This window comes from Zunongwangia sp. L-65, assembly GCF_056859415.1.
The window spans coordinates 57,672-115,342 of record NZ_JBSXOK010000040.1 but is presented as its reverse complement, the minus strand read 5'-3'; the positions used below and the strand labels follow the sequence as shown (position 1 = coordinate 115,342).

The following is a 57,671-nucleotide window of genomic DNA, read 5'->3' as shown; positions in this document are numbered from 1 at the left end:
CAGGTTTTAATTATAAACGGGCACCCAGATCAGGAAAGTTTTAATAACGCATTGGTAGCAGCTTACCAAAAAGGAGCGGAAGCATCAGATGCATTAGTAAGTCCGCTTAACATTCGGGAGTTGGATTTTAATCCTAATCTCCAATTCGGTTATCGTAAGCGGTTAAGTTTAGAGCCAGATCTTTTGTCTTCCATAGAAAAAATTAAAGCGGCAGATCATCTGGTATGGGTTTTCCCGATGTGGTGGTATGGTTATCCTGCACTGATGAAAGGTTTTATTGATCGGACTTTTTTACCCGGAATTATGTTTGAATACGAACCGGGAAAGACGGTCCTTAAAAAGCCATTAAAAGGAAAAACAGCCAGGATCATTATGACGGCAGATACACCAAAGTGGTATGATCTTTTTTTATGAAAAGTCCGGCATTGAATCAGTTTAAAAAAGGAACCCTTCAGTTTTGTGGTGTTAGCCCGGTTAAGTTAAATTATATCGCCCCTATAAAGAGTTCGAGTGAGAAAATCAGAAAAAAATACTTGTTCAAAATAGAGCAATTGGGGAAGGAGAATAAATAAGAAGTATTAGGTAATTTTAAATCGGTTTTTAAAAAAATGACCCTGTAAAATATTCAAATGTCCTGAAACAAGAACAAGATTTATTAAAGGTCGGTGCAGATAGCCTGAAAAAAGCAGCCTTAAATGAAGAAGCGAAAAATTTTATATTAAATAATGAAGTCGTCTTTAAGGTTTTAAAGAAAGCAGCGAATCGATATATTGGTGCGGAAACGATAAAGGAAACGCTCTTATCGGTTCAGGAATGGAATGAAAAGGGATACGAGGTAACGACCGATTTTATTGAGGAAAGTATTCGTAATGAAAAAGATGCGAATAAAGCGACCGCTAAATTTATGAATTTTTCCAGGGCGGTTAAAAAAGATCATCTACATTCTTCTATCTCTTTAGATCTATCACATATTGGTTTGCTTATCTCGAAAGAACTGGCAATGGAGAACTTAAAAGCCATTTGTGAAGAGGCAGGCAAAATGGACCAGGAAGTTATTATAAGTATGGAAGGCACTGACCGAACCGATAGTATTCTGGAGGTGTATAAAGAAACTTTAAAAACGCATAAAATCTTGGCATAACGCTTCAGGCTTATCTGGAAAGGACAAGCGATGATTTTAAAGAAGTATCCCAGTTGTTTGGTAGTATACGAATGGTAAAAAGGAGCCTATGAAACTGCAAAGGGACTATCGAGAGAACGCGGAGATAAGCTTGATGAAATTTATTTAGGATATGTGAAGAAACTTTTAAGGAACAACCATACATGTGCTATAGCCTCGCATGATGAAAAAATACATAAGCAGACGACTGCATTAATCGAAAAATATAAGCCAAACAATTATGTGCTCGAAAGACTGTTGGGAATTAGAAACGAAGAATTTCAAAAGTATAAAGATGACGGTTATAATTGCCGAATTTATATTATGTATGGAAAAGAGTGGTATTTGTATCTATGTAACCGTTGGGCGGAATATCTACTAAATATTTTTCAGGGAATAGCGGATATGGTTTCAGAGTGCGCTATATATGATGATTATGGTTTTTAGACTGGATGAGGTTTTGGTGTTTTTTTAAAAAGACCTTATTTTTATCGCTTCAGTTGTTTTTATTTGATTGAATCCGGCTATTAGCCATTTTAATATTTTTATGAAGATATTAATTGATATTCGTATTGTGTGTGGATGTTTTAAGATGATTGGTTATAGATAGGGGATTTGTAAGCTCCATATGATATTAGATGTCATCAAACTCGATAGTTGTATAGAAAGCCGTTATGTTAAATTAGATTTCAATTTTGTGTTAAAAGCACAAAAGATGAGGCATGCTTTAACTTTTTTATGTAATTTAAAGTAATCTTAAAGCTTATACTATGAAAAGAAATCTTACCTTTTTAGTAATGATTAGTTTGTTTTTTTCCTGTGAATCTGATCGAATAGATCAAATAGATCAAAGTGAAGGAGAAATTGAATCACTAAATTCTACCGGTTGTCCATTTTTAGATGATGCAGATTGTGATGGTGTTCCTGATACAGTTGATAATTGTCCAAACACTCCAAATTCTGATCAACAAGATACAGACAATGATGGTATTGGCGATGTTTGCGATTCAGTTTATAATGGGGCCAATCCTCCTAGCAGTGGCTCGTCTAATAATATAGTATCATACGATGATTATTATCAGAGCTGCCTTCAAGCAAATTCATTTACCTATAATTGCGGTTTAGCACTAGGAATTAAAGAGACTCAGGAAGAAACCGAAGAATTCTTTTCAAATTCTTCAAATATGGTACTAAAGTATTATAAATACACGGAAATTGATTCTACCCTTACTGGGGATGATGATGAGCCAATTTATAGTGCTCATCTAGAACCTTCAAGTGCAGAATATTGTGTTCAAGGAAACGAAATTAAGGATTGCTATATAACCTATGACAGAGTTAATGTTGATAAAAATACTAGACAGGAATACATTAGCTGGTATAACGGTAAAATAGACCATATTGAAGATTTAAGAGCTCAAATGAACCCTAATAGTCCTGTAAATGATGCTTATCTTGATGGTTATAGAGATGGAGTAACTGCGGCATATTGGTTCTCTGATGATAGTATGCCTGTCTTTAAAAACTAAATTTTATATAAAGCATTTTAGAAATATTATAATCGTAAACATTATGCTGAATATCATTTAAATATTTTTCATTGGATAGCAGATATTGTGTCATAAAAAATGATATCAAATACGATATTTATGCGTAGACGCAAAATGTTTTTATAAGTTACCAAAAACATCCAATTTACTCTATAATCGAGATAAAATATTCTGTTGCTGATCCCTGTAGCCATCGGGATCGGGAGGCCAAGAATTAAAAAATAATTTTCTAATAACTATCTCATGGACTTGCCCATGAGGTAGTTTGCTATAGTAAATTTCTCTTATTTCCAGAATGGAAATATTAGTGCTCTTGCGTCACTAATTCATTAACTTCATTATGATTTTTATGCTACTCTAAATCCATTAATCAAAGTTAGAGGTGAGGGATTATTCACCCAAAAAGGAGCATACTACAAAATGAGAATGCTATATAATATCTCGGATATAATTAAAAATGGAGAAGATCTAAACGTAATAGACAAAAAAAACTAATCACTCTTAAATTTTCTGAGGAGTATAATTTCAATGTCGCAAGGTATTATTAATATGACTAATAAAAATTAGGATAGGATAATAAATTAATAAGAGATTTAAATTTTAGGAACTAATATAAGGGTTTGGCGATGCTGCATAAAGACAATCATTATTCTCTAAGTTTCTATTGTATAATAATAGAGGTATGGGGCGTAATTTTCTGGGTTTTCACGAATGCTAGCCAAAAAGTCATTGGCCTGGTCGCAATTTTGGAACAGGGGAGGCAGTAATGTGGCCGCTGAAGATTTGGTTTCTGCATTAGAGGCTAAAGTGCTTCCAAATAATAAAGAAGCACACGCAAAGGGGGATAAAAATAATTTTTTCATAATAATAATAATAATAATTTAAGTGGTTAATAGTATCAATTTAATATTGTTGTTGATACTATTTTTTAGTGCTAAAGGTTATTTTTTTAGTTTTATTTTAACATTTTAGGTTGAAAGTATTTATTGTTTACATGCTGGATACAGGTTATTTATAGTCGCAATGATTTTATAATAATCTTAAATTGATATATTCGTTTCGTCTTCTATGTTCCCTTATCTTAATACTTATTTAATGCAGACCATTCGCTATTTTTTAGGCTTGCAGTTTTTTTATTCATTTTTGGTTTTATCTTGAAAGTAGATCGGCATATCAGTACCTATCAAAGCGATGAAAATTTCTGGATTTAAGATATTTTACATGTAGATGTTTCAAACGAGAAAGAGCTTTGCTCTTATTAGTGCTAATTTAATAGATTAGAGATGTTTAAATGAGTTTCACTTGTTCCCATATTTAAATGATCCCGGACCCTATTTTAATGTTTCCCACTTTTAGTCAGATTTTTAAATCCTTTCTAATATATTTTTGGCTGAATTTTTGTATTTGGAAAAAATAAAACAAACTTATGTTTAAAAATACTTGCCTGGCCATTATAGTTTCTTCGTTTTTACTTTCTTGTTATGCCTATAAAGCTCCGGCTATAAAAATTGGAATGTCTTTAGAGGAATTTAAAGATATCGCCAAATATGAACAGCTTGTGGCAATGGACAAAGAGTATACGGTTTATAAAGTAGTTTATGGATATGAATGGGAAAGAACCGGTTACTATTATTTTAAAAATGGTAGATTGGAAAGAATGGATAGTCAAGAGTATCGTCCTCAGGTAATCAAAATAAATAAAGGAAAGTAGTATTTTATTCAAAAAAAAAGCAGCCTTTTTAAAAGCTGCTTTTCGACATTTTAATCTGTATTTTATTTTAAATCAAAGCGATCTAAATTCATTACTTTAGTCCAGGCTTTGGCGAAATCTTTTAAGAATTTCTCATGACTGTCATGGCAGGCATAAACTTCAGCTTGTGCACGTAATTCAGAGTTTGAGCCAAAAATTAAGTCAGCACGGCTGGCCGTCCATTTTGTTTCTCCTGTTTTTCGGTCTTTTCCAACAAATTCGGTTTGCGCATCGTTTGTAGAGCTCCAGGTAGTACTCATATCCAACAAATTCATAAAGTAATCATTACTTAAAACGCCAGGTTTATGGGTAAAAACACCTTTTTTAGAACCGTCGTAATTAATGTTTAAAACTTTAAGTCCGCCAAAGAGAACAGTCAATTCAGGAACATTTAATGTTAGCAATTGTGCTCGGTCAATAAGCATGGTTTCTGCGGAAGTACTTATACTTTCTCTGCCTTTTACGTAATTTCTAAATCCATCAGCTTCCGGCTCTAACGCATTAAAGGCATCAGCATCGGTTTGTGCTTCAGTAGCATCAGTACGCCCTGGGCTAAATTCAAGCTTTATATCACTTCCAGCATCATTTGCCGCTTTTTCGATCGCTGCGTTTCCGGCAAGAACGATTAGGTCTGCTAAAGATATTTTTCTTTCCGCAGAAGCATTAAAATCAGCCTGAATTTCTTCCAATTTCGATATTATCTTTTGAAGTTGTGGAGGATTGTTTACTTCCCAGTGGCGCTGTGGTTCTAAGCGAATTCTGGCACCATTGGCGCCACCACGCTTATCAGAACCTCTAAAGGTAGAAGCAGAAGCCCAGGCGGTAGAAACCAGCTCTGAAACTGATAGTCCCGAATTTAAAATTTTATCCTTTAGGTTAGCAATATCATCGTTATTTACCAATTCATGATCTACAGCCGGAACCGGATCCTGCCAAATCAATTCTTCTTTAGGAACCTCGGGGCCTAGATACCTGGAAAGTGGTCCCATATCCCGATGCGTTAATTTAAACCAGGCTCTGGAAAAAGCATCGGCAAATTCATCTGGGTTTTCAAAAAATCGTCTGGAGATTTTCGCGTATTCGGGATCCATTTTTAAGGCAAGATCGGTAGTAAGCATAAAAGGGGCATGCTTTTTATTGGGATCGTGTGCATCTGGAACGGTACCTGCTCCTGCATTATCTTTGGGTTTCCACTGGTGTGCTCCTGCGGGGCTTTTAGTAAGTTCCCAATCAAAGTTAAACAGGTTTTCAAAGAAGTTATTACTCCATTTCGTAGGAGTGGTAGTCCATGCACCTTCAAGTCCGCTTGTAATCGTGTCTCCGGCATTCCCCGTTCCAAACGTATTTTTCCATCCTAAATTCATTTCTTCGAGGGTTGCACCGGCAGGTTCAGCTGAGACATATTTTTCTGGATCGGCAGCCCCATGTGTTTTTCCAAAGCTATGTCCGCCAGCAATCAATGCAACTGTTTCTTCGTCGTTCATGGCCATACGTCCAAAGGTTTCGCGAATATCCTTTGCGGCACCCATAGGATCTGGATTGCCATTAGGACCTTCAGGATTTACATAAATCAAGCCCATATGAGAAGCACCAAGAGGATTCTCCAATGTATTTCCCTTTTCATAGCGCTCTTTGTTTCCCAGCCATTCACCTTCAGCACCCCAATAAATATCTTCTTCGGGTTCCCAGATATCTTCACGGCCACCGGCAAAACCAAAAGTTTCAAATCCCATAGATTCTAAAGCACAATTTCCGGCAAGGATCATCAAATCTGCCCAACTAATTTTCTGACCATATTTTTGTTTGATAGGCCATAAAAGTAATCGTGCTTTATCCAAATTCGCATTATCTGGCCAACTATTTAAAGGAGCAAAACGTTGCGAACCCGAGCTTGCACCACCGCGGCCATCGCCAATTCTGTAAGTCCCTGCGCTATGCCAAGCCATTCTGATAAAAAATGGCCCGTAATGGCCATAATCTGCCGGCCACCAATCTTGGGAGTCGGTCATTAAATGATATAAATCCTGCTTGACCGCTTGCAGGTCTAGTTTTTTAAATGCTGAAGCGTAATTAAAATCCTCGTCCATCGGATTGGTTTTAGAGGAATGCTGACTTAATATTTTTAAATTGAGCTGGTTGGGCCACCAGTCTTTATTTGTTGTTCCGGTTCCTGCGGTAAAGTTTTTCGCTCCACCTAAAAAGGGACACTTACTGGAATCATTTACTTCCCATACCTTGTGGTTATCTGAACTGTTTTGATGATCATTGTTTGCCATGGTTTATGATTTTAATTAATAGCTGGTTAAAAATATATAATGAAACGCTATGTTTTATTTAATTTCAATAGTAAAAAACTATTGTTTTAAATATGCTATTTATAGTTATCGAATATAGAAGTGTCAAATAGTTAAAAATACCACTTAAAAATAGCGAATTATAAGTTATTGGTGAAAATATCTTAATAATATGTAATAAATTTAATATGTTTTTTTTCCGAGGAATAATTGAGTTCATAAAACAAAGAGAGAAATTCGAGCTATTGTTTTAGATGCTGAGACTAAGAAACCATTAGAATTTGTAGATGTCTATAATGATCAAAATTATACATCTACTAATAGCGATGGGCATTTTGCATTCACAACCCATAGAGATATGATTAAGTTCAATAGATTGGGGTATGAACCTAAAAGCTTTTCAATTTCAGCCTTAAAGAATGATACTATTTATTTAAAGCAATCTGCCGAAAATTTGGATGAGGTTCATTTATTAGATCAAGATATTTATAAAAAGATGATCGATCACCTGGACGATAATTACTCTATACGTCCTTATAAAGAACGCTTTTTCTTGCGAGCGATGGTAGCAAAGGATGGGAATATCACTAAATTGGTAGATGTAAACGGAAAATTAGAACGGCAAAGACTATTGGGAGATCTAAAAAACAATGCACGACCTAAAAAAATTATACCTTAGAAATTGAGAATCTGAGAAAAGCAGAAATTAGAGAAGATGATATTGAATTTATATTTCCCTCTTTTGAAACCTATTTTGATCTTTCGACTTTAGTTATAAGTTTGGCCGATAGTACTAAAGCCGAATTAAAAAATTATGGTGATGGACTGGCAAAACTTCAGGTAAAGTCAAGTAAAAGCGATTCTGAAGCTTATCTTATTATCAATACGCAAACCTATGCCTTTGAAGAATGCTATATAAAAATGGATATGTCTGATGCTCAGTTTGAACCAAATCATAATACCCAGAGTCGTACAATATCAAATATTATTCATTCTTTCTACGATAGACTTCCCAATGGGAGTTATGTTTTATATAAAAGCACTCAACAAGCTGTTTTAGAATGTAAATATGAAAATAAGGTTTATAATTATGTACAGCGTATTAAATATTTAAGCAGTGATCATTTTTCAGATTTCGGTGTAAAAAGAAATGTTAGGGCAGATAAAGACATCTTCAAAGTAAAAACAAGATATGAGGATGAATTTTGGAATGATCAAAATCAATTATTGCTTACAGACGCCATGCAGGCATTTATTGAAAAAGTGAAAGCCGGTGATAGTGATTTCAAAATAAAATCAAATTTTTAAAAAGAGGGGGCATTAATTATAGATTCTTTAATTTATAATAATCATCGTTTCGGCTATTTATTCAATTTAGAAGCTTTCCTTATCTTGTGATCAAATTCAAAACTTCATGATTAAAAAAGTACTTGTAATGGGAGTGTTGGCAGCTTTAAGTGTAGGCTGTAAAACTTCGAACCCCATCGTTAAAGCTCCTGAAACTGAAAAGAAAGGTGATTTTAAACCCTACAACAAAGTAATTACCCCTGCAGCAATATCAGATAAAGGATTGTTTACTACCCATAGGGTAGATGATAAACTTTATTTTGAAATTCCTGATTCTCTTTTTAATAAGGATTTGTTATGGGTGAGCAGGATCGCTAAAGTCCCTTCGGGATATGGTGGTGGTTATATAAATGCCGGTTCTAAAGTAAATGAACAGGTGGTACGTTGGAATAAACGGGGTAAAAATGTAGATATTAAGGTGATGAGTTTTGAAAACCAGAGCAACGAAGAGTCACCAATCTATAAATCTGTACAAGCCAATAATTTTGAACCTATTCTGTACAGTGCTAAAATCGAAACCATGAAGGCAGACAGTAGTGCTTATGTGGTTGATGTTACCGGGTTATTTGAAGATGAGGTGGCGGCTATTAATGGGATGAATGCTTCTTACAGAAAAAGATATAAAGTAAAACGTTTTGATAAAAGTAGATCTTATATCGATGAAGTTCATTCTTTTCCTCAAAATGTTGAAGTAAGGCATGTAATGACCTATGAAGCTGAAACGCCACCGGAAAGAGGACAGGCCGGGACTATTTCTATATTAATGAATCAATCTATGGTGTTGCTGCCTGAGGATAAAATGATGCCCCGAATTGCAGATTATCGCGTAGGATGGTTTACGATCGGGAAATATGATTATGATTCAGAGGCTTTAAAATCTGATGATTACCAGATTATCAGAAAATGGAGGCTGATTCCTAAAGATATAGAAGCCTATAAAAATGGCGAGCTGGTGGAACCGGTAAAGCCCATTGTTTATTATTTGGATCCCGCAACCCCCAAGCGCTGGAGGCCGTATTTTAAACAAGGAATCGAAGATTGGAATAAAGCTTTTGAAACCGCAGGTTTTAAAAATGCAATTATAGCCAAGGATCCTCCTACTAAAGAAGAAGATCCAGATTTTAGTCCAGAGGATGTAAGATACTCCGTAGTTCGTTATGTTGCCAGTACTACCCGTAATGCGGTAGGGCCATCTGTTGTAGATCCCAGAACAGGTGAAATTATTGAAAGTGATATTATTTGGTACCATAATCATTTACGCTCTTACAGAAATAGGTTTATGATCGAGGCAGGAGCCCAAAATCCAAATGCCCGTACATTAGATACTCCAGAAGAAGAAATAGGAGAGATGATGCGAATGGTTATTGCCCATGAAGTAGGTCATGCTTTAGGACTACCTCATAATATGAAAGCCAGTGCTGCTTATCCTACAGATTCTCTACGCTCAGCGGAGTTTACTCAAAAATACGGTCTTACACCATCGATAATGGATTACGCCAGGGTAAATTATGTAGCCCAGCCAGAAGATAAAGGGGTGCGCTATATAAGAATGATGGGGCCTTACGATTTGTATGCTATTAATTGGGGCTATCGTTACTTGCCTGACGCTGATACTCCTGATGATGAAAAAGAAAAACTGGATCAATGGATTCTTGAAAAAGCAGGGGATCCAGTGTATGAATTTGGTGGAGGTTACGGTGGTTTTGATCCGCAGGCCCAACGAGAAAGTTTAGGTAAAGATCAGGTAAAAGCCAGTGAATATGGCTTGGCTAATATGAAGAAAGTAGTACCTAATTTAATAGAATGGACTACAAAGGATGGTTATGCTTACGATGAGTTGGAAGAGGTTTATGGTGAGCTTATTAGCCTTTGGAGAGGATATCTTTACCATGTTGTTACTAATGTGGGGGGAGTTTATGAAACGCGGAAAACTTCAGATCAGGAAGGTACCATTTATACACCGGTCCCAGATGACATTCAAAAAAATGCCGTACAGTTTTTAAATGAAAATGCTTTTACCACTCCAGATTGGTTATTAAATAAGGATATTTTAGATCGTATTGAATCGAGTGGAGCGATAGCGCGGGTACAAAATCTGCAATCCAGGGTTTTAAATTATTTGCTGAATGAAGACCGCTTAATGCGAATGATCGAGAACGAACAATTGCACGATAGCGATTATGCGGTTGTGGAATTATTAGAAGATTTACGTAAGGGTATTTTTTCCGAATTGTATAACGGACAAAAGGTTGATGCTTACCGAAGAAACCTACAGCGCGCGTATGTAGATGTAGCGATTGGGTATTTAAATAATATAGAAGCAGATAATAAAGTTGCTGGTACAGATATTATCGCTTTAATGAGGGGAGAGTTAGAAAGCTTAAAATCGCAGTTGCAACGTATGCAATATTCAACTTCAGATCGTTTAAGCAGATATCATTATAAAGATTTAATAGCGAGAATTGATCGAGTTTTTTCTGATGACTAGCAGTTGATATGTGAATTTTATCGATAAAAAACCTCCTTCTTGGAGGTTTTTTTGTGCCTTTAATCGATGTTTGAGATCATGTTTACTGTTTTTTGTCGTTTTTGATAGACTTTAAAGCATTATTTAAGAAGGTAAATTCTTACTTTTAAACTAGTTTAATTGCATGATATTTTAATTTTTGTAATATACTACCTACAAAAATGTGTTAAATTGGGTTTTTTTAGGATCTAAGGTGTATTTCGTCGTTTATTGATGTTTTTTGAACGTTCTTTTTTGTTAATTTTACTTCATCGAAATAACTGAAATTTAAAATCTTAATAGAATCGTATGAAATCAAAATTACTTTTAGGGATCTTAGGAGCTTTTTTAGCAATTGGATGCAGTCATGAAAGACCAGGAGCAGATACATTTAATTTAGATGTTGCCTTTGAGATTACTTTGCAAAATGAATCAGGAGAAAATCTATTAGATCCTAGAACGGAAGGAGCAATCAATCCGGAAGATGTAAAGTTATATTATGTAGAGGGAGGAAAAGCTCAGGAGGTTTATGACGAAACGAGCGATTTACCAAAAAGCTTTATGGTTTTTCGAAGCGGGGATTCTTACAGAATGAGAATTATTCAAAATCCGTCAAAAACCGAAGATCGTCCGTTAACGTTAATTCAGTGGAATGAAACAGATGTGGATACTATTCAAAGTGAATATTTAAAAGGCGATCGTTATATTATTCAGGATAAAATATATTATAATGGTAAATTAAGCTGGTCTACCGGCGACAGTTTTGAGCCTTATTTTGCAGTAGTAAAAAATTAAGTATTTCAAGAATTCTTTAAGATTAAAATAAAAAAAATCGCCTTATGTAAGTAAGGCGATTTTTTTATGTAAAATATTGATGGGCTATCTTTTTTCTATGTATTAATAGATGTCTTTAAAACTTGTTTTGATTTTCTGGTAGTTTTCGTTAAGCCCTTGGATCTCCTCGTCGATTTCTTCAGATACAATTTTGATATACTTGATGATTTTCCTGTTGTTTAGCATATCACTATCATCAGAAACTTCTAATAAGTTAATTAATCCTAGCATATTGGCTATAGGGCGACGCATAATATGAGAGATATCGAAAATGATCTTTTCGATTAACTCCAGGTAATTTTTTTTATCGGTTACATCTCTAAAACTTCCATACCAGACAATTTTACGACCCGGGAAGCTATCAGGGAATGCTCTGGATTGATGCCACGAGATAGTTCCGTCTGGATTTAAGATTCTATAGGTAATATCCCAGTCTTTTTTATGCCTCACAGCATCGATAAAAGTATTTTCTACCATCATACGATCTTCCTGGTGTATAAAATTTAATGCTTTAAAAGGATGAGTTTTAAAATCTTCTGTATCCAGGTGCGGCAGTAAATCCTTTATAGTTTCATTAATATAGGTAAAATGAATACGTTTATCATCATTCACTTCAAGCTGAAAAAGGGCATCCAGAGAATGATTACTCAGTTTATTGAACTTCGAAATGCTATTTTTAAGGAGGTTGTTTTGCTGAATATGTTCCTTTTTATGTTCTAAATAATCGATAGTTTGTTTAGCTAAAATCTTAAGTGCCTTTATTTGTAAGTTAGTTAAATCTCTATCTTTTGTGTCGATAACGCACAAAGTGCCCAAAGTAATTCCCCCAGCGGTAGTTAAAGGTGCACCCGCGTAAAAGCGAAGATTTGGATAGCCCAAAACGAGTGGATTATTTTTAAACCGAATATCTTCTAATGGATTTTTTACAATAAAGATTTCATCCGGTTGTTTTATGGCATATTTACAAAAAGAATCTTCTATGGGAGTCTCTGCTATATTAAGGCCAATTTTAGATTTAAAGCACTGTTTCTCCAGGCCAACAAAACTGATTAAAGAAATAGGAGTATCACATATAGCCGCTGCCATTTGTGTTAATTCATCTAAAATTTTTTCTGAGGTTTTATCTTTAAACTTAAAACTGCTTAAAACCTCCTGGCGAAGTAGCTCTTCTTCCATTTTACTGTAAACCATTAACTGCGGTAAAATAGAAAAAATAATGTATGAAAATTAAAGAAAATAGAATTTTCTAATAAAAAGTAAAAAATAAGGGATAAAAATGAATATTTATTAACCTGCTTTGTTTAGTACAGCTTTTTTATTTGGAAAATTGAAAAAATCTTCTTCCGCTTCCTCAGCTTTTATAAGTACAAATTCTGATGGAGAAGTAGGAGTTCGTTTAAAACTGATCTTAATCTTATAATTAAGCGTTCGATCCTGGGTATAAAAAGCACCTGTTTTTTTGTCAAAGCCACCTTCTGTGGTACAGCAAATACTAATAATCTGGTATTGCTGAACTTTTTGAAGAATTTGAAGATCCAGATTCTTTAATTCGTAGCTGTCTTTTAATTGCTGTAATCGGTTTTGTAATCTTAGGGATTTGAGGTTTTCCATATTTTGATTGATTTTTCACAAAATTAATCGACTATAATTTTAAATTATTATAATCATTTTTAAATATAAGGTTAAAAATCAATAAATTATAAGGTGTTTTGTTAAAGCTTATTTAATAGTAAAGTTAAAGTATGTATCAGGATAAGGTTCGTTTCTTAGAGTGTAGTGCCACCATTCTTCACTATATGGCCTAAAACCATAAGTACTCATTATAGATTTTAAATATAACCTATTAGCTTTTTGCTTTTCAGTTATATTCATAAAGTTATGATGTGAACGCTCCCCAAAAAAATCGTAGGAGCCTCCCATATCAACCTCTTCTAAACTTTCGGCATCTATGATAGTCAGATCTACAGTACTGCCTCTGGAATGTCCAGATCGAGTGGCAATGTAACCCAGGTTAAAGAGATTGCTTTTCTTTTTTTCGGGATAAAATTCAGCTTTAGTAAGTGTATCTTCCGCGATACCGGCCCATTCTATAAAGCTATTTACGGCTCTTTGTGGACGGTAGGCATCAAAAATTTTTAAGCAATAGCCATCATTTTCCAGTTTTTGCTGGATTTTTTGCAGGGCTAACGCAGCTTCTTTGGTTAGAATTATTTTTTCGGCTTCATAACCAGGTACAGGTTTACCGGTGAAGTTATTACTACCAAGATAACGCAATTCAATCTGGATGTCTGGAATAATATCATTCAAATAAACAAAACCGTCGGGTAACTGAGGGTAAGAAAATTGGAAAAAAAATAAGGAACAAATAATGAATATTTTCTTTAGCATAAAAATGTTTTATCAGTAGGAATTAGTCCAAATAATTTGCATCTTGCATGGAATATTTCCTAATAATGAGTTATGGCAGCATCTTCAATCGAAATTAAGCATTTTAAAGAAGTAAGAGAAGAAAATAATTTTACTCAGGCCGAATTTGCGGAAATTTTAGGAATAAAAAATTCTACGGCAGATATTGAGCGGGGTAGAACTAAACTTTCCGGAAAAGTAGTTTCTGAATTATTACGACAATTCGGTATTAATCCACTTTGGTTATTTGGGGATAGTGGGCAAAAATACCTGAAGATTTCTAAAGGGGACGTAAGCCCAAAAGTAGTTACGGTAGATAGAAATACCGATAATGAAAATATCGTAATGGTGAACCAAAAAGCGGCTGCCGGGTATCCCCATAATGTTCAGGATGTAGAATGGTATACTCAATTACCGGCTTTCGAAATCCCGTTGCCCGAATTTAGAAACGCCAGTTATCGTGGTTTTCAGGTAGAAGGGGACAGTATGCTCCCTAATTATCGTCCTGGCGAATGGGTGATGGCTAAAGGTATTGCGGGTATGGAAGAAGTAAATAATAATCGCGTTTATGTAGTGGTGATGTACGATTCTGTTTTGATTAAGAAAATACAGCGACTTCCAGATCCTTCTAAGCTCTTGCTTATTTCTTTAAATGAAGAATATTTACCTATAGAAGTGAAACTTGGGGACATTCAAGAGTTGTGGCAGGTAAACAGTAAGCTAACTTTTAATATAGATAATCCTTCAGAAAATGGCTTGTTTCAGCAATTACAGCAGTCCATGGAGGATTTAAAAAAGGAGTTGCGACAATTTAAAAACAATAATTCTCCAAAAATTTCCTAGGGAGGCATACGCTTTTTATTGTAGTTTTAGCAGAATTGATATTTTTACCAAAAGCTATTATTATGCGTTGGTTAGTTCTGTTAATTTTATTTCTTCCGTCTTTATCCAAAAGTCAGGAACTTCCCCCAATTACCAATTTTGATACTAAAGTTTATAATGGAGGAAACCAGAACTGGATGATAAGCCAGGCAGAGAATGATTGGATGTATTTCGCTAATAATTCAGGCTTATTGTCTTTTAATGGTGAACAATGGAATCTGCATAAAATGAAAGCGGGTAGTCCCGTGCGTTCTGTGAAAGTGGTGGATAGCTTAATCTTTACAGGTGCTTATATGGATTTTGGGTATTGGCAAAAGAATTCTTTTGGAGCACTAAATTATACCTCACTTTTAGAAAAATTACCTACAGGGATACGGGATGGTGAGCAGATCTGGCATATTGAGAAGTTTGGGGATTATATCGTTTTTCAAAGTCTTAGCAGATTGTTTAGCTACCACATCCAAAATGGGACGATCAATGTGATCGATCTTGGTAAGACGATAGCAAATCTTTATAAATCTGGTAATACCGTTTACTTTCAGGTGGCCGAAGATGGGTTATATTCCATAAAAAGTGGAGGTATACAAAAGGAAGTCGGTTTTAATCAAACCGGGGCCAAAGCAATTATTCAGGTTTTTCATTGGAATGATCAAAAAGTAGCGGTAACCCGTGATGATGGCTTATTTGCTTTTACACAGTCTAATTGGGAAAAAATTTCTATCCCAAATTATCCAATGTCCTCCAGTTTTTTTAGTGCAAGGTATACCGATGATAATATGCTGGTGCTGGGCAGTATTGGAGATGGCTTATTTATTCTGAATTTACTAAGCGGTGATTTGCAGCAAATCGTTCAGCCCGATATCCTTAATAATACGGTTTTGTCTTTATTTGAAGATGATGCAGGGCATATTTGGTGCGGATTGGATAATGGGATAAGCCTAATAGAAAAAGACAGTCAATTTTCTGTATTCTCAGACATTACAGGCAAGCTTGGTACCGTTTATTGTAGTGTGATGTACCAGGATCAGTTATATCTTGGCACTAACCAGGGGCTGTACATGCGGGATCAAACATCTAATAGTTTCGAGCTAATTGAAGGAACCAGCGGACAGGTATGGAGTTTACAAGAGTATGATGATCAACTTTTTATTGGTCACGATCGCGGTACTTTTATTCTAAAAAATAAGAACTTGAACTATATTTTTGATGGCTTGGGTACCTGGCAGGTGATTCCTTTTGATGGTGGGTTTCTACAGGGGCATTATAATGGTTTAAGCTATTTTAAAGAAGGCCAAAGTTTTAATAATATCTCTTATTTGGATGGTTTTAATCTTTCTTCCAGAAATATTCTGAATGAAAACGATAAAGAAATATGGGTAGGTCATGATCATAAAGGTATCTTTAGATTGAGACCAGATCTCTCCAGTTCTAAAATCGAAATTGTAAAAAATTACCCGGTAGATTATAAAGATGCCTCTGGCATTAAACTTTTCCGGTTTAACAATGATATTTATTACGCTACCGCACATACCATTTTTAAATATGATGCGGTTTTGGATGCATTTACTGCTGAGAATAAGCTACAGCAGGCATTTAATAATTTGAGTAGAAGTACCGGTATTTCTGAAATTACCCCTGATGGGAAATGGTGGACTTTTGCAGAAAGTGAGATCTATTATACCGTAAAGGATGCTTTTCAGGATGGTATGAATGTATCCGCCGTCCCACTTTCTTATGAATTCAGGAATATTTCCAGCGGTTTTGAAAATCTATCCCAAATTGGTGAAAATCAATATCTGGTGGGAAGCAATCATGGGTATGCTATATTTAATACACCTTTTACACTAAATAAGATATCTGAATTAGAAATTAATAGGATTGAAATCGCAGATAAAGGTCTGGATTTTGAATTAATCGATAAGAAGCAACGACATCCAGAATTTAAGAATTCGGAAAATTATTTCAATTTTTATTTTAATACACCCGTATACCAGAAGTTTGCTAATGTAACTTATAGCTACCGGATCAAGGGATTCACAGATGTATGGACGCCATTTAGATCCTCGAGTATGGCTTCTTTCGAGAATTTACCTTACGGGGATTATGAATTTCAGGTGAGAGCAAGATATAATACTAAAGATATTAAGGAGAAAACCTATGCGTTTGCTATAGAAAAACCCTGGTTTTTATCAAACTTTGCCATCTTTATCTATGTTGTATTACTGGTCGTTATCATTGTTATTACTCATCATTTTTACACCCGATATTATAATAAAAGGCATGCACAAATGATTAAGGTGCAACAAAAGAAAGCTGAAATGCAACAGCTTGAAGCGCAGCAGGAGATCATGAAACTTAAAAATGAACAATTGGAAGCAGATGTGTCTTCTAAAAATAGGGAATTGGCAGCTTCTACTATGAGTATTATCCGTAAGAGTGAGGTTTTAAATCAGATTAAAGACGAGCTTACTTCCATAAAAAAATTAGATGATATTCAATCAGTGTTGAAAACCGTGGATTCAAATATCAATGAAGAGGATAACTGGAAATTTTTTAAAGAAGCTTTTGATAATGCCGATAAAGATTTTTTACAAACGGTAAAATCCAGACATCCTAATCTAACTTCAAATGATTTAAAATTGTGTGCTTACTTGCGACTGAATTTATCCTCAAAAGAAATTGCTCCCCTTTTAAATATTTCAGTAAGAAGTGTAGAGATTAAACGATATCGTTTGAGAAAAAAGATGGATTTAGCTCACGAAGAAGGGTTGGTAGAATACATCCTAAGTTTCTAATTCCTTTACAAGTTTAAAATTTACCTCAACATTACCTCAACATTTTTGTAAAAATCTCATTTATGGTAAGTTAATCTATCATTTTTAAATCCTTTTGAAACATCATTTTCACCACGTTTTATTAGCATATTCTCAATTTTAACACTAAAAATTTATAATGTATACTTTTTGTAAGGGTTATAAATTCGTGTTAAGCTTTTATTAAATACTAATTTGCGTACTAAACAAAACAATCAACAAATGAATAAAGTACTGTTACTTATTTTATTTTGTATGCTTTCATTTGGCATACATGCTCAAACGTTTTCGGTTTCGGGTACAGTTTCAGAAGATGAAACACAAATGCCACTACCCGGAGTAAATGTTGTAGTGAAAGGAACTACAAATGGAGTGACTACCGATTTTGACGGTAATTATTCCATAAATGATGTTTCTCAAGGAGATGTGCTTGTATTTTCTTTTATAGGTTATACAAGTAAGGAAGTGAAAATTACCAACCAGGATGCTATAGATGTCATCTTAAGTGTCGATTCCCAGGCATTAGATGAAGTTTTGGTAATTGGTTATGGAGAGCAAAAGAAAAGGGATATTACCGGAGCGGTTTCTAACGTAGGCGCTGAAACAATTTCTAAATTAGAGCCGGTAAATGCTGCCCAGGCATTACAGGGAACAACCTCTGGGGTGAACGTTACCCCAACCGGAGGTTCTCCCGGAGCTGAATCCAATATCAGGATTCGAGGAATTTCTACAAACGGGCAGAACAAACCACTTATTATTCTGGATGGTTTTCAATATGAAGGAGGATTAAATAGCATTAACCCTCAGGATATTCAAAACATTACCGTTCTTAAAGATGCTCAGGCAGCTATTTATGGTACTATTGGTGCAAACGGTGTGATTCTGGTAACGACTAAAGCCGGTAAGAAAAACCAAAAAGCTAAAGTTTCTTACGAGGGTTATACCGGTATCCAGGAAACAACCAGAAAATTACCGGTATTAAATGCTACAGAATACGCGTTGATCTTAAATGAGAGTTACGCCAATGCTGGGCAGGCATTACCTTTTTCCAATATTAGTGATCTTGGTGCAGGTACAGACTGGCAGGACGAGGTATTTCAAGAAGCTTTGGTAACCAGCCATAACCTTTCGGTCGTAGGAGGTGAAGAAAAAATCACCTATTCTATCGGTGCTTCAAATCTAAAGCAGGAAGGTATTATTTCTCCTGAAAAATCACAGTTTGAACGTAGTACGGCAAAAATCACCTTAAACGCTGATCTTACGGATAAACTGAATCTGCAAACGAAATTATTTTATAATAGTACAGAGAGTAGTACGGTAAATAGTTTTAGTTTAGGTTCTGTGTTATTTAATGCTGCTAACATTGCACCAACTATAGATCCTTCTGTTAGCAATCTTGATGGGCAAATTAATTTGGGGAATGAGGTGGTAAACCCGTTAACTCAATTAGATAATACATATAATAAATATATTACTAACCGTTTAAGCGGTACGGTACAGGCAAGTTTAGATTATGCCAGGAATTTAAATTTACAGGCACGTATAGGTTTTAATACCAGCAATACTAAAAACCGGGATTTTACCCCGCTGTTTAACTATGGTACCGGGAAGATTTATACCAATGCAAATAGCTCGGTTACGCTGGGTAAGATTAATGATAATGATTATACATTCGATCTTTTTAATACCTACGAAAATACTTTCGGAGATGATCACGATGTAACTTTCCTTATCGGTATGACAGCTTATGAAACCAATGGCGAAGGTCTTTATGGATCCAGAACCGGGGTACAGGCCAATAGCTGGAAATTTGCAGATTTAAGTAGTGCTAACGGTACTGGAGAAGAACAAACAAACTCTTCGTATGCTTATAAGCTTAGAAGATTATCTTATTTTGGAAGAATTCAATATGCTTTTCAGGATAAGTATTTATTATCTGCGATGTTACGTCGTGATAGTTCAACCAAATTTGGACCTAACAATCGTGTTGCGTATTTCCCATCAGCAACTGCAGGTTGGGTAATTTCAGAAGAAAATTTCTTTAACGAAGATGGTTTCCTTAATTTCTTAAAACTACGCGGTAGTTACGGTATTTTAGGTAACGATCAGATTCCGGATTTTGGTTATTTAGCGTTATTAGGAGGAGAAGCAACCTATGTTCTTGGTCAGGACCAGCTATTAGTAAACGGTCGAGCGTTAGGACAGTTAGCTAATCCAGATTTACAGTGGGAAGAAGCGAAAAAGTTTGATGTTGGTTTAGATGCTAACTTCTTAAATAGCAAATTCGAATTCACTGTAGATTATTTTATTAATAATCGTGATAATCTGTTAATCTCTAATATTCCGGTTTCAGGAATTTATGGAGTGGGAGCACCTGCTTCAGGTAGTCCTACAATTAACGCGGGATCTGTTAGAAACTCAGGTTGGGAATTTGCCTTAAGCTATAGCAACAACTTTAGCGATGATTTCTCTTTCAATACCTCATTCAACATAAGTACTTTAGAAAATGAGGTGACTCAGGTTAACGGAACCGAGTTTATTGAAGGAGGGAACTTTGGTGTAGGGCAGCCTCTGATCTCCAGAATGGAAGAAGGAAAACCAATAGGTTATTTCTACGGTTATCAAACCGATGGAATTTTCCAGACTCAGGCTGAGGTAGATGCACATCCGTCGCAATTAGCATTGGGGGCAGAAGCTATGCCGGGAGATATTAGATATAAAGATCTAAATGGAGACGGAGTCATAGATAATAAAGACCGTACCGATCTTGGTAATCCAATCCCAAAAGTAACCTTAGGTTTCAATTTAGGGTTTAATTTTAAGAATTTCGATTTCGCAACCTATATGTTCTCTAATCTTGGGAACGACATTGTACGTAATTACGAAAGAGATCAGCCTAACGTAAACAAAATGAGTTACGTGCTGGATCGTTGGACGGGTGCGGGAACAAGCAATACGGTGCCAAGAGTGACTACGGCAGCTACTGCTAATAAGGTATTCTCAGATTTCTATATAGAGGATGGTTCTTTTGCGAGAATCCAAACTGTGAGCCTTGGATATACTATTCCGTCTGAATTTACACAGAAGGTATCTATCGATAAGTTTAGGATCTATGGAAAAGTGGATAATGTGTACACATTTACCGAATATTCAGGATACGATCCAACTGCTTCAACAGGTGCGCCAATAGGTGGAGGAATCGATTTAGGATTCTATCCTTTGCCAAGAACATATATGTTAGGTGTAAATCTTGAATTTTAAAAAAATGATGATGAAGATAAATATCAAAAGAAATATAATTTTGGCAGCAATTGCCGCTTCGCTGGGAATTACCTCCTGCGGGGATGATTTTGTAGAAGTAGATCCTCCGTATGGAATTAACTCTGATTCCTACTTCACTGCAGAAGATGATTATTACAATGCATTAATAGGAACGTATGATATTTTACAAAGTACCTATGCGAATGTAATCCTGGGTGAGATCGCCTCGGATAATGCTCATGCCGGCGGGGAAAGTGCAACAGATGTGATTGGCTGGCAACAGGTAGATCGTATGCAACATACTCCGGTAAACGATAACCTTGACGATATTTGGGACTGGAATTTTGCGGGAGTATACCGTGCCAGTTTTATGTTGGAAAATGCCGATAATATCGATTTTGAAGGTAAATCTCAATTATTAGCGGAAGCCCATTTTTTAAGAGCCTATTTTAATTTTGAGTTACTAAAATGGTTTGGCCCCATTCCTATTAAACCTGAAGGTAGATTTACGTTAGGGGAAGCAAAAACAATTCCTAGATCATCAAAAGCTGAAGTTTATGCACTGATCGAACAGGATTTAACCTATGCCGAAGAAAATTTAGCGGTAAATGCTCCCGAAGTTGGTCGTGTTACCAAAGGTGCAGCGCAGGCTTTATTGGGGAAAGTTTATTTATATCAGGATAAATTTTCTGAAGCTGCGACCGAACTTCAAAAAGTGATCAATTCTGGTAAATATCATCTTTATGGTACTCAGGGTGATGAAGATTACGCTAACCTGTTCGAGTATTCCGCAGAGAATAGTGCAGAATCAGTTTTCGAAATTCAATATACCGGTACTGAGGGGGCTGGATTTGGATGTTTACAGTGTAGCGAAGGTAATGTAATGGTTGGTTTTAGCGGAATTAGAGGTTATGCCGGTCCTGTTTTTGAATCGGGTTACGGCTTTAACCTACCTACAGAAGAAGCATACAATTCTTTCGAATCTGGAGATGCCAGACAGGAGGTAAGCTTACTTGATATCGAAGCCTGGGCTGCAGAAACCGGAGCCACTTACAATATAGGTAATCAGGATGAGGTTACCGGACATACCGGTTATTATAACCGTAAATATTTGCCAAGACAAAACGATAACCTTGGTGATGCCAATTTAACGCAACCAAATAATTACAGAGCGATTAGATATGCAGATGTATTGTTAATGGCAGCAGAGGCTTTAAACCGTGGCGGTATTGATGATGCCCAGGCGAGAGCTTATTTAAATATGGTTAGGGATCGTGCCGGTTTAGCACCGGTAGATGATAGCGGTACAAGTCTTACTGAACAAATTTATATGGATAGAAGGTCTGAAATGATAGGAGAAGGCCACCGATTCTTTGATTTGGTAAGAACAGGTAGAGCCGAACAGTTTATCGATGGATTTACTACTGGTAAAAATGAAGTGTTCCCTATTCCATTAGAAGAAATACAATTTGCTCAGGGTAACTGGGATCAAAACGCTGGTTATTAAAATATAAATTATGAAGAATTATATTACATCAATAATAGCATGCTTCTCTATTCTTTTTGTTATCTCATGTTCAGATGATGATAGTTTAGAAAGTGTAGATATCGCAATACCATCAGATATTTCTGCCAAGTTTACAATAAAGCAGGATAATTCTGGTGAGGTAAGCATATTCCCGTCGGCAAATGGCGCAAATATGTTTAGTGTGGATTTTGGAGACGGCAGTGAAGTTTCCGATGAATTTACTTCGGGTAACCATGTAGAACATACCTATGCTGAAGGGCAATATGATGTTACTATTTATGCGATGAATTTAAATGGCGAAGTTGCCGAAGCTTCGCAATCTTTAAATGTATCCTTCCTCGCTCCAGAAAATTTAGAAGTAGTCATCACTAAAGATCAGTCGAATCCTTTTAAGGTAAGCGTTACGGCAGCTGCAGAGAATGCTGCTGGTTACGAGGTTTATTTTGGGGAAGATACAGATGATCAGCCAACAATGATTATGGAAGGCGAGACTGCTGAATATGAATATGGGAATATAGGTACGTACACCATTCGTGTTGTAGCTTTAAGTGGAGGAGCTGAAACTACAGAATATACTGAAGAAGTTACGATTGTAGATCCTTTACTGTTGCCAATCGATTTTGAATCACAAACCGTAGCTTACAACTTCTATAATTTTGGCGGAGGAGCCCCTACAGTTTCTGTAGTTGCTAATCCCGCACCAAATGAGGTGAACGAAAGTGCTACTGTAGCTTCATATACCAAGCCATCAGGTTCTGAAACCTGGGCGGGAACTTCCACTACTTTAAACGAAAATATCGATTTTAGTAGTACTACGTACATTGCTATGGATGTTTATTCTCCAAAAGCAGGTATTCCGGTATTATTTAAGGTTGAAAATTCAGCGAATTCAGATATCAATGCTGAAGTGACTACAATGACGACTAAAGAAAATGAATGGGAAACATTGATTTTTGATCTTTCAGCAATCGATCCTTCACAAACTTATAGTGTTATCGCATTGTTCTTTGATTATAATACCTCTGGTAACGACAATACGTATTACTTCGACAATATTAGATTAGCAAATCCTACGATAGTAGAGTTGCCGGTAACTTTTGAAGGTAATGCAAATGCATATCAATTTTTCGAATTTGGAGGGGCGCCAACCGCTCTTGTTACAAATCCAGATATGAGCGACGCTAATCCTAGCGAAACTGTAGCTAAAATGACTAAAACACAAGGATCTGAAATTTGGGCGGGTGCTTATTTCGATTTGGATAATGCGGTAGATTTTACCAAAGACGATCAGTTAAGTTTAAAAGTTTGGTCACCAGAAGCAGGTATTCCGGTAACTTTAAAATTTGAAGACCCAAGTGACGGTGATATAGCTTTCGAAGTCAATGCGACCGTAACTGAAGCCAATACCTGGCAAACATTAACTTTTGACTTTAGTGAGGCAGATGCAAATCAAAATTGGAAACGCGCTATTGTTTTTATGGATTTAAATACTGCAGGAAAAGGATTAGATTATTATTTTGATGATCTTTCTTATGTAAGCGATCAGCCAATGACGGCTCCAAAACTTCCATTAACTTTCGATTCAGTTTTGGTAGATTATAGCTGGTCTGGATTTGGGAGCGCAAATGCAACTGTTATCGAAAATCCGGATGCTTCTGGAATTAATACCAGCACAAAAGTAACCGAGCTTGTGAAGAATGACGGAGCAGAAACCTGGGCCGGTGTTTCCCAACGTTTGGGTGGAGCAATAGACTTTAGCAAGGGGACAACGATCTCTATAAAAACCTGGTCACCTAAAACAGGAGCAACGATTCTATTGAAATTAGAAAATTCTAAGTCAGAACCAGATGCTAATGGCAATCCATCAGTGATAGCAGAGGTACAGCAAACAACCACTGTAGCAAACGCGTGGGAAGAACTTGATTTTGATCTTACAAGTTTTGGAGCCTTTGATCCTAATGCCGGTTATGATACCGTGGTTGTTTTTTATGGCTTCGGAAACACAGAAGGTGGTACGTTCTACTTTGATGATATTCAAATTAAAAATGACTAAAAAAATGAAGAATTTTAAATATATACTAGGCCTTATGATCATTCTTGGTAGCTTTTTACAAAGCTGCCAGGATGATGATCACGACTTTGGAGAAGTCGTGGCGCCTTCAAATCTTTCTTTAGAAGCAACTATTGTAAATGCAGATGCCGATAATCCTTATGGAGATGGTAGCGGGCAGGTGCAGTTTATGGCTTCAGCAGATAATGCAATAAATTATAAATTCGCCTTTGGAGATAATACTTCAACAAACGTATCTAACGGTAATGTAATGCACTCGTTTACGTCAACCGGAGTAAATGAGTATATAGTGACTGTAATTGCTACCGGTACGGGTGGTACTTCATCATCAATGACAACAAGCGTAACAGTTTTTAGCGAATTTGATGATCCAGAAACTAAATCGTTGCTTACAGGAGACGATTCTAAAACATGGTATGTTGCAGCAGCTTTGCCATCGCACTTAGCGCTTGGACCAATCGATGTTAAAACATCAGATTGGTATAATGCTGCTCCTTTTGAGAAGAAAGACGAATGTATTTATGATGATAGTATGACCTTTAGTCTTGATGAAAACGGAAATATTTTATACGAACTGGATAATAATGGAGCTACGTTTTTTAATACCAATTCATTAAATGCCGCTGGAGGAACTAATGGAACTGGGGATCAATGTTTCGATTATGATACTTCGGGAGTTAAAAATGTAAGTCTTTCTGCAGCACCAACTATTTATCCGGAAGATGAAACCACTGGAACCCAAATGATGATTTCAGATGGAGGTTTCTTAAGTTATTATTTAGGAACCAGTACGTATGAGATTCTGGAAATTACTGAAGATTATATGCAGGTTAGAACACAATCTGGAGGAAATGCTGCAGAAGCATGGTATTTAAAACTTACTACTGATCCTGAAGGTGGAGCAGGTGGCGGAAATAATTCTGCCGAAGGAAAAGAGCTGGAAACTGAATTCGAAAACCTGGTGTGGGAAGAAGAATTTGATGGGAATGCGCTAGACGCCGATAGCTGGAATATTGAAACCGGTAATGGTGACAATGGCTGGGGAAATAACGAAAAACAGTATTATACAGCAGATAATGCAGTGGTAAGTGATGGTAGCTTAAAGATCAATGCGATTGCTGAAAGTACGAATGGCTTTGATTATTCTTCTGCAAGAATTACTACAATGGATAAGCAGGAATTTAAGTACGGTAGAGTAGAGGTAAGAGCTAAACTTCCAGGTGCAGCAGGTACATGGCCTGCGATTTGGATGCTAGGATCAAATTTTGCCGAGGTAAACTGGCCTGCTTCCGGAGAGATTGATATTATGGAGCATGTAGGTAATGATCTTGGTCATGTGTTAGGAACACTTCATATGCCCGGGAACTCAGGCGGAGACGGAATTTCTAAAGGGACTGAAGTTGAAAATGTAGATTCAGAATTCCATACCTATACTTTGGAATGGACGGCAGATCATATTCTTTTTGCTGTAGATGATATCGTATTTCATGAATATAAAAACAGTGCAGATACACCGTTTAATCAGCCGTTTTTCTTAATTCTAAATGTTGCCATGGGTGGTAACCTAGGAGGAGATATAGACCCTAATTTCAGTGAAGATACCATGGAAGTAGATTATGTGAAAGTTTATCAATAAATCATAACACATAATATCGGATTAACTTTTAATAAAATAGGGGTTGCCTGGAGGTTAAGCTGTTCTTCCTCGTAGCCCCTTTTTAATTTTTGGATATGAAAAAAAGAGTAGCAATAATTGGAGTAGTTCTGTCACTGGGTTTCTTGGCATTCTCGACCTATGAAAAGCCAGGGTTTAAGAAAAGTGATCAGGATCCTCGAGATATCGAGCAGAAAATAGATTCGGTTTTAGCTTTAATGACCCTTGATGAGAAAATAGGGCAGATGGTGCAGTACAATGGTAGCTGGGATGTTACCGGTCCCGCGACTGGAACTGATAACGAAAAGAAACTCGAAAATCTTAAAAACGGACTGGTAGGATCGATGCTTAATGTGACCTCTGTAGAACATACTCGCCAGGCACAAAAGATCGTCATGGAAAATAGCCGACTCAAAATTCCGTTGATTTTTGGGTATGATGTAATTCATGGTTATCAAACCATGTTTCCTGTTCCGCTTGGTGAAAGTGCCAGCTGGGATTTAGAACTCATGGAAAAAACGGCAAGAGTTGCCGGTAGGGAAACTGCAGCGGCAGGTGTTCATTGGACATTTGCCCCAATGATGGATATTTCTCGCGATGCACGATGGGGCCGAATTATGGAAGGTGCCGGTGAAGATCCTTATCTAAACTCAAAAATAGCAGTAGCCCGAATTAAAGGCTTTCAGGGAAATGATCTTTCAGATCCTAAAACTATCGCGGCCTGTGCCAAGCACTTTGCCGGTTATGGTTTTGCTGAAGGAGGTAGAGATTATAACACGGTAAATATTGGTATTTATGAATTAAATAATACCATTTTACCACCGTTTAAAGCTGCCGCAGCTGCAGGGGTGGCTACATTTATGAACTCGTTTAACGAGATAGACGGTGTGCCGGCAACTGCAAGTACCTATTTACAACGAGATTTGCTAAAAGGCAAGTGGCATTGGGATGGATTTGTAGTATCAGATTGGGGATCGATAACCGAACTTATTCCGCATGGCGTTGCTAAAGATAAAAAAGCCGCTGCTGAATTAGCAGTAAAAGCCGGTAGCGACATGGATATGGAAGGTGGTGCTTACGAGTCGTCCTTAAAAGAACTGGTGGAAGAAGGTAAAGTTGCTGAAAAATTGATCGACGATGCCGTAAAAAGGATTCTTCGTGTAAAATTCAGATTAGGACTTTTTGATGATCCCTATAAGTATTGCGATGAAGCTTTCGAGAAATCTGAATTATACTCTGAAGCAAATCAGGAAGTGGCTTTGGAAGCCGGTAAAAAATCGATCGTACTTTTAAAGAATGAGAATGATATTTTACCCATTAAAAATTCTATTAAAAACATTGCGGTTATAGGGCCATTGGCAAACGATAAAGATTCGCCTTTAGGAAACTGGAGAGCGCATGCGGTAGAAAATTCTGCAGTTTCAGTCTTAGAAGGAATTAGAAATTATACGCCAAAAGGCGTGAAGATAACTTATGCTGAAGGGGCAAAACTTTCAACCGGAGATCGGTCTTTTTTAAATCCTATGACTTTTAATAAAGATGATAAAAGTGGTTTCGCCGAAGCTGAAAAATTAGCTAAACAGGCAGATTTAGTGGTATTAGTGGTTGGTGAAGATGCTTTTCAAACGGGCGAGGGGCGTAGCCAGACCAATATTGGTTTTGCCGGAGTGCAGGATGATTTGATTGAAACGGTTCAAAAAGCTAACAAAAACGTGGTGATGGTATTGATGAACGGCCGCCCTATGGATTTAAGTTGGAGTTCTAAAAATATTCCAGCCATTGTAGAATCCTGGTTTTTAGGTTCACAGCATGGGAATGCGGTTGCCGAAATTCTTTTTGGAAGGTATAATCCTTCCGGGAAGTTACCAGTATCTTTTCCTCAGAATTCAGGAATGGAACCTTTGTACTACAATCAAAAGAGTACCGGTAGACCAGAGGGTGGGGCGCAGGTGACTTATTCGCATTATACCGATTCTCCTAGAGAAGCATTGTATCCATTTGGATTCGGACTAAGCTTTACCGAATTTGAATATGGGGATATCGAGCTAAGTGCTGATTCCTTTTCAGAAGGCGAAAAAATAGAAGCATCAATTTCAGTAAAAAATACGGGTAATATGGTAGGAGAAGAAACCGTTCAGTTGTATTTACATGATCTGGTGGGAAGCATTACACGACCAAATCTGGAACTAAAAGCCTTTGAGAAAATTTCATTAAAACCAGGCGAACGTAAAGTGGTGAATTTTATAATCGATAAAGAAATGATCACATATTTTACTATTAATAAGAAATGGGAAGCTGAACCTGGGGATTTTGAAGTGATGATTGGTGGTAACTCTGTGGATCTTAAAAAGGCTAATTTTGAATTTAAATAATATGAAGAAAAGATTAGCGGTTTTAGCCCTTGTGTTATTGACCTTGCAGAGCTGTAAAGGACAAGAAAAAGAATTGATCTGGGAAGAAAATTTTGATGGAAATAGCTTAAATATGGATTATTGGAGCTATGAAAATGGTGACGGCTGCCCTGATATTTGTGGTTGGGGAAATAACGAGCGACAGCTTTATCGCCCTGAAAATCTTGAAATAAAAGATGGCTTGGCGGTTATTACCGCTGAAAAAGACGGCGATTCCTATTTTAGCTCTCGCATAAATACTAAAGATAAATTCGAGTTTCAGTATGGTATTATAGAAACCCGCGCTAAAGTTCCCGGGGGACACGGGATTTGGCCGGCAATCTGGATGTTAGGAGATAATATTGGAGAGGTAGGTTGGCCCGCTTCCGGAGAAATCGACATAATGGAATATGTTGGACGAATGAAAGATACCTTGCATACGACCTTGCATACCCCCGCAACTCATGGGGATCATGCCAGTACTACAGTGACGAAAATCGATAATGTAGAAGACGATTTTCATATATATAAGGTAGAATGGTCTAAACAAGAAATAGTTTATTATATCGATGGAGAAAAGGTATATACTTTTTCGCCAGAAATAAAAGATGATGAGCATTATCCTTTTCGCCATAAATTCTATTTTTTGCTAAATATGGCTATTGGAGGTAACTTTGGAGGACCTGATGTAGACGATAGTATTTTTCCTGCAAAATTCTATATTGATTATATCAAAGTCTATCAATAGAAATTAAGAAAAGAAACCAAAAAATAAGCCCTTTCAAAACGAAAGGGCTTATTTTTTGGCTAGTAATATGTTAATTGTACACTATTAATTTAATCTACAGCATCTTCTACAGCATCACCAACATCGTCAGCTGCATCCTCAACACTATCTGCGGCTTTTTCTACACCAGATTTTTCTTCTCGGCAGGAAGTTAAAACTAAAGTGGCCACAAAAGCTGCTAAAATAATTAGACCTTTTTTCATAAGTTATATTTTTTGTTTATTTATTTTTAATTATCGTCTGATCCATCGATTTCATCAGTCGCTTCGTCAATGGCATTTCCTGTTTCGTCTACTGCAGTATTCACAGCATCACCAGTTTCGTTTGCTGCATTTTCTACAGCGTCCCCAACGTCTTCCCCAGCTTCTTTTACATCATTTATTACACCGTTGTCATCATCATTGTAATCATCCATTTCGTCTTCCTGATCTTCAATCATACCATCATTAAGTTCGGTATCATCAGTTTTATCTTCAGTAGTTTCTCTACACGAATTCATCGTAAAAGAAATCGTTAAGAAAGAAGCTAATATTAAAAAATAACGTTTCATAGTTTTTGGTTTAGTGGTTTACAACAAAATTAAAATGAAATTGAACAGTCTATCCAAAAGTTGTTGTAAAATTTTAATAAAACTGTTTTAAAAATTTAATGTGTGGTGTTTTTATGTTAAATGCTTTAATTGTCGTCGCCGATCTTGTCGATCTCTTCATCGATCTGTTCGTTCACTTTTTTGTCTACTTTTTTAGCAGTACGTTCTAGGATACCCTCGTTTTCGGTTTTTTCTACTTCAACTTCTTTTACAACGGTTTTTTTAGGTTCTTCCCGACAAGAAAGTAATGAAGTTGCGCTTATTGCCAAAAATCCACCTAATAAAATTAATCGTTTCATATCTTTATGTATTGTTGAATAGGTCGAAATTACAACGAATAAGCTTTTAACGGTATTTTTTAAATGAATTTTAATAGAATTTCTTAATATCCAGCTAAAAAATTAATGATTTCTTTTTAAGTAGGATAATACACTTTGTGTAGCACCGGTATTGCTATTAATAAAGTGACCACTGATCATTCCGGTTTTGGAGCGGAATTGCTCGTCTTTGACCATTTTGGTCATGATTTTAAATAATTCTTCAGCAGAAGCTACTGAAAATAAGCCAGCTAGTTTTTCCAATTGTTTGGCTTCAGGAAACTTATCGAAGTTTTTACCAATAATTATCGGTAGCCCGAAAGTAGCCGGTTCCAGGATGTTATGAAGTCCGCTTTTTCCGGCAGCGCCACCAACATAAGCGATATCCGCATAGCTATATACCTTGGTTAGTAATCCGATAGTATCAATGATAAGTACCTGATATTGGTTAATTTTAGAATCTTTTTTTTCTGAAAATAATACGGTTTTCTTTACAATTTGAGCTTTTAAACGTTGAATTTTTTCATTCTTAATTTCATGGGGGGCGATGATAAATTTCACATCTTCTGAAGCGGTATTGATGTACTCTAATAACAGCGCGTCGTCTTCAGGCCACGTGCTTCCAGCAACAATACAGGTTTTTTGATCTTTAAATTGCGCAATAAAATCAAGCTGATTGTCATATTCTAATTGCCTGGCAACACGGTCAAAACGGGTGTCACCACTTACCGTAGTATTTGTAATATTAATTGTTTTTAAAAGCTCTTTCGAGGTTTCATTCTGAAGAAAAATATGTTCAAAAACCCGAAGCGCTTCTCTAAATAGACCACCATAGGGTTTAAAATAGATCTGATCTTTTCTAAATGCCCCTGAAATTAGAAACGTACGAATGTTCTGGATTTGTAATTCTTTTAAAAAGTTAGGCCAGATATCGTATTTGATAAAAAATGCTAGCTTTGGTTTAATGATTGATACAAAGCGTTTTGCATTTTTTGGCGTATCCAGCGGTAAATACACTATGGCATCAGCCAATGGGTGTTTTTTCTTATTCTCGTAACCCGAGGGCGAATAAAAACTTACTAAAATTTTATAAGTTGCATAATTTTCTTTTATGGCTTCCATTATAGGTACTGCCTGTTCGAATTCTCCTAAAGAAGCGGCATGGAACCAAACCCAATCTTCAGAAAAATCAATTTTCTCCAATTGCTTAAAAACCTTTTTTCTGCCTTCCACAAATAGTTTAAGTTTTGGATTAAACATGGCTGGTAAAGGAAGTGCAGCTTTGGCTACATAAGTGAGTAAATTATAAGTACCTCGCAAAACAAAGAATTTGGATTACAAAAGTAGGGGTTTCATTAAAAATGTATGGCAATAGCTGCTATATTTCGTAATTTTGACTCCACAAGAAAAAACAAATGAGAAAGATACAGATGGTTGACCTTAAAGGTCAATATGAAGGAATAAAAGATCAGATTAGTTCTTCTTTTGAGGAGGTGATTACCTCAACAGCTTTTATAAACGGACCTGAAGTTCAGAATTTTCAAAAAGAACTGGAAGAATATCTTGGCGTAAAACATGTGATCCCTTGCGGGAACGGTACAGATGCTTTGCAAATAGCTATGATGGGCTTGGGTCTAAAACCCGGTGACGAAGTCATTACAGCAGATTTCACCTTTGCCGCCACTGTAGAGGTTATTGCCCTTTTAGGTTTAACTCCTGTTCTTGTAGATGTAGAACCTGATACTTTTAATATCGATCCTGAAAAAGTTAAAGCCGCAATTACACCAAAAACCAAAGCGATTGTACCTGTACATTTGTTTGGGCAAACGGCAAATATGGATGAGATAATGGATATTGCGACGGCAAATAATCTTTTCGTTATAGAAGATAATGCGCAGGCAATAGGTGGAAATTATCATGATAAGACGGGAGTAAGCCATAAAACCGGAACTATTGGGCATATTGGAGCCACTTCTTTCTTTCCCTCTAAAAATTTAGGATGTTATGGTGATGGCGGCGCGATTTTTACCAATGATGATGAATTGGCACATACTATTCGCGGAGTAGTGAACCATGGAATGTACGAGCGATACCATCATGATGTTGTAGGTGTAAATTCAAGATTGGACAGTTTGCAGGCAGCGGTATTAAGAGCCAAATTACCAAAATTAGATTCCTATAATAATGCTAGAAGAAAAGCGGCAGATCTTTATGATGTTGCTTTTAAAGCTCAGGAGCATATAATTACGCCGCTTCGTGTAGGAAATGATGATACTCATGTATTTCATCAATACACATTAAAAATTACAAATGGCAAAAGAGATGCTTTAGTAAAGCATTTTCAGGAAAATAATATCCCATGTGGAGTGTATTATCCAATTCCGCTTCATAAACAAAAGGCCTATGCAGATGAGCGGTACAACGAAGCTGATTTTGAAGTTACCAATCAATTGGTAAAAGAAGTGATTTCTTTACCAATGCATACCGAATTAGATAAAGAGCAGATTGAATTTATCACAAAAACGTTGATAGCATTTGTGAATGCTTAATGGATATTAGAATTAAAGTGATGACAGCGGCATGAGATTTTTTAATTTTATGCCGCTTATTTATAAACAGCTGTTCAAATAATCAAAGTTAGTTGAGTTTTATCCACCTATTCAAGATTCAGTCGACTTTATTTGATGTAAACTTTTTGCTTTTTTTTGAATTTAAGGCTTCAAATTTCGGGAGATTTTTTGCCTAAAAACAAGAGCTGTTCAGTTTTGAGCAGCTCTTTTCGGCTAAATTACAAATTACCGAATTACCGATCAGTAATTTAATTTTATAATTTTTATTCCCATCCTGTTTCAATTACAGGATTTAGCTAATGCTAAAATACTAATTATTTTTAAAATTAATTATAATTAGTTAAATTAAGTTAAATACAGTTTATTGTTTAATTTTTTATTATAATTAATGAATTTAAATTATTTTTATGTTTGTTTTTTAAAATTTGTCATCTGATGAAATAAATTTGCCTGATTTAAACCCAACCAACCTCTGTAAAGGGAGAGACCCCCAGACTTCGAATTACTCCAAAGTGTAGTTTCGATTATTGTGTTATTTTTCGCAATAAACGGGTGACCAAAACAGTGTCGCGTATAAAACATTTATACGCTTATAGCGTATTCTGTTTACGTAGGCGAATAAAATGAAACGTAAAAATTATTGTATAGTTTCTTAATGTTTGCATTGCGCTAAACCACTACAGTTAGAATTGCTTAATTTCAGGGTTATTTTTTGAGTTATATAAATAGAAAAAGTAAAATCCGTTTCCTTGATTGTACCCAATTAATATTTGTTTTAGGTTTCGCGTCAGAGTTTAATTACAGACTTCCGGGACAATTACTAATTCTTTAAAAACGTTAGAGTAAAATTGACTATATTGTGAAAAATAGTTTTAAATCATACGTTATGAGTAAGCTTCCCAGACGAAAATTTTTGCAGCAAACTACTTTAGCTACTGCTGGTCTTAGCCTGTCAGGTTCTCTTTTGGCAAACCCGGTTTCTATTTTTGGAGCCAATGACCGGCTTAACTTTGGTTTAATAGGCTGTAACGGGATGGGATGGTCTAATATGCAGGCGCATTTAAAATTGCCTAACGTTACCTGCATTGCACTGGCAGATGTAGACCAGCGGGTGCTGGACCGCCGTACAGGTGAACTTAAAAAAATGACAGGAAAGGCTCCGAAACTGTATACCGATTATAGAAAAATGCTTGAGAATAAAGATATTGATGTGGTGATCATCGGTACGCCAGACCATTGGCACTGCCTCAATATGGTAGATGCCCTGCAGGCCGGTAAACACGTTTATGTAGAGAAACCTTTGGCTAACAGTATTGAAGAATGTAACGTGATGCTTAAAGCTGCCAATGCTTCAGACAAGTTGGTGCAGGTAGGACAGTGGCAGCGTAGCGGGCAGCAATATGACGAGGCGATTAAGTACGTACAATCGGGTAAACTTGGACAAATAAGACTCGTGAAATGCTGGGCCTATCAGGGATGGATGAATCCTGTTCCCGAAAAACCCAATACGACTCCGCCTCCCGGAGTAGATTATGCGATGTGGCTAGGTCCTGCTCCCAAACGTCCGTTTAATGAAAACCGCTTCCATTTCAATTTTCGTTGGTTTTGGGATTATGCAGGGGGCTTGATGACCGATTGGGGGGTGCACGAACTCGACATAGCACTGTTTGCGATGGGAGCTAAAGCACCCAAATCTATTTTAGCTTCTGGCGGAAAGCTTGCCTACCCTGATGATGCTTCCGAAACACCGGATACCCTTCAAACCGTGTATGAATTTGATAATTATAACCTTCTCTGGGAACACGCTACCGGGATTGACGGTGGTCCCTATGGCCGTACCGAAGGCATTGCCTTTATCGGCAATAACGGAACACTGATAGTTAACCGTGGTGGATGGGAAGTCCTCCCCGAAGGCGAGCGTGTAGAAGGTGAGTGGAAAAACAAAATAGACCGGGTAGAACTCACTAAACCCGAAGGTAATGCGCTTGATAAACACGCTAAAAACTTTGTAACTGCTATACGCAACAACGATAAAAGCGCACTGGCATGCGGGGTAGAAACAGGGAGTGTAGCCGCGATTACCGCACATATGGGTAATATCGCTTATAAAACCGGTAAAAAAATCTATTGGGAGGCCACCAGCGGTTCTTTTAAAGATTCAGAGGCTGATGCTCTGGTAAGCGCCCGTTACCATAACGGATGGGAATTGCCAAAAGTGTAACTTCAGGAGTGTTTAATTTATGGTCTTGTACTTTTACATCATCTCGAATAGGTAAACTGCCCTTCTTAGTCTGAGAATCTTAGATTATTATATAATTCCTGTGAAATAGACATGACCGGGACGATCAACCGCTATTCCATTTGATTTTCTTCCATAAAAGTCGTTTTGAAATGGCGGTTCATAATCTTAAATCTTAACATTACTTCCAAAAACTTTCTTTATTTTCTTTACCAATGCATACAGAATTATATAAAGAGTAGGTTGGAATTTATCATGAAAACTCTTGTGAGCATAAAGTTTAAGTCATTAGCCCTTATCAGATTGTTCAATTTTATAACTTTTATTTATAAAATGCTGTTCAAATAATCGAAAATTAGTTTAATCTCATTTTCATCTTTAAAATTCAGTCCGTTTTCTTTGATGTAGGCTTTTAATTTTTTCTGAATTTCAGGCTTCAAATTCTGGAGAAATTTTTTATAATTTGACGGTAAAGGATATAAGGGTCCTTGTGGCATAGAAGTAAAATAATAACTAGTGAAATGCGAAAATCGATGAGGAACTTCTTTTACCATCGAACTTGTTGCAGTGTGACCCTCAGAAAATTTTGCATGTATAGCTTTATAAATAGTATAAGTGGCAGAGTCATTTAGAGTATAAATAAATCCCCTTTTAATGTCGCCTTTTTTTGAGCGATACTTTTTAAAGCAAATTGCCTTACCATCTTCAAGAACTAGCTTTATACCTGGATCTCTGATTAATGCTTTAGGTTGTTCGTTAGGAAGCATACTTTTCTTTAATTCAATTTCGTCATTTAAAATATTGTGACGAATATAAAAATGCTCCTGTAATTCTTCTTTATAAAATAAAGTTGCGATTTGGTAATTTTCTTTTAAATAAGGCGATCCTATGGTTTTAAGATTTGATTTATAGGTTATTTTATCATCCAAAAGGTCATGCATAATCGTATTAAGAATAGGTTGACTTCCTGTGCCGCCGTCTGTTATCGACTTGAAGTTGTCTGGTTTAGGCGTAGTTACCTGTGCGGTAACTGATAAAGTAATAGCAAGTAGGAAACATACTAAACAACTTATATTTGTTTTTTTCATAATGAAATATTTTAAGAAGAAAAGGCTGCCTTAATTATTACAGACAGCCTTAAAGCTAAAACAAATAGGTATTAAATTAATCTGGACATATACTAAGCGGTATTTCCCCTACGCCTGGACTTGGTCCCTGCTCAGAAGCTATTTCTCCATTGGGAGCGTAAATTTGGAACGTAACTTCACCATCCCAATCTCCTGAGTTAAATACAAAAGATAATTCTTCTGTATCTTCAGGAACACTTATAGAAAAAGAACCGGATGAGCCAGAATCTAAGGTATAGGATTCAGCAACACCATCGATGGTAACCACTATAGAGGCGCCATTCCAGCCATCCCCGTAACTATCCTGTAGATCTATACTATAGGTGCCGGGAATAGGAGTAATCGGCGTACAGTTTACTCCAACATAATAAATAAGCGGTGACCTAAAGAATGAACTATTGGATACCGTCCCCCCATAATCGGTGTTGGTATATGATCTTCCATCGGTTAAATTTAAAACCATACGATAGATAAAGCGATCGCCTCCGCTGTAATCGCTATCAGAAATTCCAACTGCACTGGCAGCTTCAGCTAAAGATCTTTCAAATTGAATTACAGGCAAACCATTATCTCCGGTAGTAAAATCTGATGCCGGAATGTTTACCAATAAAACTTCGCTAACACTTTTATCCATAGCATCTTCCTGATTGTCCTCAAAAGAGATATATATGTCTACAGATGCTAATAAATTTCCCATTTCTTCATCTTGTTCTTCCAACATTATCGAAAAGAGAGAGGAGGGGTCAAAAGCATTGTAAGAAGTACTTATGGTTTGTGTTGTTCTTAATATTGCCCCGTAAACAGTATCCTGAAATACCTTGTCTACAGTATTGTCTTTTTCCGTACAACCAAGTAACAGAAAGAAGGCAAAAAACGGAATGATATATTTTGTATAATGTTTCATCATAGTTTTTTATTTAGTTCGACTCAGGAAAAGAAGGAGAGGCCGGATTGGTATCCCAGAAGACTGTAGTGGTAACTTCCTGTTTTTGCGAAATAGACGAGTTGTTATTTACTAAATTGGCAGGATACCTAAAGGATCTTATAAAACCTCCCGGGTTTGGTTCTCTATTAGGTTGTAAAGTGGTTGGATAGCCAGTTCTTCGATAGAAATTATAGTTCAAAATACCATTTCCAAAACAAGAAATCCAAAATTCTTCGGCAAGTAGATTCCATTTTTCTTCTGTATCTGCTTCTATGAAGGCTGTTTCAATTCCAGATAAAAAACTATTCACTTGTTCTTCAGATGGAGCAAGGCTTAAATCTGCGTCTTCATCTAGAGCACCAAAAGAACGTACTTTAGTTATAGACTTTGCTGTACCACTTACAACAAATTCTTGAGCGGCAGCAACATCTCCTTCTACCATTGCCATTTCAGCTCTCATAAAATCTACCCAGGATGCAAGCATTAATGGAGTTATACCGGCGCCGGCAGCTCCGGCACCTTGAGACACCGGTGCAAATCTACTGTCGTCAAACATTCCGCCTGCAGGATAAATTCCGTAGGTTGTTCTTAAGAAACCGTCTCCTGGAGTGCCATCATCATCGCCATGATCTCTGCCCCAGTAACCATTTGGTAAACTACAGAAGGTGAATCCGCCATCGATATAATGTTGTGGAGCATTTTCCATAGAGCAGGTTAGTGTTTGCTCATTGGGCTCTATTTCTTCCCCAGGTACAGCATTTACCTGCCGGTAAAAATAATACCGGATCCTTGGATCACCATCTTCTAACATAGTTCCCATCAACCAATTAGATAGGTAGCTTCCAGCTCCTGTAGGTCTGTAATTACCTGCATATTTTCCATTTCTTGTATCTGGTTGGTTTTCGTTAGTTCCATAATTAAACTGAAAATCTTCATCAGTACTGGTGATGAAATCTCCTGAGGCAACAATTTGATTAAAGCTGCTTAAAGCCGAGTTGTCTACTAACCGGGTTTGGAGATAGATTTTCATTTTTAAGGTATTCGCGAGTTTTATCCAGTTTTCATAGTTCCCATTGTAAAATGGATCGTATTCAGGCTCAAGTGCGGCTTCCTTATTAAAGTTGGTAATAGCAGTATCGATTAACTGCGCTGCAGCACTATAAACAGCAGCACCATTGTCTAAGTTAGGATTGAAGTTTCCTTCGTCGGCCATCAAGGCTTCAGAGTAAGGAATATCGCCAAAAAAATCTACAAGAGTAATTAAAACATTAGCAGAGAGTAGTTGAGCAATTGCTATGTGGTGAAATTGTTCGTTTTCCTGCGCAATTGGGGTCATAGCTTCTACATCTGCTAAAATCTGCCTGTAGGCCAGATCCCATTCATCATCAAAAGATGTAGGGGCATAGGCATTTAAATAATTCCGACTTCCTAAATATTCTATTCTTGTTACCTGTGCACCATAGTTTCCAAAATTTTGCATAAGACTTACATATGATCTTTCAATAGCATTTAGGTAGAAATCTACATTTGCCTGTTCGGGCGTCAGGGAGTTAGGGTCCTCGGTTAAATCCATGTCGGTCGTTTCGCAGGAGTAAAAGCAAAGTCCTGACAGAACGATCAATCCGAATATTTTACGTATACTTTTCATATTGTTTTTAGTTTTTAGAATGAAGCGGTGATACTAATTCCGTATCTCTTCGAACTAGGTCCGCTTAAAAAATCAAATCCCTGTCCATTTCCTACTCCTAACGCGGCAACATTGGGATCGAAGTTTATACCATCTGGGGTATTGTAAGCATCATACCAAAGATTATAGCCAGACACTTTTAGTGATAGAGATCCAAAAGGAGTTTTTTCTAAAAATGATTTGGGTAAGGAGTAGCCCAGTGATACTTCCTGGAGTCTTATCACAGAGCCATCGTAAATTTGCAGCTCGTCTGGTCCAAATAAAATGTTACTAAAATAATACTGGGAATTGTTGATCTGGATTGTGTTAGGCTCTCCAGTGTCCTGATTTATCCCTGGTAAAATAAAGGGATTAATACGGTTATCAGTATCTGTAGTGAGGCCTCGACCTAGTAAAGTTGCGATGGTTTGACTGTAAATATCGCCGCCTGATACATGAGTAAACAGTACATTAAGGCTAAAATTTTTGAACGAAATATTACTACTTACATTTAAGGTATAATCTGGGTTTGGATCACCAATTTCAAATTGTCCCGCTTCTACCACGTAATCTCCCTGACTGTTTGTAATAAAATTCCCGTTATCGTCTCTTAATATTCGAGATCCAACTATAGTTCCTAATGGTTTACCTGCAATGGCAGCATTCCCCAGATTAGAGAAACCGGCATAAACAATAATATCTGTGTCCTGTCCAAGATCTTTCACTGTTGGTTCTATAGTGCTAAAATTTGCATTAATCCTCCAGTTGAAAGCACCCTCATCTGAATTTTTAAAAATGTCCAATCCTGCTTCAATCTCTAATCCCTCCACATTAATTTCACCAATATTTGTTCTAACACTCGTATAACCGGTAGAGGCATCTAGACTGCGATTAACCAGGAGGTTTTTGGTAATTCGATTAAAGTAAGAAGCATTTAAGGTAAAGCGGTTTTTAAACCAATTGGACTCCACACCGAACTCGATTTCTGTCATTGTTTCTGGCTCTAGATCGGGATTTCCCAGAACACTGTTGGTAGTATTACTTACAACCAGGTTACCAGAATCGTCCAGCCATCTTTGGGTATCTAGGGATAATCGATTTGCAATAGGATATCCAGATGGGAAGTTCGCCGAAGTTCCAAAACCTGCTCTTAGTTTTAAAAAGCCTAGAGCATCGCTGCTAAGTCCTGAGAATGCCGAGGTGGGTAAAAAAGAAGCACTAACCCCTGGATAGAAAATAGACCTATTCTCCTTAGCAAGGTTCGAAACCCAATCGTTCCTGCCGTTTATGGTTAGATATAAAAATCGATTATAATCTAGTTCTACCTGTCCATAAAGCCCAGCTATATTTCTTTCTTCAGAATATTGAATTTCATCTTGTAACATAAAGTTAAAATGACGCAATACATCAAAGACTTGCTGGTTAGAGCTGCTAACTCCCTGGCGATCGTAAATTGTTCTTCTGGTTGTTGCTCCAATGTTAAAGTTTAATCCAATTTTTTCGGAAAGGTCATACATCCCGTTTAAGGTAAGATTGTGATCCCAAATGGTGTTAGCATTGTTCCAGGTGTCGTAAAAACCACTTCTTATTCTGGTGTTCGAGGTAGATCCGCCTCTATTTTGATAACTGGAGTTACCTTCATTATAAAGGTCGATACCCAGTCGATAAGTAAGATTTAAGTTATCTGTAAAGTTATAAGTAATTCCTGCACTTCCATAGACTCTATTGGTAAGCTGCTGTGAGCTAGCATTATAAACTGTCCATAAAGGATGCTGTATGTCGTTAGCCTGGCGGTAATAAACACTCCCCCCAGTTAACGGGTTTTGATAAGGTAATCCCATGAGATCTACGTTTCTAGGAGTAAAGAAGACGTTAGAAAAAACCGAGGATCCACCACCTCCAAAAACGGTATTACCATCACCTGCGGAAACAGGTGGAGATTTAAAATCTGTTTGCGAAAAGTTCAAAGTTCCATCGATAATAAAATTATTAGCTAGCTCTGCTTTTCCTCCTATCCCCAGGTTGTTACGTACTACTTTATTTTCGGGCGTGAAGCCTTCATCTTCTAAATGACCACCACTTAAATTGTAGGTGACTTTACCGTCGTTAGAAGAACCGGAGAAGTTAATACTGGTATTCGAAACAACGCCCGTTCTAAAGAATTCTTCTACACTGTTATACGGCTGCCATGGGTATGGTGTATCTGCGAATTCTGGGAATGCCTGAGGAATACCTGTTCCCGAACTTGCGGTAGAATAGGGGTGGGGTAAATAGCCGTTTTCGTCTATAGCCGAATCAGAACCCCAACCGGCAACACCATCTTTTTCAAAGCTTGGTCCCCAGTTACTATAAAACCAACCAAAGGCCTGGTCAAAGCCACCGCCGTAGCTCATGGTGTAATCTGGAATAGAAGCCACTTCGTTAAAAAATATCGATGAGGTTACCGTAACCTCATGTTTTTTACGACTGGCAGCACCACTGCCGTTTTTGGTGGTAATTAGAATTACTCCATTTCTACCCTGGGTCCCGTAAAGTGTAGAAGCAGCAAGTCCTTTCAAGACGTTTACGCTTTCGATATTGTTTGGATCCAGATCAAAAAACCTGCTACCTCCACTGTTGCCCTGAACAAAATCGCCCTGCGCATTGGTGTCACTACTAAAAGGAACCCCGTCTACAATGAACAGGGGTTGGTTACTACCGCTAAACGAACTTAATCCTCTAATGATGATGTTGGTTCCTGAGCCTGAAATACCACTTTGTTGTGTAATCTGTACTCCCGAAGCCTTCCCGCTTAAAAGCCGGCCAACATCGCCTTCAGCTCTGGATTCTAAATCTTCACTACTTACTTCGGATACGGCATATCCCAATGATTTTTTCTCTCTGGAAATCCCAAATGCTGTTACAACGACCTCATCTAGCTGGGCCTGGTCGGCTTCCATTATTACATCAATAGTATTAACATCTGCAACAGTGTATTCTGCTGTTTTTAGTCCTACAAAAGAAAAAACGATGACATCGCCTTTTTGTGCCTGAATTGAATAGTTTCCATCAAAGTCGGATTGGATTCCACTTGAGGTTCCTTTAATCCTGACGTTTACTCCAGGTAAAGGCATACCCTGGTCGTCTGTAATTGTCCCTGAAATTGTTCTATCCTGAGCAAACATGCTACAAAAGGAGAATAAAAACAATAAGGTCCAAAAGCCTTGTAGTTTTCTTGTCATAATATAGTTTTTGAATTAGTATGTTAACAAATATGAAAAAACACTAATTAAAAACCAAATTAATAATTATAAATAGTTAATTTTTGATAAATCATGTATTTAATTAAATTTAAAATGTTAATAAATATTTATTTGTTAAAATAATTGATTTCAAATTAACTTATTTAAAGTTTAGGAATAACTAAAATTGTGTATTACATGCAAAAAAATAGATAGGTTTGGTAAATTTTAGCCGTGAGAATGATAATTAAAGGGTACAACATTGCAAATTGATACACTAAATGTATTGTTTTAAGTCTTGGTCATTAGCATTGAGAAGAGGCGTGAAAAATTCATGAATTAAAAAACGCCTAATCCCAGGATTAGGCGTTTTTACTCGATTATCGAGATCGAATTTTTTAATAAATGCCTCATGTGCCATTATGAGGTAGTTTACTGAAATATTTTCTTTTAAAAATTAAATCGCAGCAGAGGCAGTTTCCATTTTACGATCTACTTTTTTTACTAATCCTTGTAGCACTTTTCCCGGGCCAACTTCCGTAAAACTTGTGGCGCCGTCTTTAATCATATTTTGTACAGATTGTGTCCACTTCACCGGAGCTGTTAATTGAAATACCAGATTTTTCTGGATTTCTGTAGGATCGGTTACTGCGTTAGTACTCACATTTTGATAGATAGGACAAGAAGGGTTTTTAAAAGTTGTAGCTTCAATAGCAGCAGCCAATTCTTTTCTTGCCGGTTCCATGAGTGGTGAATGAAAAGCACCCCCAACAGGAAGTAGTAAGGCGCGTTTAGCTCCTTTTTCCTTTAAGCTTTCACAGGCTTTTTCAACTGCAGAAATTTCACCAGAAATTACTAACTGCCCTGGGCAGTTATAATTTGCCGCAACTACTATTCCTTCTGTATCTGCGCATACAGCCTCTACTAACTCATCTTCTAAACCTAAAACCGCAGCCATGGTAGATGGAGTAATTTCACATGCTTTTTGCATCGCTAAAGCACGTTGCGAAACCAACTTTAGTGCATCTTCAAATTCTAAAGTATTATTAGCAACTAAGGCAGAGAATTCTCCTAGAGAATGTCCCGCTACCATATCTGGCTTAAAGTCTGCTCCCAATACTTTACTTAAAATAACACTATGCAAAAATATTGCAGGCTGGGTAACTTTAGTTTGTTTTAGATCTTCGGCAGATCCTTTAAACATGGTTTCGGTTATAGAGAAACCTAAAATTTCGTTAGCTCTTTCAAACAGTTCTTTTGCTTCAGCAGATTTCTCGTATAAATCTGCTCCCATTCCTGAAAATTGTGCTCCCTGTCCGGGAAAAACATATGCTTTCATTTTCTAATTTTTATCCCTTCGATCAGGGTTTAATAGCTGTTCCGGTCTTCATCAACCTATGATAGAAACGCGAAATTATAAATTAATGCGCCGTTTTTTTAAAATATAAAACGGTGAAATTTTAGCAAAAATAGTAAGAATAAAAAAGACCTCACAACAAAATACAGTTATGAGGTCCTTCATCAAATACACTTTGGTATTTATAATTCTAATTTTCCTTTTTCTCCGATATCTTTTTGATCCCCGGTAATGGCAGATACCCCCATTTTAAATAATGAAACATATTTATTTGATTTCGTATCCCAATAATAGGCTTCTTCTGGATTTACCTTGATTGCACTTAAATTTGGATCATCTGTACCTCTAAACCAGGTGTCATCTACTTTACTATATAGATCTTCCAAAATGTCTTTTTCGGTTACTATAGCTGCTTTTCCGAAAATGCTGATAAATTCGAAATCCTTAACATCACTATATAATAACTGGACATCGTTATCTTTTACAATATTGGTGTTATGGTCACTATTTAAGCCGCTTAAAAACCAAATGTTCCCTTCAGTATCAATTTTCTTCGTGGTCATTGGTATGGCATCTACTGGTTTACTACCAATATTGGTTACCATCATGCAGGTTTTAATATCGTCTACTAGAGATTTTAATTTCTTTCTGGCTTCGCTATATTCTAAATTTTCTGTACTCATAGTTTTTTAATTTATTATGAAGGTACAATTCAGTGTAGAGCTTTGCAGCTAATAAATTGCTAAAAACAAATGCAGTGCTGTTAAGAATTGTGAAATTAGGTAAAGCGGGCTACAATATTTTGACAGGAGCCTAAATATCCTTTTCCAAATAGATTAAGATGGACGAGTAAATAATAAAGTTGCCAGATAGGGACACGTTCTTCGAAATCATTTTCTACCGGAAACTCTTCAAAATATGTATTGAATAATTCTTCGGAAAATCCGCCGAAAAGCTTCATCATGGATAAGTCCATTTCCCGTGGCGCATAAGCTACGGCCGGATCAATAAGACAAGGGTGGCCGTTAGCATTCACCAGGTAATTACCATTCCATAAATCACCATGTATTAAAGCTGGTTTTTCCTGTGGGATGAGATGATATAATACTGAACAGAATTTTTTAGTATCTCCTAAACTATATCCGTTTTCAGTAGCTAATCTAAATTGAGGTTGAAGTCGCTCTTCAATATAAAAATCTACAATATTTTTATGTGCATTATTACGTTGCGGCAAGCTGCCAATATAGTTATCATCAGAAAAGCCAAAATTGGGCTGTGTATTTTTATGTAAATGAGCCATTTGTTTACCAAAAACCGTCCAAAAATCTGATGATTTAGATCCGGTCTCGCGATATTCCATTAAAAGACAGGAGTAGTCCCCTTTAGTATAGATATCTATTATTTTAGGAGCGTCGATCGCGTTAGTTGCTTTTAGGGCTTTCATTCCTGCCATTTCAGCTTCAAACATTCCTGGGAACCTTATAGCACTATTAACTTTTACTACTTTCTTTCCTTCCGAAGTGTTTAGTAAAAACACATCATTAATGTCGCCGCCGGATAATGGAGCGATATTATTGATTTTTAAGTTGCTTTTTTCTTCAATAATTTTAAAAAGTGGTTTGTAGCCTTTATTTACGCTCATAAGTAAGATAGCTAAAAGAGTATTTATGCTTTTCGTCTTTTTCGTGAAAAACCTCTTCAGTTAACTTCCATTCTTCTTCTGCGATATCAGGAAAAAAAGTATCGGCATCTTCAAAACTTTCATGAACACGGGTAAGTTCAATTTTATCGGTTCTTTCCAGTCCCATTTTATAGATCTCACCACCACCAATTATAAAAGGATTTTCATCTAAATCCTGCGCGATCTTTAGGGCTAAGGATAAACTTTTTACCACATACACCCCTTTCCCGGGATCGTAGTTTTCGTTTCGTGTAATTACAAAATGAGTTCGGTTTGGTAATAATCCATCAAAACTTTCAAAAGTTTTTCGCCCCATAATAATAGGATGGTGGCTGGTTAACTTTTTAAAACGTTTGAAGTCGTCTGGCAGGCGCCATAACAGGTCATTATCTTTTCCTAGCGCATTATTTTCGGCTGCAGCCGCGATCATGGTTACCATAAATTAGTGATTGTAGTTTTGGTCTGGTTTATTGTCTGGGGAAATAGGCTTGAACTTGTCGTTAGGGTCTTTATTTTCGGGAAAACTTTTTTTGCTTTCTTTAGTTGGTAACGGATGGTCTTTTTCTACCTGCTGCTGTAATTTGGCAATTTTCTCTTTTTGTTTGGCGACCAGTTTCTCAATTTGTTTGGCCTGCCATTCTTTACCCATAAAGGTGTTAACCAAAAGCACATTAAAGAAATGAATTAAAAAGATAAACCCCCAAATAAGGACGATCCAAACAAACCAGTCGTAGCCTAAAGGTTGATATTCTTCTTTAAAGCCAATAACCACGTTTAGAATAATAGCTAAAATCGAAGCGCCAAGAAATACGATAAAATGCTGAAATAGTCTTTTTTTCTGAAGTGTTCTTTTTCTGGCGTTTTCGTACAACTCCCGTTGTTCAGCATCCATTTTAGAAGTATTTTTCTTTTTAGAGAACATAAATAAAGGTACTTTAGTGCTTTTAACAAATTTACATTTTTAGAACTGAATTCTTTAAGGCTTATGAGTAATTTAAGAAAAGGCTTTCCCGTTTTAGAGCGATACACCTACCTAAACACTGCAGCTTCCGGTCTACTACACGAAAAAGTTTTAGAGTTCAGGCAGGAACATGATTTAGACTTTTTGATCTCCGGAAGTGTGCTGAAAGAAAATCAGGGTCGACTTTTAGCGAAAGTACGTGAAGAGGTTGGAGAATCTTTTAATTGCGAACCAAACAGGGTAGGATTGGTGCCTAACTTTTCGTATGGCTTTAATACGCTTTTAGAAGGTATTGAAAAGCCTAAAAAAGTATTGTTATTAAATAATGACTATCCATCGATCAATTGGCCGGTAGAATCCAGAGATTTTGAGATTTGTTATGCAGAAATCAATGAATTTTTAGAGGAAAACATTGTTGAGGTTTTAAAGAAAGAACAGCCTCAGTTCTTTGCTTTTAGTATCGTTCAATATATTAACGGAATTAAACTAAGTACCGCTTTTCTCACCCAGCTTAAAAAGGACTTTCCAGAAGTGATTTTTGTGGCCGATGGGACACAGTTTTTGGGAACAGAGGCTTTTGATTTTGATGCGAGTGGGATAGACGTCGTTATTTCAAGTACCTATAAATGGTTAAATGCCGGCTACGGAAATGGCTTTATGCTGTTCAACAAAGATATTGAAGGTAAAATATCTCCAAAGCATTTAGGTTTTGGATCGTTGCAGGGAAAATATAAAGCACAGGAAGGTAACTTTCTTGGAAAATTTGAGCCAGGGCATCAGGATACGCTAAACTATGGAAGTTTAGGTGAAGCTCTTAAATTGATAAAAGATATTGGAATTTCAACCATTGAAAGTCTGGTAAATGTTTTAAAAAGCCACGCCAAGCAGGTCTTTACCGAAATGAATTTGCTGGAAGAAGCTGTTGTAAAAAGAGGCGAGCATTCATCCATTTTTAATATTAAAGGCGACGATAAATTATATCAATATTTGCGGGAAAAAGACATTATTGTTTCACAACGTGGAGAAGGACTGCGTGTAAGTTTTCACTATTTTAATACAGAAGAAGAACTAGGGGTTTTGGTAAAGGCGCTGAAAGCTTATAAAAAATAGTTTATTTTTTGATAAAAAGAACATTACAAGTCTTTATTTTCAACTTGACTCAAAATCTCATAGTCTTTGTGATTATTATCGTTAAATAGGTAAGATTTTTTCACTTGCGTAAAAAAACTAATTTTCAAACTTTTATCTCGACACCATTTTTAAAGGCGACGTGATTTTGGATAGGTTTGGCAGCATGACTGGTTTTTGGATAATACCAGGCGGCATCTTCGTTTTTCTCACCATCAATTTCTATAGTGAAATAGGAAGCTAATCCCTTCCAGGGACAACGTGTTTGTTTTTTACTATTTTTAAAATATTCCTTTTTAATACTTTCCATGGGAAAATAATGATTGCTCTCTACCGTTTTGGTTTCAGTACTTTCCGCAATAACCGTATTTTTCCAGATCGCTTTCATAATTACTGATTTTCGATAAAAACCTGAGGTTTTTTATTTGGTTGCTGAATCAAAATTCCGAAGCGATTATCTTCAAGTTTTGCTAAAACTACTTTAGATTGTCCGTTAGTATATACAAACCCCGTCCAGGCACTGTTAAAAGCATTGTCTGAATGTTCAATACTCATTTTAGCGGAAAATGAATAGATATTTTTATCAAGTGCAATGCTATTCTCTTCAGTATTTAGAATAAAATCAGGATGTGTTGTTGTAGTCGTCCCAAACTCGATGTTTTTTAAAGTCTTTTTTATATCGTAAGCAAAACTTCCTTTTAGCTTAACAATTTTGAGATATTCATTTTGATTAAACGCGAGGTCACTTTTTATTTTGGTCTTTTCTGAAAGATATTTTATTACATTACCGTCTTCGATATCAACAAATGTGAGTTTTGTTTCAAAATTAGTATCTATAGCAGATTTTTCAATCGATTCTATCTCAGAAAAGCTGATTTTTCCCTGCGGGATAAACTCTTGTAAAGCTATATTTTCTGATGTTTCAGAATGATTCTGTACCGGGATAAACGCGAAACTTAAAAGAATTGCCGAAAAAAGGAATAGTAACTTTTTCATGGTATAGGGTGTTGATTGTAGCTTTAAAAAGTTTTCCTTCTAAAGATATAATTTTTATAACAGTTTTCCGAATCGCTAAATTCATCCGTAACAGCAAGCCCTGATTCTTTCGCCAGCCACTGTACAATATGATCATCATATTTCTGAGAAATTTCAGTATGAATAGTTTCCCAGGCATCAAAATGAATAGTTAAGCCCAGTTTGTCGATTTTAATCTGTTGTTGCTTGCTGCTTACCAGATAGCTACTAGCTGTCCCCGTTTCAGGATTGTAAGTTTCCCAGTGTTTAAAATCCTCAATATTAAAGTCGGCATCCAATTCATTATTCATCCGTACCAGAAGATTTTTATTGAAAGCTTCTGTGATTCCATGGGGATCATTATAAGCATCGAGGATCTGTTGGGGATTTTTTTTCTGATCAAACCCCATAAATAACATATCTTCTTCGCTCATGGCTTCGCAGATATTTTTTAAAAAATCGATGGCTTTTTCGTGTAAAAGGTTTCCAATATTAGATCCCAACACCATAATCACTTTTTTACGCGAATTATAGTCGGCCAATTTTTCCAAAGTTTTAAAGTAAGTACCTTGCTGGGTTCTGATCTTAACCCCAGGGATTTCAGTTTTTAGGGCTTCTTCCAGTTCGTCTAACACATGTTGGCTAATATCTACCGGTAAGTAATTAAAATCATAATGTTTAGCTACCAGATGTTTCAGTAGAACCTTGGTTTTCTTGCCGTCTCCTGCGCCGAGTTCAATTAAATCGAATCCGTTTTTACCATTAAAAGAATCGGCAATTGAAGCAGTATGCTGTTCTATAATGCCCAGTTCACAATTGGTTAAATAGTACTCTGGCATATTCATGATTTGCTGGAACAGCTTATCACCCTTTTTATCATAAATATATTTGGAAAGCAGATACTTTGGGAAGCTAGTTAGACCTTTGGCAACATCTTCTTCAAAAGCAGTATCGTATTTTGTGGTAGTAGGTGTGGATTTCATAATCTAGGTTGATGGTTATTTAGCAAGGCGAATTCCTGTGAATTGCCAACGTAATGGCGCATGGAAAAAATTGCGATAGGTGGGTCTTGTATGCTTTTTTGAAGTGGCAACAGAGCCTCCTCGAAGGACTTTTTGATTCACCATAAATTTACCATTGTATTCCCCTAAAGCTCCTGGGGCTTTTATATAGCCGGGGTAGGGAGTATAAGCACTTTCTGTCCATTCCCAACGTAATCCCCAGTTAAATTTGCTATTTGCAACTTCCCATTCCTGTTCGGTAGGTAAGCGTAAACCTTTCCATTGAGCAAAAGCAAAAGCTTCGTAATAACTAATGTGACTTAGCGGTGCATCGGGAATTAATTTTTGTAGTCCCTGTAGGGTAAACTGTTGCCATGCGTCATCGATTTTATGCCAATAAGATGGGGCTGAAATCTGATTGGAATTTATCCAATCCCAAGCTTCAGCATGCCATAGTAAAACATCATTGTATCCTCCGTCTTCGATAAATTCGATATATTCTTTATTAGTAACCAGTTTATTTGAAATTTGATAATCGGCTAAGTAAACTTTGTGTCTGCCAAGCTCATTGTCGTAGCAAAAATCGGTACTGTTATGCCCAATCTCATAATTTCCTTTATCTATAGTAATCCATTGCTGGGGAAAATCCTGAATTGGGTTTTCTTCAAACTGGTCATTATATTTAGGGAAAAGCGGATTATTGCCTAAAATATATTTAATATCGGTATAGAGAAGTTCCTGATGTTGCTTTTCATGATGGCAACCAATCTCGATCACCTCAAGAATTTTATTATTTAAATCTTCAGATTCAATAAAATCCTGTAATGCTTTAGAAACATAATTTCGGTATTTATACACCCAGGCAACGGTTGGGCGCGAAAGATTTCCTCGATCGGTACGAATTACTTTTTCACCTACACTTTCATAGTAACTATTAAAAACATAAGCAGAGTGATTATCAAAAAGCTGATATCCGCTTTTATAAGGTTTTAGAACAAATTCTTCGAAGAACCAGGTAGTGTGTCCCAAGTGCCACTTAGGCGGAGAAACATCTACGATAGGTTGAACCACGTAATCTTCAGTTTCCAAAAAAGAACAGATAAGTTCAGATTTTGCTCTGGTTTCATTGAAGAAATCTAATAATTCAGATTGTAAAAGCATAAAAAGAGGTCTGCGATTTGTGCGTATCTCTCAAATTTACAATTTTTTAGAAGTGATAAGTTTTCACCAGCGTTAATCCCAAGTTAAAAAAGGAATAGTGCTAGTAGCGAGTTGAAAAACGTTATTTTGAGCTATTAGATATTAGAATTTAGACCGCTTCCCTTTTAGAATTGAGAACTAAGAAATTAGAGCTTAGATTTTTTATTTCGTATTTGTTGAAAAAAATGAATCAGGGTTAAATAATTAATCTGTAGGTTAATTGTACTGCAAACTTTAAAGCTTAACCGGTATCGTATATTTTATTGAGATAGATTTTCCCGCTCTTTTACCGGGGGTCATTTTAGGTAATTCCTTAAGCATTTTTTCTAATGCTACTTTTATTTCGGGTTCTTTGGTTTCGATTTTATCGATTTGTGCCACTCCTTTTTCATCGATATGCATTTTGATAGTGGCTTTGCCACGAATAAAATCACCGTTTTCTTTACGAGGGTATTTATAAGTAGTTTTTACCAGTTCCAGGAATTTCTTACGAAAGCAGTCGTCCTGATCATTAGTAGGAGATTCACATCCAGGCCACACCGGAGCTATTTCTGAAACAGTAACCGTATTACCTTCAGTTTTTACATGCTCTTGTCCGCAACTTATAAAACTCACCAACAAGCAAATGGTAAATAGTAGATTTTTCATAAAAACTGAAGATAATATAGTTTGGTAATTTTTATTAGAATTTAAATGGAACAGTAAATTCGCGCGCATCAGGTTCTCCCTGAAGTGTACCAGGTTCCATTTTTGGCATTTTTTCGATCATTTCTTTAGCCGCTTCATTTACTAAAGGTTCGTCACCTTCAATATTTAAAACATTTACTTTACCCTCTTCATCAACTTCAAATTTGATGGTCACTTCACCGCGAACATATTCACCGGCGTCATTTTTTGGGTATTTGTAATTTTCTCTAACGTGTTTACTAAGTTTCTTGTTAAAACAGGTTTTTACATTTTTGCTATCCTCACATCCGGGCCAAACTGGTGAGGTTTGCTGTGCTGCCACGGTGGTGATACTTCCAATTACAAAACTTGCTATAAGCAATACGCTTTTCATAATACTAACAATTTTAAATTAAAAATTTGATTATACCGCAACCTTGCCTTTAATAGCCGGATGCGGATCATATCCCTCTAATTTAAAATCTTCAAACGAAAAATCAAAAATATTAGTGATTTCAGGATTCATCTTCATAATAGGTAAGGCTCTTGGTGTTCTGCTTAACTGAAGTTTTACCTGCTCCATATGATTGCTGTAAATATGTACATCACCAAAAGTGTGAATAAAATCTCCCGGTTCGTATCCACAAACCTGAGCCATCATCATCGTAAATAACGCATAAGAAGCAATATTAAACGGAACGCCTAAAAATACATCGGCGCTGCGCTGATAAAGTTGACAACTTAATTTTCCATCAGCTACATAAAATTGAAAAAAAGCGTGGCAGGGTGGAAGTGCTGCTTTACCATTGGCTACATTTTCTGAAAAAGAAACCGCAGTATCCGGCATTACGGAAGGATTCCAGGCTGAAACCAACATTCTTCGACTATTAGGATTGGTCTTTAAGGTTTCTATAATTTCTGAAATTTGATCGATTTCTTCACTATTCCAGTTTCTCCACTGGTGGCCATACACCGGTCCTAAATCGCCATGTTCATCAGCCCATTCATTCCAAATTCTAACGCCATTTTCCTGCAGATATTTAATGTTAGTGTCTCCTTTTAAAAACCAAAGTAGCTCGTAAATGATCGATTTTAAATGTACTTTTTTAGTGGTGACCATCGGGAATCCTTCACTTAAATTAAATCGCATCTGGTAGCCAAAAACACTTTTAGTACCCGTGCCGGTACGATCTCCTTTTTCTGCTCCATGATCTAAAATATACTGTAATAAGTCGTGATATTGCTTCATAATTCTGCTACCCTTTTTTCAAAAAATGAACTAACTAATAAGGCGCTAAAATAATGAATTTGGATTACAGTAATACTACTTTGCCCACGCATTTGTTATAGCAAAACTTTTAAACTAATTATTTAGTTGTATATTACGGAAATAAATTTATCAATCATGCTTCATTACAGATATTACTTCTTAGTCTTTATTTTCTTTCTCCTTTTAAGTTGTAGTCCTTATCATCATTTGGCTAAATATAATTACGTAAATAAGAGCAGGCTTATAAATACTAAAGCAAAAATTACTGTTCAATATTTTGGGGATACGCATTTCGGTTCTTTAGAACAAATTGATAAAACTTCACTTCGATCTTTATTGAAGAAATATCCTTTCCTGAGGATGAAAGATATTCTTGCTTTTTCGGAAACAACGATAGCACCGAGATATGCGGCATATTTATTTCTTAATGAGTATGTAAAAGATATTGATACTTTAGAATTTCCCATAAAAGACACTTTGGCGAAGTCGGTATTATTTCAAACTGCTAATAATCAAAAAAGGGCCTATCTCTTATTAATAAGGCAGGACAGCATAACTATGAAAAGTGTGATTAATGATGGAGAAGAAATTTTAAAAAGTATTCGATTTAAGATAGATAGTAGTAATGCTTTAACCTATTCCAGTGTTTTCGAAAACGTAAGGGACGATATTAATTATCTAAGAGCGAGTAAAAAACTAATAAATGCACCAGTTGAAGATAGCCTTGGGCAAGATTGGATGCAATACCAGTTTTTGACTACTATCAATTCATTTGTACAAAATAATATTATGTATGATAGCCTGATAAATGTATTTGAACAAAAAAGAATACGTAAGCAAAAAATAAATATAGCAAGTATTGATACCTCAAAGATTTATCATGATACCGCTGCCTTTGGTAAAATTTCACAAGAGTCGAAATCTACTAATGTGGTTATGGTGAATGAAAATCACTGGTATCCAAAACATCGAATATTTACAATTCAATTACTGAAGAAATTAAAAAAGAACGGGTTTAATTATCTGGCACTTGAAGCATTGAGTAGTTCTTTTCAGGCTTCAAAGATTACTGAAGAACGACCTTATCCTACATTAAGTGCTGGATATTATATACAGGAGCCCTATTTTGCACATCTTATAAGGATCGCAAAAGAATTGGGATATAAAATTATCGCTTATGAAAGTAGCGATATGGCGGTAGATAGAGAATTAGGGCAAGCCAAAAAACTTGCAGCGATAATAGAAAATGATCCAAAGGCTAAAATCCTGGTACACGCTGGGATTGATCATATTTTGGAAAAGCCAACCAAAAAAGGGAAGCGAATGGCTGTTTACCTCAAAGAAATCACTGGTATAAATCCTTTGACGATAAATCAGGTTGAAATTATTGATAAAACGACCAATGGTCTCACTTTAATACCATTTCATGAACTACCTCCAGGACAAGAAAAGACAAATGACTATTATGTAATAAATAATATACCCACCAATTTAAAAAATACTTATCCAGAAAAAGAGTTTAAAAACTATAAACTGAATTTAAGAAACTTCAATTTAGAGACTACTTTACTTGCTAAAATTTATAATAAAGAAGAATTCGATATTTATAAAAAGAATGCAGTGCCGGTTCTTAATTTAAAGACGAAAAATTCTGATGATCTAGAGATCGCACTACCAGTAAATGATTATGTCCTTATTGTTTTAGGTGAGCAAGGAGAAAAATCAAAAGGAGAAATAAGTCTTAAAGAAGAAATATAAAAAGTATTAGAGTTAGATCGAATTAATTATTCCTGAATGTTTTCATCATAACAAACAAATTCGATAATATTGTTTTCCGGGTCTTTGATAAAAACAGACTTCCATTTAATCCATGGGAAAACTTCAGTCGTAGATTCGAGATTAAGCTCTTCACATTTCAATAAAAAAATATCATAATCTTCTTTTGCAATTTCAAGAGCAAAGTGATGTAATGAAGAGTTTTTAGAATTTATGTCATTTAATTTTTCCTCGAAAGCTGTTGGATTTTCTTTGTGGAATAATGCTAGTGTCTGATGATGTCCGGCATTACCTTCTGCAATTTTGAAAAAGGTGAATTTTTCTGAGTTTCGAATAACTTCTAAACCAATAGTTTGATGATAAAATTCAGTCATGATTTTCATGTTATTTACTCTAATAACAATTTCACCAAGACTTTTTATCTTTCCCTTAATCATACTAAAAAGTTCTACCCAATAATCATTCCTGCGATGGTAGCTGATAGCAAAGAGGCCAGTGTTCCACCGATTACGGCTTTAATCCCGAATTCAGATAAGTTTTTACGTTGTCCCGGGGCTAGAGAACCAATTCCACCAAGCTGAATACCGATAGAAGCAAAATTTGCAAAACCGCATAACATATAGGTTGCCATAATAATCGACTTCTGGTACGTGAAGCTTAATCCTGAAGCGGCATTTTTAAGTTCTGCTAATTGTATATATCCCACAAATTCACTTGCAGCAAGTTTAATGCCTAGTAGTTGTCCCATTAACATCATATCCTCCTTGGCAACACCTATAAGCCACATCAGGGGAGCGAAAACCGTTCCCAGAACTGCTTCGATGGAAAATGTTTGATAAGGCGTATTTGCCGCCAGCACATCATTAAGATGAGTGATTTGCCCTACTTTGGCAAAGCCATAATTAATCATTGCGATTAAAGCCACAAAAACCAACAACATTGCACCTACATTGGCAGCAAGTTTTAAACCTTCAGTGGTTCCAATAGCAATAGCATCCAGTACGTTAGATCCTATTTTTTCAGAAGAAACTTCTACATCGGTATTAATTTTTTCCTGTTGTGGGTATAATATTTTAGAAATCACAATTGCTCCCGGAGCAGCCATTACCGAAGCAGCCAGTAGATGCTTGGCAAACTCTAATCTAGCCATGGGGTCGTCTCCCCCTAAAAATCCTATATATGCAGCTAAAACGCCACCAGCCACAGTAGCCATACCGCCAATCATTACCAGTAAAATTTCAGAACGTGTCATACGCTCTAAATAAGCTTTAATCATTAAAGGAGCTTCTGTTTGGCCTAAGAAAATGTTTCCGGCAACGTTTAAGCTTTCTGCCCCAGAGATCCCTAATAACTTCGTAAGTACCAGCGCAAACCCTCTAACAACCACCTGTATAATTCCGTAGTAAAAAAGAATAGAGGTTAATGCTGAAAAGAAAATGATTGTAGGCAATACCTGAAATAAAAAGATGTATCCAAAACTAGAGGTGTCCATAAGTCCGCCCAAAAGGAATTCACTTCCTGCTGCGGTAAATTCTAATATCTTCACAAAGATTTTTCCCACAAATTCGAAAGTTGATTTCACCCAATCGATTTTTAGAACACCGTAAGCCAGTAATAATTGCATTCCAAGACCTATCCCAACGGTTTTCCAGTTAATGGCTTTGCGGTTACTGCTAAATGCAAATGCAATAACAATAAGCGAAAACATCCCCAAAATTCCACGTAGAATTCCTGTGGTGGTAATTCCCTGATTTGGAATGATTTTTTTAGCAGTTTCAGCTGGGATTACTTCAGCTATTTTAGGTTGATAAGCTTTGAGGTTAATTGCATTTCTCCCGCTTTTAAGAATCATGGAAGAGTCTGATAATTTGGTGACCCGGTAGTTTTCCATGTCCTTTTTAGGTTTACCATAAAAGAAAACGAGAATATCATTTTGATACATATAGTCACCACGAGCTACTGTATCCTTTTCTTTAGAGAAACTAAACCTGCCTTTTTGTATGGTGAGTACGCTTCCTGGTTTAAAGATTTCGACAGCCAGGCTATCGACATTTTTTTCGATTTTCCAGCTTTTAGTTATGTTCTGAGCCTGCAATGTCGTTACACTCAATACCATAAAGAAAAGAAGGTATAATAATCTCTTCATATTTAATTTAAATAGGGGAGTATTAATGTCTTTTAGAGATTTCGTCTCTTAACCTTGCTGCTTTTTCATAATCTTCGTTTTGAACAGCCTGTGAGAGTAAGCGTTCTAATTCGCTTAAAGATAACTTCTTGTAATTATTATCTTCTTTTGAGATCTCTATATCGTCCGGGAGAAGTTCTTCAGAAATTATTTCTTCCTGATTTTCTTCTTTTTCGTTTTTCTGTTGTTCTTCGCCCTGGAGGTAAATTCCGGCTTTTTCCAGAATATTTTTATAAGTGAAAATAGGGGCTTCAAACCTTAAAGCCAAAGCAATGGCATCACTGGTACGAGCGTCTATTATCTCTTCTATTTTATCTCTTTCGCAGATAAGACTTGAGTAAAAAACACCATCTACAAGTTTATGGATAATTACCTGTTTCACAGTAATATCGAATCGGTCAGAAAAGTTTTTAAATAGATCGTGAGTAAGGGGTCTTGGAGGCCTGATTTCTTTTTCGAGTGCAATTGCTATCGACTGAGCCTCGAATGCACCAATTACGATGGGTAATTTTCTATCCCCACCAACTTCACTTAATATTAGAGCGTATGCTCCATTTTGGGTTTGACTATAAGATATTCCTTTGATATTCAGACGCACTAAACTCATATTCCATAAATTAAAAAAGGCTGTCTAAATAGAGCATTTTACTAAATTTAGACAGCCCTTTTAAGGGGTGCAAGTTATAAAATTTATGCATTTTTCGCCTTAAATTCCTTCAATTTTTCATTTAGCTTGGGAACAATTTCAAAAGCATCACCAACAACCCCATAATCTGCGGCTTTAAAGAAAGGCGCTTCTGGATCGTTATTAATCACGACTTTAGTTTTAGCAGCGTTAATTCCTGCTAAATGCTGAATAGCTCCTGAAATTCCTACCGCGATATAAAGATTTGAAGCTACTGGTTTTCCTGTTTGGCCCACGTGTTCGCTATGGGGTCTCCAGCCCATATCGCTTACTGGTTTAGAGCAAGCAGTAGCCGCACCAAGGATATCGGCCATTTCTTCGATCATGCCCCAGTTTTCCGGACCCTTGAGTCCGCGTCCACCAGAAACTACAATCTCTGCATCAGCAATAGTGACTTTGTTTTTAGCCTTATCTACTGCCGTTACGTTTACGGTAAAATCTTCTGCTGAAAGCTGTGGTTCAAAAGCTTCAACACTTGCAGACCCTTCACTTTCTTTTAATCCGAATGCATTTTTTGAAAGTCCTACAACTTTCACTTCGGTAGTGATTTCAGTGAAATTAAAAGCCTTATTAGTAAAAGCTGTTCTTTTTACCTGAAATGGAGAAGTGCTTTCTGGTAAGGCTACAACATTAGAAGCATAACCGGCTTCTAGATGAACAGCAACAAGAGGTGCGATATATTTTCCATTAGCGGATTGGTCTAAAACTACCACTTTCGAAGATTCTTTTTTAGCTGCCTGTTTAATGGCATCAGCATACGCTTCTGCATTAAAATCTTTTAATTTATCGTTACTAACGCTAAGTATCTTATCCACACCGTATGTACCAAGTTCGCTGGTATCTTCGGCATTAAAAGTAATA

The 57,671-nt window shown here is 36.4% G+C and carries 48 protein-coding genes and 1 pseudogene (2 of these 49 cut by a window edge); 21 read left to right on the top strand and 28 right to left on the bottom strand.

The window, feature by feature from the left end; genetic code table 11:
* The 5 genes and pseudogenes from AC13DP_RS04390 to AC13DP_RS04370 all read left to right on the top strand — a co-directional run.
* Window positions 1-572: pseudogene (locus AC13DP_RS04390) on the top strand (NAD(P)H-dependent oxidoreductase); it begins 12 nt to the left of the window's first position.
* 62 nt (window positions 573-634) lie between these two features.
* The gene (locus AC13DP_RS04385) at window positions 635-1,141 is read left to right on the top strand and encodes a proline dehydrogenase family protein (protein WP_483067363.1); all 507 of its coding nucleotides are present in this window, start codon (window positions 635-637) and stop codon (window positions 1,139-1,141) included.
* 138 nt (window positions 1,142-1,279) lie between these two features.
* Window positions 1,280-1,606 (top strand): proline dehydrogenase family protein, encoded by a 327-nt coding sequence (locus AC13DP_RS04380; RefSeq protein ID WP_483067362.1) that lies wholly within the window; start codon window positions 1,280-1,282, stop codon window positions 1,604-1,606.
* A gap of 323 nt (window positions 1,607-1,929) precedes the next feature.
* Window positions 1,930-2,688 (top strand): thrombospondin type 3 repeat-containing protein, encoded by a 759-nt coding sequence (locus tag AC13DP_RS04375; protein ID WP_483067356.1) that lies wholly within the window; start codon window positions 1,930-1,932, stop codon window positions 2,686-2,688.
* A gap of 1,447 nt (window positions 2,689-4,135) precedes the next feature.
* Window positions 4,136-4,420 carry a hypothetical protein gene (locus AC13DP_RS04370; protein WP_013073098.1) on the top strand — a complete coding sequence of 95 codons (285 nt, stop codon included), beginning with the start codon at window positions 4,136-4,138 and terminating at the stop codon, window positions 4,418-4,420.
* Window positions 4,421-4,482: 62 nt separating this feature from the next.
* Here the strand turns inward: AC13DP_RS04370 and katG are convergent, their stop codons facing one another.
* Window positions 4,483-6,735, bottom strand: a complete 2,253-nt coding sequence (gene katG / locus AC13DP_RS04365; RefSeq protein WP_347406237.1) for a catalase/peroxidase HPI — start codon at window positions 6,733-6,735, stop codon at window positions 4,483-4,485.
* 253 nt (window positions 6,736-6,988) lie between these two features.
* Between katG and AC13DP_RS04360 the strand changes: the two genes are divergently transcribed.
* From AC13DP_RS04360 to AC13DP_RS04345, 4 genes are all read left to right on the top strand, one after another.
* Window positions 6,989-7,432 carry a carboxypeptidase-like regulatory domain-containing protein gene (locus AC13DP_RS04360; RefSeq protein WP_483067361.1) on the top strand — a complete coding sequence of 148 codons (444 nt, stop codon included), beginning with the start codon at window positions 6,989-6,991 and terminating at the stop codon, window positions 7,430-7,432.
* 101 nt (window positions 7,433-7,533) lie between these two features.
* Window positions 7,534-8,061 (top strand): hypothetical protein, encoded by a 528-nt coding sequence (locus tag AC13DP_RS04355; RefSeq protein WP_347406238.1) that lies wholly within the window; start codon window positions 7,534-7,536, stop codon window positions 8,059-8,061.
* Between the two features lie 106 nt (window positions 8,062-8,167).
* Window positions 8,168-10,588, top strand: coding sequence for a zinc-dependent metalloprotease (locus tag AC13DP_RS04350; protein WP_483067355.1), 2,421 nt, complete (start codon window positions 8,168-8,170; stop codon window positions 10,586-10,588).
* 327 nt (window positions 10,589-10,915) lie between these two features.
* Complete coding sequence (locus tag AC13DP_RS04345) at window positions 10,916-11,401, top strand: hypothetical protein (RefSeq protein ID WP_013073094.1); 486 nt, start codon at window positions 10,916-10,918, stop codon at window positions 11,399-11,401.
* Window positions 11,402-11,503: 102 nt separating this feature from the next.
* Here AC13DP_RS04345 and AC13DP_RS04340 read toward each other — a convergent pair whose 3' ends face one another.
* The 3 genes from AC13DP_RS04340 to AC13DP_RS04330 form a co-directional block, all read right to left on the bottom strand.
* A complete protein-coding gene (locus AC13DP_RS04340; protein ID WP_228251626.1) occupies window positions 11,504-12,616 on the bottom strand; it encodes a PAS domain-containing protein in 1,113 nt (370 codons plus the stop codon).
* A gap of 111 nt (window positions 12,617-12,727) precedes the next feature.
* The gene (locus AC13DP_RS04335) at window positions 12,728-13,051 is read right to left on the bottom strand and encodes a hypothetical protein (protein ID WP_013073092.1); all 324 of its coding nucleotides are present in this window, start codon (window positions 13,049-13,051) and stop codon (window positions 12,728-12,730) included.
* 108 nt (window positions 13,052-13,159) lie between these two features.
* Window positions 13,160-13,828, bottom strand: coding sequence for a M15 family metallopeptidase (locus AC13DP_RS04330; protein ID WP_483067354.1), 669 nt, complete (start codon window positions 13,826-13,828; stop codon window positions 13,160-13,162).
* Between the two features lie 72 nt (window positions 13,829-13,900).
* Between AC13DP_RS04330 and AC13DP_RS04325 the strand changes: the two genes are divergently transcribed.
* The 8 genes from AC13DP_RS04325 to AC13DP_RS04290 all read left to right on the top strand — a co-directional run bounded on the left by AC13DP_RS04325 (window position 13,901) and on the right by AC13DP_RS04290 (window position 29,193).
* Window positions 13,901-14,689 carry an XRE family transcriptional regulator gene (locus AC13DP_RS04325; protein WP_013073090.1) on the top strand — a complete coding sequence of 263 codons (789 nt, stop codon included), beginning with the start codon at window positions 13,901-13,903 and terminating at the stop codon, window positions 14,687-14,689.
* A gap of 62 nt (window positions 14,690-14,751) precedes the next feature.
* Window positions 14,752-17,523, top strand: coding sequence for a helix-turn-helix and ligand-binding sensor domain-containing protein (locus AC13DP_RS04320; RefSeq protein WP_483067353.1), 2,772 nt, complete (start codon window positions 14,752-14,754; stop codon window positions 17,521-17,523).
* Between the two features lie 240 nt (window positions 17,524-17,763).
* The gene (locus tag AC13DP_RS04315) at window positions 17,764-20,802 is read left to right on the top strand and encodes a SusC/RagA family TonB-linked outer membrane protein (RefSeq protein ID WP_228251623.1); all 3,039 of its coding nucleotides are present in this window, start codon (window positions 17,764-17,766) and stop codon (window positions 20,800-20,802) included.
* Between the two features lie 10 nt (window positions 20,803-20,812).
* Window positions 20,813-22,309, top strand: coding sequence for a RagB/SusD family nutrient uptake outer membrane protein (locus AC13DP_RS04310; RefSeq protein WP_041580092.1), 1,497 nt, complete (start codon window positions 20,813-20,815; stop codon window positions 22,307-22,309).
* A gap of 10 nt (window positions 22,310-22,319) precedes the next feature.
* On the top strand, window positions 22,320-24,383 hold the full coding sequence (locus AC13DP_RS04305; protein ID WP_347406243.1) for a hypothetical protein: 2,064 nt from the start codon (window positions 22,320-22,322) through the stop codon (window positions 24,381-24,383).
* A gap of 4 nt (window positions 24,384-24,387) precedes the next feature.
* Complete coding sequence (locus tag AC13DP_RS04300; protein ID WP_041580090.1) at window positions 24,388-26,037, top strand: glycoside hydrolase family 16 protein; 1,650 nt, start codon at window positions 24,388-24,390, stop codon at window positions 26,035-26,037.
* Between the two features lie 95 nt (window positions 26,038-26,132).
* Window positions 26,133-28,427, top strand: a complete 2,295-nt coding sequence (gene bglX, locus AC13DP_RS04295; RefSeq protein WP_041579054.1) for a beta-glucosidase BglX — start codon at window positions 26,133-26,135, stop codon at window positions 28,425-28,427.
* A gap of 1 nt (window position 28,428) precedes the next feature.
* On the top strand, window positions 28,429-29,193 hold the full coding sequence (locus AC13DP_RS04290) for a glycoside hydrolase family 16 protein (RefSeq protein ID WP_347406244.1): 765 nt from the start codon (window positions 28,429-28,431) through the stop codon (window positions 29,191-29,193).
* Window positions 29,194-29,282: 89 nt separating this feature from the next.
* On the opposite strand, the gene AC13DP_RS04285 is transcribed toward AC13DP_RS04290, so the two are convergent.
* From AC13DP_RS04285 to AC13DP_RS04270, 4 genes are all read right to left on the bottom strand, one after another.
* A complete protein-coding gene (locus AC13DP_RS04285; protein WP_013073082.1) occupies window positions 29,283-29,435 on the bottom strand; it encodes a hypothetical protein in 153 nt (50 codons plus the stop codon).
* 26 nt (window positions 29,436-29,461) lie between these two features.
* A complete protein-coding gene (locus AC13DP_RS04280) occupies window positions 29,462-29,782 on the bottom strand; it encodes a hypothetical protein (protein WP_013073081.1) in 321 nt (106 codons plus the stop codon).
* A gap of 125 nt (window positions 29,783-29,907) precedes the next feature.
* Window positions 29,908-30,120, bottom strand: a complete 213-nt coding sequence (locus AC13DP_RS04275) for a hypothetical protein (RefSeq protein WP_013073080.1) — start codon at window positions 30,118-30,120, stop codon at window positions 29,908-29,910.
* 102 nt (window positions 30,121-30,222) lie between these two features.
* On the bottom strand, window positions 30,223-31,458 hold the full coding sequence (locus tag AC13DP_RS04270) for a 3-deoxy-D-manno-octulosonic acid transferase (RefSeq protein WP_013073079.1): 1,236 nt from the start codon (window positions 31,456-31,458) through the stop codon (window positions 30,223-30,225).
* A 95-nt stretch (window positions 31,459-31,553) separates the two neighbouring features.
* On the opposite strand from AC13DP_RS04270, the gene AC13DP_RS04265 reads away from it, so the two are divergent.
* A complete protein-coding gene (locus AC13DP_RS04265; RefSeq protein ID WP_041579053.1) occupies window positions 31,554-32,687 on the top strand; it encodes a DegT/DnrJ/EryC1/StrS family aminotransferase in 1,134 nt (377 codons plus the stop codon).
* 907 nt (window positions 32,688-33,594) lie between these two features.
* Window positions 33,595-34,929 (top strand): Gfo/Idh/MocA family protein, encoded by a 1,335-nt coding sequence (locus AC13DP_RS04260; protein ID WP_483067352.1) that lies wholly within the window; start codon window positions 33,595-33,597, stop codon window positions 34,927-34,929.
* Window positions 34,930-35,273: 344 nt separating this feature from the next.
* On the opposite strand, the gene AC13DP_RS04255 is transcribed toward AC13DP_RS04260, so the two are convergent.
* The 9 genes from AC13DP_RS04255 to AC13DP_RS04215 all read right to left on the bottom strand — a co-directional run bounded on the left by AC13DP_RS04255 (window position 35,274) and on the right by AC13DP_RS04215 (window position 45,846).
* Window positions 35,274-36,035, bottom strand: a complete 762-nt coding sequence (locus AC13DP_RS04255; protein ID WP_347406245.1) for a hypothetical protein — start codon at window positions 36,033-36,035, stop codon at window positions 35,274-35,276.
* 76 nt (window positions 36,036-36,111) lie between these two features.
* Complete coding sequence (locus tag AC13DP_RS04250; protein ID WP_013073074.1) at window positions 36,112-36,981, bottom strand: hypothetical protein; 870 nt, start codon at window positions 36,979-36,981, stop codon at window positions 36,112-36,114.
* A 10-nt stretch (window positions 36,982-36,991) separates the two neighbouring features.
* Window positions 36,992-38,647 (bottom strand): SusD/RagB family nutrient-binding outer membrane lipoprotein, encoded by a 1,656-nt coding sequence (locus tag AC13DP_RS04245; RefSeq protein ID WP_347406246.1) that lies wholly within the window; start codon window positions 38,645-38,647, stop codon window positions 36,992-36,994.
* Window positions 38,648-38,661: 14 nt separating this feature from the next.
* On the bottom strand, window positions 38,662-41,886 hold the full coding sequence (locus AC13DP_RS04240) for a SusC/RagA family TonB-linked outer membrane protein (protein WP_041579050.1): 3,225 nt from the start codon (window positions 41,884-41,886) through the stop codon (window positions 38,662-38,664).
* Between the two features lie 457 nt (window positions 41,887-42,343).
* Window positions 42,344-43,225, bottom strand: coding sequence for an ACP S-malonyltransferase (fabD, locus tag AC13DP_RS04235; protein WP_013073071.1), 882 nt, complete (start codon window positions 43,223-43,225; stop codon window positions 42,344-42,346).
* Window positions 43,226-43,425: 200 nt separating this feature from the next.
* Window positions 43,426-43,926 (bottom strand): pyridoxamine 5'-phosphate oxidase family protein, encoded by a 501-nt coding sequence (locus tag AC13DP_RS04230; protein WP_013073070.1) that lies wholly within the window; start codon window positions 43,924-43,926, stop codon window positions 43,426-43,428.
* Window positions 43,927-44,021: 95 nt separating this feature from the next.
* Complete coding sequence (locus AC13DP_RS04225) at window positions 44,022-44,885, bottom strand: fructosamine kinase family protein (RefSeq protein ID WP_347406247.1); 864 nt, start codon at window positions 44,883-44,885, stop codon at window positions 44,022-44,024.
* A complete protein-coding gene (locus AC13DP_RS04220; RefSeq protein ID WP_013073068.1) occupies window positions 44,872-45,363 on the bottom strand; it encodes a dihydrofolate reductase in 492 nt (163 codons plus the stop codon). Before AC13DP_RS04220 ends, AC13DP_RS04225 begins: the two co-directional genes overlap by 14 nt.
* Before the next feature lie 3 nt (window positions 45,364-45,366).
* Entirely contained in the window at window positions 45,367-45,846 is a 480-nt protein-coding gene (locus AC13DP_RS04215; protein ID WP_013073067.1) for a 2TM domain-containing protein, read from the bottom strand.
* A 63-nt stretch (window positions 45,847-45,909) separates the two neighbouring features.
* On the opposite strand from AC13DP_RS04215, the gene AC13DP_RS04210 reads away from it, so the two are divergent.
* Complete coding sequence (locus AC13DP_RS04210) at window positions 45,910-46,995, top strand: aminotransferase class V-fold PLP-dependent enzyme (RefSeq protein WP_013073066.1); 1,086 nt, start codon at window positions 45,910-45,912, stop codon at window positions 46,993-46,995.
* Between the two features lie 124 nt (window positions 46,996-47,119).
* On the opposite strand, the gene AC13DP_RS04205 is transcribed toward AC13DP_RS04210, so the two are convergent.
* From AC13DP_RS04205 to AC13DP_RS04175, 7 genes are all read right to left on the bottom strand, one after another.
* On the bottom strand, window positions 47,120-47,401 hold the full coding sequence (locus AC13DP_RS04205) for a DUF427 domain-containing protein (RefSeq protein WP_013073065.1): 282 nt from the start codon (window positions 47,399-47,401) through the stop codon (window positions 47,120-47,122).
* Between the two features lie 2 nt (window positions 47,402-47,403).
* Entirely contained in the window at window positions 47,404-48,009 is a 606-nt protein-coding gene (locus AC13DP_RS04200; protein WP_483067351.1) for a hypothetical protein, read from the bottom strand.
* Between the two features lie 23 nt (window positions 48,010-48,032).
* Window positions 48,033-49,010, bottom strand: coding sequence for an L-histidine N(alpha)-methyltransferase (locus tag AC13DP_RS04195; protein WP_013073063.1), 978 nt, complete (start codon window positions 49,008-49,010; stop codon window positions 48,033-48,035).
* Window positions 49,011-49,025: 15 nt separating this feature from the next.
* On the bottom strand, window positions 49,026-50,189 hold the full coding sequence (gene egtB, locus AC13DP_RS04190) for an ergothioneine biosynthesis protein EgtB (protein ID WP_013073062.1): 1,164 nt from the start codon (window positions 50,187-50,189) through the stop codon (window positions 49,026-49,028).
* A 273-nt stretch (window positions 50,190-50,462) separates the two neighbouring features.
* Window positions 50,463-50,876 carry an energy transducer protein TonB gene (locus AC13DP_RS04185; RefSeq protein WP_013073061.1) on the bottom strand — a complete coding sequence of 138 codons (414 nt, stop codon included), beginning with the start codon at window positions 50,874-50,876 and terminating at the stop codon, window positions 50,463-50,465.
* 34 nt (window positions 50,877-50,910) lie between these two features.
* A complete protein-coding gene (locus AC13DP_RS04180) occupies window positions 50,911-51,288 on the bottom strand; it encodes an energy transducer TonB family protein (RefSeq protein ID WP_013073060.1) in 378 nt (125 codons plus the stop codon).
* A 30-nt stretch (window positions 51,289-51,318) separates the two neighbouring features.
* Complete coding sequence (locus tag AC13DP_RS04175) at window positions 51,319-52,143, bottom strand: thymidylate synthase (RefSeq protein ID WP_013073059.1); 825 nt, start codon at window positions 52,141-52,143, stop codon at window positions 51,319-51,321.
* A gap of 156 nt (window positions 52,144-52,299) precedes the next feature.
* Between AC13DP_RS04175 and AC13DP_RS04170 the strand changes: the two genes are divergently transcribed.
* A complete protein-coding gene (locus tag AC13DP_RS04170; protein WP_148211764.1) occupies window positions 52,300-53,922 on the top strand; it encodes a hypothetical protein in 1,623 nt (540 codons plus the stop codon).
* A gap of 26 nt (window positions 53,923-53,948) precedes the next feature.
* Here the strand turns inward: AC13DP_RS04170 and AC13DP_RS04165 are convergent, their stop codons facing one another.
* From AC13DP_RS04165 to AC13DP_RS04150, 4 genes are all read right to left on the bottom strand, one after another.
* Window positions 53,949-54,377, bottom strand: a complete 429-nt coding sequence (locus AC13DP_RS04165) for a VOC family protein (RefSeq protein WP_013073057.1) — start codon at window positions 54,375-54,377, stop codon at window positions 53,949-53,951.
* 11 nt (window positions 54,378-54,388) lie between these two features.
* Window positions 54,389-56,086 carry a NupC/NupG family nucleoside CNT transporter gene (locus AC13DP_RS04160; protein WP_041579049.1) on the bottom strand — a complete coding sequence of 566 codons (1,698 nt, stop codon included), beginning with the start codon at window positions 56,084-56,086 and terminating at the stop codon, window positions 54,389-54,391.
* 22 nt (window positions 56,087-56,108) lie between these two features.
* The gene (locus AC13DP_RS04155; protein ID WP_013073055.1) at window positions 56,109-56,732 is read right to left on the bottom strand and encodes a bifunctional nuclease family protein; all 624 of its coding nucleotides are present in this window, start codon (window positions 56,730-56,732) and stop codon (window positions 56,109-56,111) included.
* An 83-nt stretch (window positions 56,733-56,815) separates the two neighbouring features.
* On the bottom strand, window positions 56,816-57,671 hold the 3' portion of the coding sequence (locus AC13DP_RS04150) for an electron transfer flavoprotein subunit alpha/FixB family protein (RefSeq protein ID WP_013073054.1). Its footprint extends 113 nt past the window's final position; 856 of the gene's 969 nt are visible here — the last part of the coding sequence; its start codon lies off the right edge, out of view — the gene reads right to left on this strand; its stop codon occupies window positions 56,816-56,818.

Coding starts and splice junctions, on each gene's coding strand:
- AC13DP_RS04375 (WP_483067356.1), top strand. CDS start 1,930: ATGAAAAGAAATCTTACCTTTTTAGTAATGATTAGTTTGTTTTTTTCC.
- AC13DP_RS04370 (WP_013073098.1), top strand. CDS start 4,136: ATGTTTAAAAATACTTGCCTGGCCATTATAGTTTCTTCGTTTTTACTT.
- katG (WP_347406237.1), bottom strand. CDS start 6,735: ATGGCAAACAATGATCATCAAAACAGTTCAGATAACCACAAGGTATGG.
- AC13DP_RS04350 (WP_483067355.1), top strand. CDS start 8,168: ATGATTAAAAAAGTACTTGTAATGGGAGTGTTGGCAGCTTTAAGTGTA.
- AC13DP_RS04345 (WP_013073094.1), top strand. CDS start 10,916: ATGAAATCAAAATTACTTTTAGGGATCTTAGGAGCTTTTTTAGCAATT.
- AC13DP_RS04340 (WP_228251626.1), bottom strand. CDS start 12,616: ATGGAAGAAGAGCTACTTCGCCAGGAGGTTTTAAGCAGTTTTAAGTTT.
- AC13DP_RS04335 (WP_013073092.1), bottom strand. CDS start 13,051: ATGGAAAACCTCAAATCCCTAAGATTACAAAACCGATTACAGCAATTA.
- AC13DP_RS04330 (WP_483067354.1), bottom strand. CDS start 13,828: ATGCTAAAGAAAATATTCATTATTTGTTCCTTATTTTTTTTCCAATTT.
- AC13DP_RS04325 (WP_013073090.1), top strand. CDS start 13,901: ATGGCAGCATCTTCAATCGAAATTAAGCATTTTAAAGAAGTAAGAGAA.
- AC13DP_RS04320 (WP_483067353.1), top strand. CDS start 14,752: ATGCGTTGGTTAGTTCTGTTAATTTTATTTCTTCCGTCTTTATCCAAA.
- AC13DP_RS04315 (WP_228251623.1), top strand. CDS start 17,764: ATGAATAAAGTACTGTTACTTATTTTATTTTGTATGCTTTCATTTGGC.
- AC13DP_RS04310 (WP_041580092.1), top strand. CDS start 20,813: ATGAAGATAAATATCAAAAGAAATATAATTTTGGCAGCAATTGCCGCT.
- AC13DP_RS04305 (WP_347406243.1), top strand. CDS start 22,320: ATGAAGAATTATATTACATCAATAATAGCATGCTTCTCTATTCTTTTT.
- AC13DP_RS04300 (WP_041580090.1), top strand. CDS start 24,388: ATGAAGAATTTTAAATATATACTAGGCCTTATGATCATTCTTGGTAGC.
- bglX (WP_041579054.1), top strand. CDS start 26,133: ATGAAAAAAAGAGTAGCAATAATTGGAGTAGTTCTGTCACTGGGTTTC.
- AC13DP_RS04290 (WP_347406244.1), top strand. CDS start 28,429: ATGAAGAAAAGATTAGCGGTTTTAGCCCTTGTGTTATTGACCTTGCAG.
- AC13DP_RS04285 (WP_013073082.1), bottom strand. CDS start 29,435: ATGAAAAAAGGTCTAATTATTTTAGCAGCTTTTGTGGCCACTTTAGTT.
- AC13DP_RS04280 (WP_013073081.1), bottom strand. CDS start 29,782: ATGAAACGTTATTTTTTAATATTAGCTTCTTTCTTAACGATTTCTTTT.
- AC13DP_RS04275 (WP_013073080.1), bottom strand. CDS start 30,120: ATGAAACGATTAATTTTATTAGGTGGATTTTTGGCAATAAGCGCAACT.
- AC13DP_RS04265 (WP_041579053.1), top strand. CDS start 31,554: ATGAGAAAGATACAGATGGTTGACCTTAAAGGTCAATATGAAGGAATA.
- AC13DP_RS04260 (WP_483067352.1), top strand. CDS start 33,595: ATGAGTAAGCTTCCCAGACGAAAATTTTTGCAGCAAACTACTTTAGCT.
- AC13DP_RS04255 (WP_347406245.1), bottom strand. CDS start 36,035: ATGAAAAAAACAAATATAAGTTGTTTAGTATGTTTCCTACTTGCTATT.
- AC13DP_RS04250 (WP_013073074.1), bottom strand. CDS start 36,981: ATGATGAAACATTATACAAAATATATCATTCCGTTTTTTGCCTTCTTT.
- AC13DP_RS04245 (WP_347406246.1), bottom strand. CDS start 38,647: ATGAAAAGTATACGTAAAATATTCGGATTGATCGTTCTGTCAGGACTT.
- AC13DP_RS04240 (WP_041579050.1), bottom strand. CDS start 41,886: ATGACAAGAAAACTACAAGGCTTTTGGACCTTATTGTTTTTATTCTCC.
- fabD (WP_013073071.1), bottom strand. CDS start 43,225: ATGAAAGCATATGTTTTTCCCGGACAGGGAGCACAATTTTCAGGAATG.
- AC13DP_RS04230 (WP_013073070.1), bottom strand. CDS start 43,926: ATGAGTACAGAAAATTTAGAATATAGCGAAGCCAGAAAGAAATTAAAA.
- AC13DP_RS04225 (WP_347406247.1), bottom strand. CDS start 44,885: ATGAGCGTAAATAAAGGCTACAAACCACTTTTTAAAATTATTGAAGAA.
- AC13DP_RS04220 (WP_013073068.1), bottom strand. CDS start 45,363: ATGGTAACCATGATCGCGGCTGCAGCCGAAAATAATGCGCTAGGAAAA.
- AC13DP_RS04215 (WP_013073067.1), bottom strand. CDS start 45,846: ATGTTCTCTAAAAAGAAAAATACTTCTAAAATGGATGCTGAACAACGG.
- AC13DP_RS04210 (WP_013073066.1), top strand. CDS start 45,910: ATGAGTAATTTAAGAAAAGGCTTTCCCGTTTTAGAGCGATACACCTAC.
- AC13DP_RS04205 (WP_013073065.1), bottom strand. CDS start 47,401: ATGAAAGCGATCTGGAAAAATACGGTTATTGCGGAAAGTACTGAAACC.
- AC13DP_RS04200 (WP_483067351.1), bottom strand. CDS start 48,009: ATGAAAAAGTTACTATTCCTTTTTTCGGCAATTCTTTTAAGTTTCGCG.
- AC13DP_RS04195 (WP_013073063.1), bottom strand. CDS start 49,010: ATGAAATCCACACCTACTACCACAAAATACGATACTGCTTTTGAAGAA.
- egtB (WP_013073062.1), bottom strand. CDS start 50,189: ATGCTTTTACAATCTGAATTATTAGATTTCTTCAATGAAACCAGAGCA.
- AC13DP_RS04185 (WP_013073061.1), bottom strand. CDS start 50,876: ATGAAAAATCTACTATTTACCATTTGCTTGTTGGTGAGTTTTATAAGT.
- AC13DP_RS04180 (WP_013073060.1), bottom strand. CDS start 51,288: ATGAAAAGCGTATTGCTTATAGCAAGTTTTGTAATTGGAAGTATCACC.
- AC13DP_RS04175 (WP_013073059.1), bottom strand. CDS start 52,143: ATGAAGCAATATCACGACTTATTACAGTATATTTTAGATCATGGAGCA.
- AC13DP_RS04170 (WP_148211764.1), top strand. CDS start 52,300: ATGCTTCATTACAGATATTACTTCTTAGTCTTTATTTTCTTTCTCCTT.
- AC13DP_RS04165 (WP_013073057.1), bottom strand. CDS start 54,377: ATGATTAAGGGAAAGATAAAAAGTCTTGGTGAAATTGTTATTAGAGTA.
- AC13DP_RS04160 (WP_041579049.1), bottom strand. CDS start 56,086: ATGAAGAGATTATTATACCTTCTTTTCTTTATGGTATTGAGTGTAACG.
- AC13DP_RS04155 (WP_013073055.1), bottom strand. CDS start 56,732: ATGAGTTTAGTGCGTCTGAATATCAAAGGAATATCTTATAGTCAAACC.